This is a genomic window from Pseudogemmobacter sp. TB195 (assembly GCF_058313095.1).
This window is the reverse complement of record NZ_JBZEGG010000020.1, coordinates 56169-106735: the sequence shown is the minus strand read 5'-3', so window position 1 is coordinate 106735 and position 50567 is coordinate 56169. Positions and strand designations below refer to the sequence as shown.

At 63.9% G+C, this 50567-nt stretch carries 48 protein-coding genes and 1 riboswitch (1 of these 49 only partly in view); of the genes, 19 read left to right on the top strand and 29 right to left on the bottom strand.

The annotated features are described in order from the left end of the window. Positions 1 to 265: 265 nt before the first annotated feature. From AC4FS3_RS19655 to AC4FS3_RS19640, 4 genes are all read right to left on the bottom strand, one after another. Positions 266 to 925, bottom strand: coding sequence for a pyridoxamine 5'-phosphate oxidase family protein (locus AC4FS3_RS19655; RefSeq protein WP_491021948.1), 660 nt, complete (start codon positions 923 to 925; stop codon positions 266 to 268). A gap of 171 nt (positions 926 to 1096) precedes the next feature. Next, a complete protein-coding gene (gene rpmB / locus AC4FS3_RS19650; protein WP_092895652.1) occupies positions 1097 to 1384 on the bottom strand; it encodes a 50S ribosomal protein L28 in 288 nt (95 codons plus the stop codon). 186 nt (positions 1385 to 1570) lie between these two features. Next, positions 1571 to 2551, bottom strand: coding sequence for a methylmalonyl Co-A mutase-associated GTPase MeaB (gene meaB / locus AC4FS3_RS19645; protein WP_491021947.1), 981 nt, complete (start codon positions 2549 to 2551; stop codon positions 1571 to 1573). A 39-nt stretch (positions 2552 to 2590) separates the two neighbouring features. Beyond that, the gene (locus AC4FS3_RS19640) at positions 2591 to 3253 is read right to left on the bottom strand and encodes a helix-turn-helix domain-containing protein (protein WP_092895648.1); all 663 of its coding nucleotides are present in this window, start codon (positions 3251 to 3253) and stop codon (positions 2591 to 2593) included. A 134-nt stretch (positions 3254 to 3387) separates the two neighbouring features. Between AC4FS3_RS19640 and AC4FS3_RS19635 the strand changes: the two genes are divergently transcribed. Next, positions 3388 to 4395: a GlxA family transcriptional regulator gene (locus AC4FS3_RS19635; RefSeq protein ID WP_491021946.1), complete on the top strand. Its 1008-nt coding sequence runs from the start codon at positions 3388 to 3390 to the stop codon at positions 4393 to 4395. A gap of 175 nt (positions 4396 to 4570) precedes the next feature. Here the strand turns inward: AC4FS3_RS19635 and AC4FS3_RS19630 are convergent, their stop codons facing one another. From AC4FS3_RS19630 to AC4FS3_RS19615, 4 genes are read right to left on the bottom strand one after another with little or no spacing between them, the layout of a single operon-like run. Further along, positions 4571 to 5158, bottom strand: coding sequence for a sarcosine oxidase subunit gamma (locus AC4FS3_RS19630; RefSeq protein ID WP_491021945.1), 588 nt, complete (start codon positions 5156 to 5158; stop codon positions 4571 to 4573). Then, positions 5151 to 8102, bottom strand: coding sequence for a sarcosine oxidase subunit alpha family protein (locus AC4FS3_RS19625; protein ID WP_491021944.1), 2952 nt, complete (start codon positions 8100 to 8102; stop codon positions 5151 to 5153). Before AC4FS3_RS19625 ends, AC4FS3_RS19630 begins: the two co-directional genes overlap by 8 nt. Further along, positions 8099 to 8386, bottom strand: coding sequence for a sarcosine oxidase subunit delta (locus AC4FS3_RS19620; protein WP_198837970.1), 288 nt, complete (start codon positions 8384 to 8386; stop codon positions 8099 to 8101). The genes AC4FS3_RS19625 and AC4FS3_RS19620 overlap by 4 nt, the downstream gene beginning before the upstream one ends. An 11-nt stretch (positions 8387 to 8397) precedes the next feature. After that, positions 8398 to 9651: a sarcosine oxidase subunit beta family protein gene (locus AC4FS3_RS19615; RefSeq protein WP_198838021.1), complete on the bottom strand. Its 1254-nt coding sequence runs from the start codon at positions 9649 to 9651 to the stop codon at positions 8398 to 8400. 214 nt (positions 9652 to 9865) lie between these two features. On the opposite strand from AC4FS3_RS19615, the gene AC4FS3_RS19610 reads away from it, so the two are divergent. Genes AC4FS3_RS19610 through xylB form a run of 8 tightly spaced genes read left to right on the top strand, consistent with a single transcriptional unit; the run spans position 9866 to position 19464 of the window. Further along, complete coding sequence (locus AC4FS3_RS19610) at positions 9866 to 10954, top strand: LacI family DNA-binding transcriptional regulator (RefSeq protein ID WP_283177095.1); 1089 nt, start codon at positions 9866 to 9868, stop codon at positions 10952 to 10954. Continuing rightward, positions 10951 to 12267 carry a xylose isomerase gene (gene xylA, locus AC4FS3_RS19605; RefSeq protein WP_491021943.1) on the top strand — a complete coding sequence of 439 codons (1317 nt, stop codon included), beginning with the start codon at positions 10951 to 10953 and terminating at the stop codon, positions 12265 to 12267. The genes AC4FS3_RS19610 and xylA overlap by 4 nt, the downstream gene beginning before the upstream one ends. Before the next feature lie 26 nt (positions 12268 to 12293). Then, positions 12294 to 13346, top strand: a complete 1053-nt coding sequence (locus tag AC4FS3_RS19600) for a sugar phosphate isomerase/epimerase family protein (RefSeq protein ID WP_491021942.1) — start codon at positions 12294 to 12296, stop codon at positions 13344 to 13346. Positions 13347 to 13362: 16 nt separating this feature from the next. Next, positions 13363 to 14496: a Gfo/Idh/MocA family protein gene (locus tag AC4FS3_RS19595; RefSeq protein WP_491021941.1), complete on the top strand. Its 1134-nt coding sequence runs from the start codon at positions 13363 to 13365 to the stop codon at positions 14494 to 14496. Further along, on the top strand, positions 14493 to 16004 hold the full coding sequence (locus tag AC4FS3_RS19590; RefSeq protein ID WP_491021940.1) for a sugar ABC transporter ATP-binding protein: 1512 nt from the start codon (positions 14493 to 14495) through the stop codon (positions 16002 to 16004). Before AC4FS3_RS19595 ends, AC4FS3_RS19590 begins: the two co-directional genes overlap by 4 nt. Then, a complete protein-coding gene (locus AC4FS3_RS19585) occupies positions 16001 to 16987 on the top strand; it encodes an ABC transporter permease (RefSeq protein ID WP_092895630.1) in 987 nt (328 codons plus the stop codon). Before AC4FS3_RS19590 ends, AC4FS3_RS19585 begins: the two co-directional genes overlap by 4 nt. Before the next feature lie 35 nt (positions 16988 to 17022). Next, on the top strand, positions 17023 to 17964 hold the full coding sequence (locus AC4FS3_RS19580) for an ABC transporter substrate-binding protein (protein WP_198837976.1): 942 nt from the start codon (positions 17023 to 17025) through the stop codon (positions 17962 to 17964). A gap of 54 nt (positions 17965 to 18018) precedes the next feature. Beyond that, entirely contained in the window at positions 18019 to 19464 is a 1446-nt protein-coding gene (gene xylB, locus AC4FS3_RS19575) for a xylulokinase (RefSeq protein WP_491021939.1), read from the top strand. Positions 19465 to 19473: 9 nt separating this feature from the next. On the opposite strand, the gene AC4FS3_RS19570 is transcribed toward xylB, so the two are convergent. The 10 genes from AC4FS3_RS19570 to AC4FS3_RS19525 all read right to left on the bottom strand — a co-directional run bounded on the left by AC4FS3_RS19570 (position 19474) and on the right by AC4FS3_RS19525 (position 30390). Further along, positions 19474 to 19791 carry a DUF3775 domain-containing protein gene (locus tag AC4FS3_RS19570; protein WP_092895624.1) on the bottom strand — a complete coding sequence of 106 codons (318 nt, stop codon included), beginning with the start codon at positions 19789 to 19791 and terminating at the stop codon, positions 19474 to 19476. A 36-nt stretch (positions 19792 to 19827) separates the two neighbouring features. Continuing rightward, positions 19828 to 20166 carry an AzlD domain-containing protein gene (locus AC4FS3_RS19565; protein WP_491021938.1) on the bottom strand — a complete coding sequence of 113 codons (339 nt, stop codon included), beginning with the start codon at positions 20164 to 20166 and terminating at the stop codon, positions 19828 to 19830. After that, entirely contained in the window at positions 20163 to 20867 is a 705-nt protein-coding gene (locus AC4FS3_RS19560; protein WP_491021937.1) for an AzlC family ABC transporter permease, read from the bottom strand. Before AC4FS3_RS19560 ends, AC4FS3_RS19565 begins: the two co-directional genes overlap by 4 nt. A gap of 140 nt (positions 20868 to 21007) precedes the next feature. Then, a complete protein-coding gene (gcvP, locus tag AC4FS3_RS19555) occupies positions 21008 to 23854 on the bottom strand; it encodes an aminomethyl-transferring glycine dehydrogenase (RefSeq protein WP_491021936.1) in 2847 nt (948 codons plus the stop codon). 144 nt (positions 23855 to 23998) lie between these two features. After that, positions 23999 to 24358: a glycine cleavage system protein GcvH gene (gcvH, locus tag AC4FS3_RS19550; RefSeq protein ID WP_198837982.1), complete on the bottom strand. Its 360-nt coding sequence runs from the start codon at positions 24356 to 24358 to the stop codon at positions 23999 to 24001. A 19-nt stretch (positions 24359 to 24377) separates the two neighbouring features. Continuing rightward, positions 24378 to 25499: a glycine cleavage system aminomethyltransferase GcvT gene (gcvT, locus tag AC4FS3_RS19545; protein ID WP_491021935.1), complete on the bottom strand. Its 1122-nt coding sequence runs from the start codon at positions 25497 to 25499 to the stop codon at positions 24378 to 24380. 156 nt (positions 25500 to 25655) lie between these two features. Beyond that, a riboswitch (glycine riboswitch) is annotated at positions 25656 to 25760 on the bottom strand. A gap of 113 nt (positions 25761 to 25873) precedes the next feature. After that, entirely contained in the window at positions 25874 to 27277 is a 1404-nt protein-coding gene (locus AC4FS3_RS19540) for an MATE family efflux transporter (protein ID WP_491021934.1), read from the bottom strand. Between the two features lie 115 nt (positions 27278 to 27392). Beyond that, the gene (gene gltX, locus AC4FS3_RS19535; RefSeq protein ID WP_491021933.1) at positions 27393 to 28724 is read right to left on the bottom strand and encodes a glutamate--tRNA ligase; all 1332 of its coding nucleotides are present in this window, start codon (positions 28722 to 28724) and stop codon (positions 27393 to 27395) included. A gap of 162 nt (positions 28725 to 28886) precedes the next feature. Further along, positions 28887 to 29828 (bottom strand): MBL fold metallo-hydrolase, encoded by a 942-nt coding sequence (locus tag AC4FS3_RS19530; RefSeq protein ID WP_491021932.1) that lies wholly within the window; start codon positions 29826 to 29828, stop codon positions 28887 to 28889. A gap of 151 nt (positions 29829 to 29979) precedes the next feature. Next, the gene (locus AC4FS3_RS19525) at positions 29980 to 30390 is read right to left on the bottom strand and encodes a metallopeptidase family protein (RefSeq protein WP_092895606.1); all 411 of its coding nucleotides are present in this window, start codon (positions 30388 to 30390) and stop codon (positions 29980 to 29982) included. Between the two features lie 112 nt (positions 30391 to 30502). On the opposite strand from AC4FS3_RS19525, the gene polA reads away from it, so the two are divergent. After that, positions 30503 to 33319, top strand: a complete 2817-nt coding sequence (gene polA, locus AC4FS3_RS19520; RefSeq protein ID WP_491021931.1) for a DNA polymerase I — start codon at positions 30503 to 30505, stop codon at positions 33317 to 33319. Positions 33320 to 33542: 223 nt separating this feature from the next. Here the strand turns inward: polA and AC4FS3_RS19515 are convergent, their stop codons facing one another. From AC4FS3_RS19515 to AC4FS3_RS19490, 6 genes are all read right to left on the bottom strand, one after another. Continuing rightward, positions 33543 to 33728 carry a zinc-finger domain-containing protein gene (locus AC4FS3_RS19515; RefSeq protein WP_092895602.1) on the bottom strand — a complete coding sequence of 62 codons (186 nt, stop codon included), beginning with the start codon at positions 33726 to 33728 and terminating at the stop codon, positions 33543 to 33545. Between the two features lie 132 nt (positions 33729 to 33860). Beyond that, positions 33861 to 34892 (bottom strand): Holliday junction branch migration DNA helicase RuvB, encoded by a 1032-nt coding sequence (ruvB, locus tag AC4FS3_RS19510; RefSeq protein WP_491021930.1) that lies wholly within the window; start codon positions 34890 to 34892, stop codon positions 33861 to 33863. Positions 34893 to 35062: 170 nt separating this feature from the next. Beyond that, positions 35063 to 35974, bottom strand: a complete 912-nt coding sequence (gene htpX, locus AC4FS3_RS19505) for a zinc metalloprotease HtpX (protein ID WP_491021929.1) — start codon at positions 35972 to 35974, stop codon at positions 35063 to 35065. 60 nt (positions 35975 to 36034) lie between these two features. Further along, positions 36035 to 36712, bottom strand: a complete 678-nt coding sequence (gene ruvA, locus AC4FS3_RS19500; protein ID WP_491021928.1) for a Holliday junction branch migration protein RuvA — start codon at positions 36710 to 36712, stop codon at positions 36035 to 36037. A gap of 13 nt (positions 36713 to 36725) precedes the next feature. Further along, a complete protein-coding gene (ruvC, locus tag AC4FS3_RS19495) occupies positions 36726 to 37238 on the bottom strand; it encodes a crossover junction endodeoxyribonuclease RuvC (RefSeq protein WP_198837993.1) in 513 nt (170 codons plus the stop codon). Then, on the bottom strand, positions 37219 to 37563 hold the full coding sequence (locus tag AC4FS3_RS19490) for a hypothetical protein (RefSeq protein ID WP_491021927.1): 345 nt from the start codon (positions 37561 to 37563) through the stop codon (positions 37219 to 37221). Before AC4FS3_RS19490 ends, ruvC begins: the two co-directional genes overlap by 20 nt. Here AC4FS3_RS19490 and AC4FS3_RS19485 point away from each other — a divergent pair. Next, positions 37562 to 37765 (top strand): DUF1127 domain-containing protein, encoded by a 204-nt coding sequence (locus AC4FS3_RS19485; RefSeq protein WP_092895596.1) that lies wholly within the window; start codon positions 37562 to 37564, stop codon positions 37763 to 37765. The two genes, AC4FS3_RS19490 and AC4FS3_RS19485, sit on opposite strands and share 2 nt — an antisense overlap. 288 nt (positions 37766 to 38053) lie before the next feature. On the opposite strand, the gene AC4FS3_RS19480 is transcribed toward AC4FS3_RS19485, so the two are convergent. Together AC4FS3_RS19480 and AC4FS3_RS19475 are read right to left on the bottom strand one after the other, a co-directional pair. Then, the gene (locus tag AC4FS3_RS19480; RefSeq protein ID WP_491021926.1) at positions 38054 to 38413 is read right to left on the bottom strand and encodes a hypothetical protein; all 360 of its coding nucleotides are present in this window, start codon (positions 38411 to 38413) and stop codon (positions 38054 to 38056) included. A gap of 120 nt (positions 38414 to 38533) precedes the next feature. Continuing rightward, entirely contained in the window at positions 38534 to 39406 is an 873-nt protein-coding gene (locus AC4FS3_RS19475; protein ID WP_491021925.1) for a 50S ribosomal protein L11 methyltransferase, read from the bottom strand. Between the two features lie 163 nt (positions 39407 to 39569). On the opposite strand from AC4FS3_RS19475, the gene AC4FS3_RS19470 reads away from it, so the two are divergent. The 6 genes from AC4FS3_RS19470 to AC4FS3_RS19445 all read left to right on the top strand — a co-directional run bounded on the left by AC4FS3_RS19470 (position 39570) and on the right by AC4FS3_RS19445 (position 45678). Next, complete coding sequence (locus AC4FS3_RS19470; protein ID WP_198837997.1) at positions 39570 to 39989, top strand: cytidine deaminase; 420 nt, start codon at positions 39570 to 39572, stop codon at positions 39987 to 39989. A 1-nt stretch (position 39990) separates the two neighbouring features. Next, positions 39991 to 41346 (top strand): thymidine phosphorylase, encoded by a 1356-nt coding sequence (locus tag AC4FS3_RS19465; RefSeq protein WP_491021924.1) that lies wholly within the window; start codon positions 39991 to 39993, stop codon positions 41344 to 41346. Further along, on the top strand, positions 41347 to 42543 hold the full coding sequence (locus tag AC4FS3_RS19460; protein WP_491021923.1) for a phosphopentomutase: 1197 nt from the start codon (positions 41347 to 41349) through the stop codon (positions 42541 to 42543). Positions 42544 to 42600: 57 nt separating this feature from the next. Then, positions 42601 to 43587 carry an adenosine deaminase gene (locus AC4FS3_RS19455; protein ID WP_491021922.1) on the top strand — a complete coding sequence of 329 codons (987 nt, stop codon included), beginning with the start codon at positions 42601 to 42603 and terminating at the stop codon, positions 43585 to 43587. A 15-nt stretch (positions 43588 to 43602) separates the two neighbouring features. Beyond that, complete coding sequence (gene upp / locus AC4FS3_RS19450) at positions 43603 to 44238, top strand: uracil phosphoribosyltransferase (protein WP_198838022.1); 636 nt, start codon at positions 43603 to 43605, stop codon at positions 44236 to 44238. 165 nt (positions 44239 to 44403) lie between these two features. After that, entirely contained in the window at positions 44404 to 45678 is a 1275-nt protein-coding gene (locus AC4FS3_RS19445; protein WP_491021921.1) for an SPOR domain-containing protein, read from the top strand. A gap of 60 nt (positions 45679 to 45738) precedes the next feature. On the opposite strand, the gene AC4FS3_RS19440 is transcribed toward AC4FS3_RS19445, so the two are convergent. After that, the gene (locus tag AC4FS3_RS19440) at positions 45739 to 46785 is read right to left on the bottom strand and encodes a hypothetical protein (protein ID WP_491021920.1); all 1047 of its coding nucleotides are present in this window, start codon (positions 46783 to 46785) and stop codon (positions 45739 to 45741) included. A 187-nt stretch (positions 46786 to 46972) separates the two neighbouring features. On the opposite strand from AC4FS3_RS19440, the gene AC4FS3_RS19435 reads away from it, so the two are divergent. Continuing rightward, positions 46973 to 47902, top strand: a complete 930-nt coding sequence (locus tag AC4FS3_RS19435; RefSeq protein ID WP_491021919.1) for a DMT family transporter — start codon at positions 46973 to 46975, stop codon at positions 47900 to 47902. Between the two features lie 54 nt (positions 47903 to 47956). On the opposite strand, the gene AC4FS3_RS19430 is transcribed toward AC4FS3_RS19435, so the two are convergent. Beyond that, on the bottom strand, positions 47957 to 48538 hold the full coding sequence (locus tag AC4FS3_RS19430; protein WP_491021918.1) for a thymidine kinase: 582 nt from the start codon (positions 48536 to 48538) through the stop codon (positions 47957 to 47959). A gap of 634 nt (positions 48539 to 49172) precedes the next feature. On the opposite strand from AC4FS3_RS19430, the gene AC4FS3_RS19425 reads away from it, so the two are divergent. After that, positions 49173 to 49625 carry a hypothetical protein gene (locus AC4FS3_RS19425; protein WP_491021917.1) on the top strand — a complete coding sequence of 151 codons (453 nt, stop codon included), beginning with the start codon at positions 49173 to 49175 and terminating at the stop codon, positions 49623 to 49625. Between the two features lie 19 nt (positions 49626 to 49644). Here the strand turns inward: AC4FS3_RS19425 and AC4FS3_RS19420 are convergent, their stop codons facing one another. Next, positions 49645 to 50567, bottom strand: partial view of a DEAD/DEAH box helicase gene (locus AC4FS3_RS19420; protein ID WP_491021916.1) — the 3' portion only. It continues 439 nt past the right edge of the window; the window shows 923 of its 1362 coding nt (coding positions 440-1362); its start codon lies off the right edge, out of view; it ends in the stop codon at positions 49645 to 49647.

Genomic DNA, 50567 nt, shown 5'->3' with positions numbered 1-50567 from the left:
CGATTCGCCATAAAGACGCGCGTAACCCGCCGCATCAACATGCGCGCCCGCCGAAAATTCCAATGATGGCGCGCGGCTCACAACCGGACCTGACATGACACATTCCTCCCTTGCTTCGGGCGGTCTGTGCCCCTGGCCGGGATTTCCCCAAGGCCCGGTTCCCGCCCCGATCTGCTGGCCGGGGCCGGATCCAGGACCGCCCCCTCTGAACGCGATAGGGGGACTCGGGAGCGGAAAGGTCAATAAGCGTCGACCGACTTACCGTTCAACCGAAGGTGAAATCGCGCAGATAAGAGGGCGGCTCTGCGGCAAGCCCGGGCGCCAGGTCTGGAGCCGGGCGCGGCGCCCCCGTCACCATCTGCATCGGCAGGACCCCGGCCCAGACCGGCCAGCCGGCATCTTCCGGCGGGTCGGTCGGATCACCGGCGCTGATCTTCGCCGAGGCCTCCGAGATCGGCAGTGACAAGACCGCCGTCGCCTTCAGTTCCTGCACCGTCATCGGGCGCAAAGCGTCCCAGCGGCCGGGGAAAAGCCGTTCCATCATCGCCTTCAGCGCGGCCTCTTTTTCGCCGGGGTCGCGCAGCAGGACCGCCTCGCCAAAGACCATCACCGAGCGATATTGCGTTGAATGTTCCAGCCCTGACCGCGCCAGAACCATCCCATCGACCGCTGTCACCGTGACACAGACCTTCGCGCCCGATGCCGCCTTGATCATCCGGCTGGCCGAAGATCCGTGCCAGTAAATCCGGTCCCCGATCCGCCATTGCAGCGTCGCGGTCACCACCGGCTGGCCGTCAATCAGATGGCCGATATGGGCCAGCGGAATACGGTCCAGCAAGTCGCGGATCACCTCAGGGTCATAGCTGGCCATCCCATGCTGACGGCGGGCACGGGTCAGGGTCGAGGGCGGCTTATGGTCGGACATGCTGGCTCCAGGCTATGGCTGTTCGCGCAATCTTCTCTGACGCCGCCCTGACGTCCACCCCGTTTCAGCCAGCGCATCGCCCGGATCCGACAGAAGAAAACCCCGCCCGGGCATACCGGACGGGGTTTAAATATCACCAGGACCACGCTGCAGCGTGAAGCCCGGCACGCCTCAGGCGGCGGCTTGTGCTTTCTCGATATCGCGCTTGATTTTCAGCGCATCCGAGGAGAGCTCTGCATCCTTGGCACGCGCGAGGAACGCGTCCAGACCACCGCGGTGATCCACGGTCCGCAGAGCGGCTGCCGAGATGCGCAGGGTATAGGTTTTGCCGAGCACGTCGGATGCCAGCGAAACCTCATTCAGGTTCGGCAGGAAACGACGACGGTTCTTGTTATTCGCATGGCTGACCGTGTTGCCGGTCATCGGGCCTTTGCCCGTCAGTTCGCAAACGCGCGACATTGCGGTATCCTTCAGGTCTGTTCAGCTTTCGCTGTATTGGGTCAGCTTGCGCTGTGTTCAAAGGACAAACCCAAGGGAATCCCCCCGCTGTCCGAATTCGATCCTGGGGCAAATACGGGGAATCCGCTCCGGCGTCAAGCGATTCACCGCGGGAAGCCGCCGGGAAACGCAGCTGTCAGGCAGGTTTCATACCGGGCGCCCAAGCGCTGCCATCATCTGCCGCGCGGCGGCCTCGGGCGTGGCTTCTCCGGCCGCGACCTGAGCTCCGAGCCGGGCGAGGATACCCTTTGCCGGTTCGCGCTCCAGCACCGCCAAAAGCCCGTGGCGCACCTCCTCTCCGAACCAATGCGCCGCCTGTTCCGACCGCCTGCGCGCCCAATGGCCCTGGTCCTTGCGCCAGCTGGCAAGCCGGGTCATCTCGTCCCAGGCTTTGTCGAGCCCCGCGCCGCTATAGGCGGAAACCGGCATCGCTTTGGGGAAGCCTTCGGGGTCCTGCGCGCGCTTGCGCAACAGCCGCAGCGCGCCCGCATAATCGGCAACGGTACGGGTCGCGGTCGCCAGCAGGTCGCCATCCGCTTTATTGACCAGAATCATATCGGCCATTTCCATGATGCCGCGCTTGACCCCTTGCAGCTCATCGCCGCCCGCTGGTGCCATGAGAAGCAAAAAAACATCACAGATCTCGGCCACCATGGTCTCGGACTGGCCGACCCCCACCGTCTCGATCAGCACGAGGTCAAACCCCGCCGCCTCACACAGCGCCACGGCCTCACGGGTGCGCCGCGCCACACCGCCCATATGGGCCTGGCTGGGCGAAGGGCGGATATAGGCGTTGGGATGGCGGGAAAGCTGCTCCATCCGGGTCTTGTCGCCCAAAATCGAGCCCCCCGACCGCGCCGAAGACGGATCCACCGCGAGAACCGCGATCTTTTTGCCGGTCTCGGCCAGCTTCATGCCGAAAGCTTCGATAAAGGTGGATTTCCCCACCCCCGGCGTGCCCGAAAGCCCCAGCCGCAACGCCTGACGCCCGGAAGCGCGCAGCGCGGAAATCAGTTCCACCGCCTGTTCACGGTGATCAGGTCGCGCGCTTTCGATCAGCGTAATCCCCCGCGCGAGCGCCCGCCGGTCACAGGCGAGGATCGCCCCGGCCATTGCGCCAATATCCATAGACTTCACCCCTGCACCCCCCTCCCGCATCTGCCAGCCTCAATTCGCCTGCGGATAGGAGATCACCGAAAGATAGCGCGCCGGGAGCGTGTTCAGCTTTTCCGGCCCATGTGGTGCATCGGCGTCAAAGAACAGGCTGTCGCCGGGCTGCATCAGGAAGGTCTGCTCGCCATGGCGGTAGACCACCTCGCCTTCCAGCATATAGAGAAGCTCGATCCCGTCATGCTGGAAGGTCGGGAAGATATCGGATTGCTCGTTGAGCGTGATCAGATAGGGTTCGACGATCACGCCGCTGGCATTCTCGCCGATATGGCCAAGAAGGCTGTATTGATGGCCCGCCCGCGTGCCGGCGCGCTCAGTAATCACCGCTTCGCCCGACTTCACATGCATGACCTGGCGATTTTCCTCATAGCGGCGGAAGAACGAGGTCAGCGGCACGGAAAGCGCATGGGCCAGCACCTGAAGCGTCGTGAGCGAGGGCGAGGTGATGCCGTTTTCGATCTTCGAGACCATGCCGATCGAGAGACCGGTCTGTTTTGAGAGATCGGCGACCGTCATCCCCTTCTGGCGGCGAAAGCTGCGGACGGCGCGTCCGATGGCCACCTCGAGCACTTTCTCGCGTGGTTCAGAGACCCGGTGCGGATCCTGGGAGAGGGAGCGAAGTGGCTTGGCGGGCTCTGCTTTCTTCGGTCTGCTGCTCATCAAATCCCTCTGTTTCCCACAGTTTGCCGTCAGGCCTTGCCGGCCCGGACCTGCCGGTCCACTGACGGAGCTTGTATCATGGCCGTAAAATATGACTATGCTAGCGATAAATGTTTCCTGAGAGAATAAGAAACATGAACCAGGATGAAAGCGGCCTGCATCTGGGCTTTCTGATCTTTCCGGGCTTTCCGATGGCCTGCCTGACCTCGGCCATCGAGCCCCTGCGCGCAGCCAATGAGATCATCGGCAAACGCGCGTTCCGCTGGAGTGTCGTGGGCGAAACCGCGAGCCGCGTGGTCTCGTCTGCCGAGGTCGGTTTCGATCCCGATCTGGCGCTGGCCGATCTTACGGATTGCGACCAGCTTTATATCCTGTCGGGCCCGGCGGGGAGGTTCACCAATGCCCGCAGCTCAAATGCGATGCTGCGCCGGCTCGCGCGCCATGGCACCGGGATCGGCGCCTTCTCGGGCGGTATCTTTCCGCTGGCCCGCTCCGGCCTGCTCGACGGACATAAAACCTCGGTCCACTGGTGTTATGAGGCCGCGTTCAAAACCGAATTTCCCGGCGTGATCGCGTCGGAAAAGGTGATCACCATCGACCGCGGCCGCCTGACCGCCGCAGGCGCCACCGCTGTGTTTGATCTGATGCTGCGGCTGATCGAGGAACAGCTTGGCCCCGAGGCGATGACGGAAGTGGCCTGCTGGTTCCAGCACCCTTTCATGCGCGGCGAGGAAGTCGAACAAAAGACCCCGACGCTCCGCTCGGACCGTACCGAGGATATGCTGCCGCCGCCCGTCGCCCGCGCGATCCGGCTTTTCGCCGAACATATCGAAGACCCGATCCAGATCGCCGAAGTCGCCGAGGCTGTGGACCTGTCCTCACGCCAGCTCGACCGCTCGTTCAAACGGTCAACAGGCCAGAGCCCACTGAAATATTACCGGCTGCTCCGGCTGAAAAAAGCGCGTCAGATGGCGCTTTATTCAAACGACACGATCACGGAAATCGCGCTGGCGGTGGGTTATGCCAGCACCACCCCGCTCGTGCGCCATTACAGTCAGGCCTTCGGCGTCACCCCACAAGAGGATCGCAAACAGGCCAACCAGTTCCGTGTGAAAGAAAACGCGCCACTTCCCGCAATCTGACCCGTTGCGATGGGGGCCACCCGCTTCTGGCAGGCTGCAGAAGCCTCCGGCGGGGATGTTCAGGAGAACGACAACAATATCGGAGAAACCGCGCTGGTTTCTGTCTCTGGATATTCCGGATGGCGAGGGGACAGTGCCCCCTCGCCACAGTTTTAACCTTGTGCTGCGCCGCGCATCAGAGCGCCGATTTCGCCGCAGTCACCAGCGCATGATGCAGCGAGGCAGCCGAGGAGCGCCCGCCATAGACCGTGTAACTTTTCCCTGCGGCACGACAGACCAGGATACAGCCCAGATGTTCGATAACTGTACGGCTGGCACCGCCAGTGGGCAGTTTTCCCAGATCGAGGTTCGAAAGAAGTTCGAAAACCGAAAGAACCCCCTCGCCCTCCAGGTCGAACCCACCCCAGCCATCGGTCTGTTCGGTGATGGAAGCCGTATCTCCGAAGCCCTTTTTCAGGATCGGCGCGATGTCTTCATGCGTGGCGAAAGGCGCCTCGATGAACCATTGCTCCGGCCCGGTCCAGATCGCGGTAAAGACGCCGCCCGTGGCACTGCGCGCCGGTGCGGGCAGATCGAAGCCGAAGAATGCCCTGGCCGCCGCCTGGAACTCTGCCGGTTTCCCCTGCCGCGCCGACAGCGAGGCCAGGGCGGTGTCGGTCCGCTCAGTAATGGTCAGGCCGGGAAAGCTGTCCCTGCGGGGCGCATCACCCCCCAGCTGGGTGATCGGTTTGAGCGGGCTCATTTTCAGAACGGGATCAGCCACGGAGACGTTCTCCTTCCGGGTCGACAAAATGGGCGGAAACGACTTTGACCAGCGTCTCCTCTCCCGCCAGCGGGTTCACGGCGCGCAGCGTATCGCCTTTGCGGGCCGCACCGTCTTTCAGATAGCCAAGGCCAATGGAATGCCCGAGCGAGGGCGAAAACGCGACCGAGGTCATATAGCCCTGGTCATTTTTCGCATCGGCCGGCGCGCCCTGGTTGATGAAATGCATCCCACCAAGCAGGGGTTTCGTCGCATCAACCGGCTGGAAGCCCACAAGATTATAGGCGCCCTCGCGGTTCATCCCCTCACGTTCCGACAAGGTCGAGCCGATCGAGTCCTTCTTCTTGTTGACCATGCCGGCCATGCCGAGGTTCAGCGCCGAGGTGGTGCCGTTCAGCTCATTCCCCGCCGCATGGCCTTTCTCAATCCGCATGACGCCGAGCGCCTCGGTGCCATAGACAAGGGCATTGAACTCGCGCCCGGCCTCCATCATGGCGCGGACAAGGCCGTCGCCGTAACGGGTCGGCACTGCGATTTCATAGGCCAGCTCGCCCGAGAAGGAGATCCGGAACAGCCGCGCCCTGAGGCCGCCACAAACCGTGATCTCGCCGCAGCCCATATAGGGGAAGGCCTCGTTCGAGATGTCGAATTCCGGATCGACGATTTTCTGCAGGAGTTTCCTGGCATTGGGTCCGGCGACCGAGAACTGCGCCCAGGCCTCGGTGGTCGAGATGATCTGCACATCAAGATCAGGCCAGAGGCATTGCCGCGCGAATTCCATATGGCGGTAGACGCCGACCGCATTCGCCGTGGTGGTGGTGGTGACGAAATGGTCTTCCGCCAGACGCGCCGTGGTGCCGTCATCCATCGCCATACCGTCTTCGCGCAGCATAAGGCCGTAGCGGACCTTGCCCACGGGCAGTTTCGCGAAAGGATTGCAATAGATGCGGTTGAGGAACTCCGCCGCATCCGGCCCCTGAACGTCGATCTTGCCCAGCGTCGTCACGTCGCAGATGCCGACCGAGCCACGGGTCGCCAGCACTTCGCGGTCAACCGATTGCCGCCAGGTGGTCTCGCCCGCTTTCGGGAACCACTGGGCGCGCAGCCACATACCGACCTCGACAAAGACCGCGCCCTGTTCCGCAGCCCATTTATGCGAGGGCGTCAGGCGTTTGGGGCGGAAATCCGCACCGGCAGACCGGCCCGCAAAGGCCGCAATCGGCACCGGCGTATAGGGCGGGCGGTAGATGGTGGTACCGGTTTCCGGGATCGACTTGCCGGTCATCTCGGCCATCACGGCAAGGCCCGAGATATTCGAGGTCTTGCCCTGATCCGTCGCCATGCCCATCGTGGTATAGCGCTTCAGATGCTCGACCGAGCGGAAGCCTTCCTGATGCGCCAGCTTGACGTCCTTGACGGTGACATCGTTCTGCTGGTCGAGCCAGGCGCGGCCCTTATGCGGCACATACCACAGCGGCGTGACGCGCACCGGCGCATCCTCGGCCTGGGGCAGATCGGCTGATTTCACCGTCAGACCAAGGCCTTCCAGCGCCTCGGCAGCAGCCTCTGCACCAGAGGCCAGCGCGCCGGCGGTCGAAAGCCGGCCATTCGCCGCGCCTGCAACAACCATACCCACCGGAAGCGTGCCGGGAACAAAGGCGGCAAGGTCTGCATTCCAGACCGGAAGACCGCGCTGATGGCAGGTCAGATGCACATTGGGGTTCCAGCCACCCGAGACGCCAAGCGCCTCTGTGGAAATCTGGCGGGTCTCACCATTCGCAAGTTTCACCCTGATCGAGGACAGGCCAAGGCGGCCATGCGCATCGGTCACCACCGCGCCACGCAGATGTTCGGCCCCCAGGAAGGCGGGGCCATCGGCGCGGCTGTCGATCACGGCGGCAACCTTGACGCCCTTCGCGAGCAGATCCGACGCCGTGCGCAAGCCATCGTCATTATTGGTGAAGACCGCGACCGTCTGGCCCGGCGTCGCCGCCCAGCGATTGGCATAGGCGCGCATCGCACCGGCCAGCATCACGCCGGGGCGGTCGTTGTTTTTGAACGCAATCGGACGCTCGGTCGCACCGGCTGCCAGCACGGCGCGCTGCGAATAGATCCGCCACAGGATCTGGCGCGGCTTGCCTGACGCCGGGGTCGCGATGTGGTCAGAGACCCGCTCCAAAGCGCCATAGATGCCGTGATCAAAGGCGCCGATCACCACCGTCCGCGTCAGGATGCGGACATTGGGCAGGCTCGAAAGTTCAGCAATTGCAGATTTCGCCCAGTCGGCGCCCGAGGCATCGCCAAGCGTAAAGGTCTCAGAGTTCAGCCGCCCGCCCGGGGTGAAATCCTCATCGGCGAGGATCACCCGCGCACCAGACCGCGCCGCCGTCAGCGCCGCCGCCAGACCCGAGGGCCCGGCCCCGATCACCAGCAGATCGCAATGCAGGAAGCCCTTGTCATAGGCATCCGGGTCGTCCTGCATCGAGAGGCTGCCAAGCCCCGCCGCGCGGCGGATCATCGGCTCGTAAAGCTTTTCCCAGAAGGCCTTCGGCCACATGAAGGTCTTGTAATAGAACCCCGCCGCAAAGAAGGACGACAGCCGGTCATTGATCGCGAGGAAGTCGAATTTGAGCGAACCGACATGGTTCTGGCTTTTCGCGCTGAGGCCTTCGAACAGTTCCGCAATGGTCGCGCGGGTGTTCGGCTCCTGCCGCGCGCCCTGACGCAGTTCGACAATCGCGTTCGGCTCTTCCGAACCCGACGAGATCGGGCCGCGCGGGCGGTGATATTTGAACGACCGGCCCATCAGCCGCACGCCATTCGCGAGCAGAGCCGAGGCGAGCGTATCGCCCTCATAGCCTTGATAGGTCGCCCCATCGAAGGTGAAGTTCAGCGGTTTTGAGCGGTTCAGCTGACCACCGGACAGACGGTTCTTCTGGCTCATTTCGACCTTCCCCGGGCGCGGGCCACATCGCGGGCCAGCTCGACTTTGGTGATTTCATGGGTCAGCGTGTTGCGGGTCACCACAAGCCAGGACCGGTCGCCCTGTTCGTGGAACCACAGCTCCTGGTGAAGCCCCGCAGGGTTCGTGCGCTGGTAGAGATAGTCATGAAAGGTATCGACGGCGCCCTCGGCGGCCCAGTCTGGCCGGTCGATCAGGTTCGCATCGCCAAGATAGACGAATTCCTGCGAATCTCGCGGCCCCAGCAGGGGGTGATTGATAATCATCGCTCAGGTCCTCAATGCAGGTTCGGTTGGGCGCCCATGCCCTTTTCGTCGATCATCAGCCCCTTGCGGAACCGGTCGAACCGATAGGCGGTCGCCACAGAATGCGGTTGATCATTGGCGAGCAGATGCGCAAAGCACCAGCCGCTGGCCGGCGTGGCCTTAAAGCCACCATAGCACCAGCCGCCGTTGAAATAGAGCCCGTCGATATCGGTCTTATCGATGATGGGCGAGCCATCCATCGACATATCCATGATACCGCCCCAGATCCGCAGAAGGCGCGCGCGCCCGATCATCGGCATGATCGACATGCCGCCCTCGCAGACGTCTTCCACGACCGGAAGATTGCCACGCTGGGCATAGGTATTATAGCCGTCGATATCGCCGCCAAATACCAGACCGCCCTTGTCGGACTGGCTGACATAGAAATGGCCCGCGCCATAGGTGATCACACCCGGCAGCACCGGCTTCAGCCCTTCCGAGACGAAGGCCTGCAACACATGGCTTTCGATCGGCAGGCGGTGGATGCCGGCCTGCGCCATGACTTTGCCCGATGACCCGGCGACCGCGCAGCCGATCTTGTTTGCGCCGATGAACCCGCGCGTGGTCTCGACCCCCAGCACCTTGCCGTTCTCGATCTTAAACCCGGTGACTTCGCAATTCTGGATAATGTCGACGCCGCGCTGATCGGCGCCGCGCGCATAGCCCCAGGCGACCGCATCATGGCGCACGGTGCCACCACGCGGTTGCAACAGGCCGCCTTTGATCGGGAAACGCGCATTGTCGAAGTTCAGGAAGGGCGCCAGTTTGCGCACGCCTTCCTGGTCCAGCAGCTCGGCATCGACCCCGTTCAGCCGCATCCCGTTGCCGCGACGGCGGAAGGCATCGCGCTGTGCATCGGTATGGCAGAGGTTCAGCACGCCGCGCTGGCTGACCATGGCGTTATAGTTGAAATCCTGCTCGAGATTTTCCCACAGCTTCATGGAAAACTCATAGAACGGCTCATTGCCATCAAGCAGATAGTTCGAGCGGATGATCGTCGTGTTGCGGCCCACATTGCCGCCGCCGATCCAGCCCTTTTCCAGCACGGCGACATTCGCCTTGCCGAAGATCTTCGCCAGGTAATAGGCGGTCGCAAGACCATGGCCACCGCCACCTATGATAATGATATCATAGTGTTTCTTCGGCTCCGGGTCGCGCCATGCGGGCGTCCAGCCTTTATGGCCCGTCAGGGCCTCTTTGATCACTTTGAAGCCTGAATACCGCATCATATCCCCGCGCCGAAACTTCAGCTCAGTGTCAGGATTTTTACGCGCCCCACCCCTCTTGTTTCAGACAGCGACCCTTTCATTTCGGACATGTCACAAAATTCTGTCAGCGGGGTAACGGATCCCGGGACCAGGTCATAATGACAGACGTATATCAGAAAATGATTGACGTATGTCATTTCCTCATCTCTTCTGCGGGCGGGAGGAGAATCAAATGCGCAAGCCGACGCTGCAGGATGTGGCGCGGGCTGCGGGCGTGAGCTACGCGACTGCGGACCGGGTTCTCAATGAGCGCGGCAATGTCGCCGAGAAGTCCACGCGCCGGGTCCTGCACGCCATCGAAACGCTCGGGTATGAGCGCGATCTCCATGCCGCGAATCTGTCGCGCGGGCGCATCTATCATTTCCGTTTCCTGCTGCCGGGCGGCGATCACAGCTTCTTTCGCGCCCTGCGCCAGGCGGTCGACGCTGAGGCCTCTGCCCGCCGCACCGACCGCGTCCGTTTCACCCTGACCGAAGTGCCGACCCTTGATTCCGACGCGCTGGCACGCGCGCTTGAACAACTGCCGCGCGATTGCGATGCCGTGGCGGTGGTGGCAACCGAGACGCCGAGAATAGCCGAGGCCATCGGCGCGCTGTGCGAAGCGCGCATTCCGGTGGTGACGCTGGTGGGCGACGCCGCGCCTGATCTGCGCGCGGCCTATGTCGGCATCGACAACCAGATGGCCGGGCGCACCGCCGGGCGCCTGATCCGGATGGCCCATATTGCGCGACCAGCCTCTTCGCCCGGGCTGATCCTGCCGGTGATCGGTGCGCTCAGTGCGCGCGACCACCGTGACCGGCTGGAAGGCGCGCGCCTTGTGCTTGAAGGCGGGCCGCAGCTTATGGCCCCTGTTGTGGTGGATGACCGCCCCGACCTGATGCGGCTGCGCGTGACGGAGGCGCTGGAACAGGAACCCGGCATCACCGGCATTTATTCCATCGGCGCCGGCAATCGCGGGCTGATCGAAATCCTCGCGCAAAGGCCCGATGCGCGCCCCTTCACCATCATGCATGATCTGACGCCCACAACGCGCGGCGGTCTTGAAGCCGGCCTTGTCGATGCGGTGATCGACCAGAAACCGGCGCAGGAGGTCGCGCTGTCGGTCGATGTGATGAAGGCGCTCTCGGACGGGCGCGAGCTTCCCGACCCGACGCGCGACATCACGCCGACCATCTTTCTGAAAGACAACCTGCCTGCGGCATTGCCCGCGCCCCCGGCTGACCTTCAGCCTGCCCTTATGTCCACAGGAGACCCCCGTTGAGCGGTTATTTCGACTCCATCGCCCCGGTGAAATTCGCCCCCGAAACTGCCCATGACTCCGGGCGGCTCGCCTATCATCACTATAACCCCGATGAAATCGTGCTGGGCAAGCGGTTGGAGGATCACCTTCGTTTCGCCGTCGCCTACTGGCATTCCTTTGCCTGGGAAGGCGGCGACCCCTTTGGCGGCCGCACCTTTGACCGCCCCTGGTTCCCCGCCGATACGATGGCGCTGGCAAAGCAGCGGGCAGATGAGGCGTTCGACCTCTTCCGCATCCTCGGCGTGCCGTATTACTGTTTCCACGACCATGATGTCCGCCCCGAAGGCGCAACTTTGCGCGAAAGCCGCGCCCGGCTTGAAGAAATTGCCGACTATTTCCAGGCGAAGATGGAGGCAGGCGGGCCGAAACTCCTCTGGGGCACCGCCAACCTCTTTACCAATCGCCGGTATATGTCGGGTGCGGCCTCGAACCCCGACCCGGATGTCTTCGCCTATTCCGCGTCCATCGTGCGCGGTGTGATGGAGGTAACGCATCGTCTCGGCGGTGAAAACTACGTGCTCTGGGGCGGGCGCGAGGGCTATGAGACGCTTCTGAACACCGATCTCGGCCAGGAGCTTGACCATATGGGTCGTTTCCTGAACCTCGTTGTCGAGCATAAGCACAAGATCGGCTTCAAAGGCACCATCCTGCTGGAGCCGAAACCGCAGGAGCCGACCAAGCATCAATACGACTATGACGTTGCCACCTGCTACGGTTTTCTCAAGCGCTATGGGCTTGAAAATGAGGTGAAACTGAACATCGAACAGGGTCACGCGATCCTTGCCGGTCATTCGTTCGAACATGAGCTGGCGATGGCGCGGACGCTGGGGCTGCTCGGCTCTATCGACATGAACCGCAATGATTACCAGTCGGGCTGGGATACCGATCAGTTCCCGAACAATGTGCCTGAAATCGCCCTGGCCTATTACGAGGTGCTGAAAGACGGCGGCTTCACCACGGGCGGCACCAATTTCGACGCGAAAGTCCGCCGCCAGTCGCTGGATGCAGAAGACCTGGTCGCGGCCCATGTCGGCGCGATGGATGTCTGCGCGCGTGGCCTGAAAGCGGCGGCGAAAATGCTGGAAGAGGGCCGGCTCGAAGCTGCCCGTACAGCAAGGTACAAAGGCTGGCAGAGCGAGGATGCCCAGGCGATGCTGGGCAAGTCTGCCACCCTCGCTTCGATTGCCGATGCGGCAGAGGCCGCCGGGCTTGACCCGCAGCCGGTTTCGGGGCGGCAGGAAATTCTGGAAAATCTGGTTAACCGCTACGTCTGAGCGCCAGCCCTGGGGGAGGAAAGACCATGAAGACGATCAAAGGGCCGGGACTGTTTCTCGCGCAATTCGCAAGCGATGCGGCGCCGTTCAATTCCTGGGACAGCATCACGAAATGGGCCGCCGATATCGGCTATAAAGGCGTCCAGGTGCCCAGCTGGGACGGGCGGCTGATCGATCTCGACCGCGCCGCCTCCAGCAAGGATTACTGCGACGAATTCAAGGGCGTGGCCGAGGCGAATGGCGTGGTGGTGACCGAGCTTTCGACCCATCTCCAGGGCCAGCTGGTCGCGGTGCATCCGGCCTATGACGAGGGATTTGACGGCTTTGCCGCGCCGCATGTGCGCGGCAATCCAAAGGCACGCCAGGAATGGGCCGTGACCCAGGTGAAAAACGCGCTGACCGCCAGCAAACATATGGGGCTGACGGCCCAGGCGTCATTTTCCGGCGCACTGGCCTGGCCCTATGTCTACCCCTGGCCGCAACGCCCGGCGGGCCTGGTGGAAACCGCGTTCGACGAGCTGGCGCGACGCTGGAAGCCGATCCTCGACCATGCAGACGACTGCGGTGTCGATATCTGCTACGAGATCCATCCCGGCGAAGACCTGCATGACGGCATCACCTATGAGATGTTTCTGGAGCGTACCGGCAACCATCCCCGGGCCTGCATGCTCTACGATCCCTCGCATTACGTGCTGCAATGCCTGGATTATCTGGACAATATCGACATTTATCGCGACCGTATCCGGATGTTCCATGTCAAGGATGCCGAGTTCAACCCGACCGGCCGCCAGGGGGTCTATGGCGGCTTCCAGTCATGGGTGAACCGGGCCGGCCGGTTCCGCAGCCTTGGCGATGGCCAGGTCGATTTCGGCGCGGTGTTTTCCAAGATGGCGGCGAATGATTTCGACGGCTGGGCGGTGGTCGAATGGGAATGTGCGATCAAGCATCCCGAAGACGGCGCGCGCGAAGGGGCCGAGTTTGTGAAACACCACATTATCCGCGTGACCGACAAAGCGTTTGACGATTTCGCGGATGGTGGCACTGATGAAGCCGCGAACCGCCGTATGCTCGGGCTTTGAGGGGGGATCTGGCACCATGACAAAGATCAGACTGGGGATGGTCGGCGGCGGCAAGGATGCCTTTATCGGCGGCGTCCACCGGATCGCGGCCCGCATCGATGGCGAATATGACCTGGTCGCCGGCGCGCTGTCTTCGACGCCGGAACGGGCGCTGGAAAGCGGGCTGGCGCTCGGGCTGGCGGCGGATCGGTCTTATGGCAGTTATGAAGAGATGGCCGAACGCGAGGCCGCGCGCGAGGATGGCATCCGCGCCGTGTCCATCGTGACGCCGAACCATATGCATGCCGGCCCCGCGATGGCCTTTCTGAACCGCGGCATCCATGTGATCTGCGACAAGCCATTGACCGCCACGATGGACCAGGCGCGCGACCTTGAGGCTGCGGTCAAAGCGTCGAAAGCGCTCTTCATCCTGACCCATAATTACACCGGCTATCCGATGATCCGCCAGGCGCGGGACATGGTGGCCTCGGGCGAGCTGGGCAAGATCCGCGTCGTTCAGGTCGAATATGCCCAGGACTGGCTGACCGAAGCCGCAGATGACAGCAACAAACAGGCAGACTGGCGCACCGACCCCGCGCGCTCGGGCGCAGGCGGCGCGATCGGCGATATCGGCACCCATGCCCATAACCTCGCCTGTTTCGTGACCGGGCTGGCGGTCGAAAGCCTCGCCGCCGATCTGCAAAGCTTTGTCCCCGGGCGCCGGGTCGATGACAACGCGAATATCCTTCTCAGGATGCAGGGCGGCGCGCGCGGCGTGCTCTGGTGCAGCCAGGTGGCGCCGGGCTGCGAAAACGGGCTGCGGCTGCGCGTCTTTGGCGAAAAAGGCGGGCTGGAATGGAGCCAGGAGGATCCTAATTACCTCTGGCACACCCCCTTTGGTGAAGCGAAACGCCTCGTGACCCGGCGCGGCGCCGGGGCAAATGCGGCGGCGAATGCCGTCAGCCGCACCCCGGGCGGCCATCCCGAGGGCTATCTCGAAGGGTTCGCCAATCTCTATACCGAGGCCGCCCGCGCCATTCGCGCGGCAGACAGCGGCCAGATCCCGGATACCGGCCTTCTGCCGGGGATTGCGGCGGGGATGGACGGGATGCGCTTTATCGACGCCGCGATCCGCTCGTCCCGGGCCGATGCGGCATGGGTGGCGCTGTGACCACTCCCGTTCTCGCCCTGAACGGCGTCAGCCGCAGTTTCGGCCCGATTGAGGTGCTGCATGGCATCTCGATCGCGCTGGCCCAGGGCCGCGTCCATGCGCTGATCGGCGAGAATGGCGCGGGGAAATCCACCACGATGAAGATCCTCGCGGGCTATCAGCCGCCATCCTCAGGCGAGGTTCTGCTGGACGGTCGCCCGGTCGCCTTCGCCACCATGGGTGAGGCCGAGGCGGCGGGGATCTCGATGATCCATCAGGAGTTCAACCTCGCCGAACAGCTGAGCGTTGAGGAAAATATCTTCCTTGGCCGCGAACTGAAGCGCGGCCTTTTCCTCAACAAAGCCGCGATGCGGGCTGAAGCCCGGACGCTTCTGGACCGGCTGCAATGCCGGGTCGCGACGGATCGCCCGATCTCGAGCCTGTCGAATTCCGACAAGCAGATGGTCGAGATCGCGAAAGCCCTGTCGCGCGAGACCCGCGTCCTGATCATGGACGAGCCGACTGCGGTGCTGACCAAGGCGGAAACCGCGATCCTGATGGACCAGGTCCGGGCGCTCAGGGCCGCCGGCACGGCCATTCTCTTCACCTCGCACAAGCTCGACGAGGTGAAAGAGATCGCCGACGACCTGACCATCATGCGCGATGGCGCGGTGGTCTATTCAGGCCCCGCCGATGCGATGGACGAGCATGGCATGGCCGAAGCAATGGTCGGGCGCGAGATGTCGCAGCTTTACCCCGCCAAAGACGGCACCCCCGGCGAGATCGTGCTGGAAGTCTCTGGCCTGACAGTGCCGGGCTTTGCCGAAGATATCAGCTTCAGCCTGCGCGCGGGCGAGATCCTCGGCATTGCCGGGCTGATCGGTTCGGGGCGGACAGAGACATTCGAGGGCCTTGCGGGGCTGCGCCCTGCCACCGGTTCGGTCAAAGTCAAAGGCCGCCCGGTCACCATCCGCCACAACTGGGAGGCGCTGGAGCTTGGCCTGTGCTACCTGACCGAAGACCGCAAGACGCGCGGACTGCTGTTGCAAAAGGGGATGCGGGAGAACCTTACCCTCCAGGCCCTGCACCGGTTCTCGCATGGGTTGCTGGATCAGCGCGCCGAAGAGGCGGCGCTTGACCAGGCGATCCGCGATTTCGACATCCGTGGCGCACGCGGGATCAATGTCGGCCATCTGTCCGGCGGCAATCAGCAAAAGCTGCTCTTCGCGAAAACCATGCTCTCGGACCCGCAGATCATCGTGATCGACGAGCCGACCCGCGGCATCGACATCGGCACCAAACAGCAGATGTACGACTTCATCCGCCGCCTTGCCCGCGAGGGCCGCGCCATCGTGGTGATCTCTTCGGAAATGCAGGAGGTCATCGGCCTTGCCGACCGCGTTCTGGTGATGCGGCAGGGCCGAATCCAGGGCGAGGTGACCGGCGATACCATCACTGAGGACGCCATCGTGCGCCTCGCCATGGGGGTCGGCCAGGCCGCCCCTCTCGCAAAGGAGTTACAGGAATGAGTGTTGCGGCAGCTCCGGCGCGCCGGGTGCAGATGAGCGTGATCGGCCCGATCCTCGCGCTGGTGATCCTCGTGATCATGGGCGCGATGATGAACCCGAATTTCCTCGGCCTCGACAATATCACCAATGTTCTGGCGCGGTCGGCCTTTATCGGCATCATCGCGGTGGGGATGACCTTCGTGATCACGGCGGGCGGGCTTGACCTCTCGGTCGGCTCGATGGCGGCGTTTATCGCCGGGCTGATGATCCTTGTGATGAACAAGATGCTGCCCTCGATGGGCGTGGGCGTGCCGATTGTCCTTGTGGGGATGCTGGTCGCGCTTGGCGCCGGGATCATCGCGGGGCTGATCAACGGTCTTCTGATCACCCGGCTGGGGATCGAGGCCTTCATCGTCACGCTCGGCTCGATGGGGATCTATCGCAGCCTCGTCACCTGGCTCGCGGATGGCGGCACGCTGAGCCTCGATTTCGGCCTGCGCACCTTCTATCAGCCGGTCTATTACGGCGGCATTTTCGGCGTTACCTGGCCGATCATCGTCTTTGCCGTGGTGGTGATCCTCGGTGAATTGCTGATGCGCTCTACCGCCTTTGGCCGCCATTGCGCCGCCATCGGGTCAAATGATCAGGTGGCGAAATATTCATCCGTGCGCGTCGGCCGCGTGCGGCTTCTGACCTATGTGATGCTTGGCGCCCTCGTCGGGCTGGCCGTCATCATGTATGTGCCGCGCCTTGGCTCGGCCTCGTCCGCCACCGGTCTCCTGTGGGAGCTGGAGGCGATTGCCGCCGTCATCATCGGTGGCACGGCGCTCAAGGGCGGTTTCGGCCGCGTCTGGGGCACGGTTGTGGGGGTGCTGATCCTCGTGCTGATCGGCAATCTGCTGAACCTGACGGATTACGTCTCGCCCTATCTGAACGGAGCAATCCAGGGCGCGATCATCGTTCTCGCTGTCGTTTTGCAGCGCGGAAGCAAAGCGGGCCAGTGATCCCTGGCCCCGAATTACTCAAGGGAGGAGAAACTATGAAACATTTCGTATCGGCATTGGCGCTCGCGGTGGCGCTTGGCGGGCCGGCCCTGGCCCAGGACACCAAAGTGATCGGCGTGTCGATCCCGGCGGCGACCCATGGCTGGGCGGGCGGCATGAACTATTTCGCCAAAACCACGGTAGAGCGGCTGGAAGCCACCTATCCCGAGCTGGATTTCGTGCTGGCAACCGCCTCGGACCCGGCCAAGCAGGTCAATGATATCGAAGACATGCTGGCCACCCGCAAGATCAGCGCGCTCGTCGTGCTGCCTTTTGAATCCGAGCCGCTGACCGGCCCGGTGCAGAATGTCAAAGCCTCGGGCGCCTGGGTGACCGTGGTCGACCGTGGTCTGGCGGTTGACGGCATCGAAGACCTCTATGTCGCGGGCGACAACCCCGGCTTTGGCCGCGTCGCGGGCGAATTCATGAAGTCCCACATGCCCGATGGCGGCAAGGTTGTCGTGCTGCGCGGCATCCCGACCACCATCGACAATGAGCGCCTCGAAGGCTTCCAGGGCGCCATTGAGGGCTCGGGGATCGAAGTTCTCGCCGCCGAACATGGCGACTGGAACCGCGACAAGAGCTTTACCGTGATGCAGGATTTCCTGTCGAAATATCCGGAAATCGACGCGGTCTGGGCTTCGGATGACGATATGGCGCTTGGCGCCCTGGCCGCGATCGAAGCCGCCGGCCGCAAAGACATCAAATTCGTGCTCGGCGGCGCCGGCATGAAAGAGATGATCAAGCGCACCATGGACGGCGATGCGATGATCCCGGCCAATGTGACCTATCCGCCGTCGATGATCGCCACCGCGATCGAAATCACCGCGGTCGGCCTCGTCTCGCCGGCGCCGGTCTCGGGCGATTTCATCATCGGCTCGGTTCTGGTCACGCCGGACAATGCGGCCACCTTCTACTACCCCGACAGCCCGTTCTGAGGCATTACGACCCCGGCCGGTTCGCGCCGGCCGGGGCAATTCCATGAGGTGAATATGTATCTCGGTCTCGATCTCGGCACCTCTGGCATCCGCGCGTTGCTGATGGATGAAGAACAGCGGATCATAGGTTCGGCCAGCGCCGCGACCCCGGTGTCACGCCCCCATCCCGGCTGGTCAGAACAGGATCCCGAAGACTGGACCACAGCCTGCAAAGAGGCCGTGGCGGCCCTGCGCGCCGCCCATCCCGTTGAATTCGCCGCTATCCGCGGCATCGGCCTGTCGGGCCATATGCATGGCGCCACGCTGTTTGACCGCAGCGACCGCGCGCTCCGCCCCTCGATCCTGTGGAATGACACCCGCGCGAGCCTTGAGGCCGCCGCAATGGATGCCGATCCGCGCTTTCGCCAGGTGACCGGCAATATCGTCTTCCCGGGCTTTACCGCCCCGAAACTGGCCTGGGTGGCAAAGCACGAACCCGCCCTCTTCGACCAGACCGCCATGGTCCTTTTGCCGAAAGACGCGCTGCGGCTCTGGCTGACGGGCGAGCATATTTCCGAGATGTCGGATGCCGCCGGCACCAGCTGGCTGGATTGCGCGGCGCGCGACTGGTCGGATGACCTGCTGACGGCGTCCGGCCTTTCCCGCGCACAGATGCCGCGTCTGGTCGAGGGCTCGGCGCCGGGTGGACAACTCCGCGCGGAACTTCTGGCAGACTGGGGCCTCACCGGCCCGGTGATCGTCGCCGGCGGTGCGGGCGACAATGCCGCCTCGGCCATCGGCATGGGCACCATTCGCGAAGGCCAGGCCTTTGTCTCGCTCGGCACTTCAGGTGTGATCTTCGCCGCCAATGACGCCTTCCGCCCGCTGCCCGAAAGTGCAGTTCACGCCTTTTGCCATGCGCTGCCGGACCGCTGGCATCAGATGGGCGTGATCCTGTCCGCCACCGATGCGCTGAACTGGTATGCCGGCATCACCGGCACCGCCGCCGCCGATCTCGCGCGCGAACTCGGCGAAGATCTGGTCGCGCCGGGTTCGGCCAGTTTCCTGCCCTATCTCTCGGGCGAGCGCACACCGCATAATGATGCGAAGATCCGGGGCGCCTTTACCGGCCTCGGCCACGAATCCGACCGCAAGGCGCTGACCCGTGCGGTGATGGAAGGCGTCGCCTTCGCGCTGAAAGACAATCTGAACGCACTGCGCCAGGCTGGCGCCAAGATCGGGCGCGTCACCGCGGTCGGTGGCGGTTCAAACTCGGGCTACTGGCTGAAGGTCATCGCGACCACGCTCGGCATCCCGGTCGATCTGCCGGTCGGCGGCGATTTCGGTGCAGCCTTCGGCGCGGCACGGCTCGGCCTGATGGCTGCCACCGGCGCAAGCCCGGAAAGCATCTGTACCGCCCCCGCCACCAAAGCCAGCATCTTGCCGGACGCGGGCCTCATCGCGGCCTTTGATGAGGCTTACTCGCGCTATCGCGGCCTCTACCCCGCGCTGGCGGGGTAAGGTCCGGCTTTACAGCAGATCCTCTTCCTCACCCGTAACATCGACGCCAAGCGCCTCCAGCCCGGCTTCGAGATTTTCCGGGAGATGCGGCATCCCCATCAGATAATCCGCGGTGGGGGTGGTGGCTTCGGTATAGGCGGTGCGCAACGCCTCGGCATAATCCTCGATCTCGAACGCCCCGCGCCCGACCCAGGCAATGGCGGTCAGATGCGCCTTTTCCTCGTCATTCAGCCCGTCGATAAAGGCGTATAGCTGCGCCTGGCCTGCCGGCCCCTCGCGCGACAGGAAAATCACCTGCACCACTTTGCTGGGAGAGATTTCGATCATGGGACACCTCCTGCCGCCATGATCCCGCTTTCCCCTTCAGGGTGCAAGCGCCGGATGCATCAGCGCAAAAGCGATCCCGTAAGCCAGTGCCCCCGCGAGCGTCGCCACCACGACCGAGCGCTTCGGCAGGAAGGCCAGCACCGTGACCACCACGCCAACCGCCAGTGGCACGAGATCCGTCTGCTGCGGCCAGAGACGCGGCAGGACCGAGGCCACGAACAGCGTCGCAATCGCCGCCGGCCCGGTCGAAGCCAGAAACCCCGCCATCAGCCCGCCCGGCTTTGCCTCGCCCCGCATCAACAGGACCGGCAGCGCCCGGAAGGCCCAGTTCGCCAGCCCCGCAAGCACCGCCATCAACACCAGATCCGGGTTCATCCGCGCCTCCTGACCAGCCCGCCGGCCATTCCGGCCAGCGCGCCGCAGATCATCCCTGCAAGGATCCCGACCGTCGCCGACCAGAACATGGTGCCAAGGCATGTCGCGATCACCGCAACCACAATTGCCGGCATCGCAAGCCGCGACAGGATCGACAGCAAAAGCGCCAGGAACAATGCCGAAAGCATGAAATCAAGGCCCGCACTCACCGCCGGCCAGCCATCCAGCGCGCCACCGCCGGCGAATGCGCCGACCGCCGTTCCCAGCACCCAGGACGCATAGGCCGCGAACCCCAGCCCGAACATATAGGCCTCGGAGAACCGCTGGCCCCGCGCCAGCGCCCCCAGCGCCTGGCCAAAGACCTCATCGGTCAGCCCCCAGGCCCAGACCCAGGCAAAGCGGCGCGAACCCTCCGCTCCCGCCTCTTTCATCAGCGCCGGCCCGTAAAGCACATGGCGCACATTCATCGCGATCAGGGTAAAGGCCGCCACCAGCACCGGCGCGCCACTGGCAAACAATGTCAGCGCCAGGAATTGCGAGGCCCCGGCATAGACCACCAGCGAGAGCATCACCGCCTCGGCCTGGCTCAGCCCGCCTCGGGTGGCCGCGACGCCAAAAGAAAACGCAATCGGGAAATACCCCATCACGATGGGCAAAGCGGCCAGCAGGCCACCGCGAAACGAGGCTGGTTTGTCACTCATGATGCAGCAGCGCTACCCCGCCATAACACCAATGTCAAAACCCCCGCCCGGCCTTTCATCTGTCTGAAAATATCCTCGGGGGGAGGAAGCGGCAAAAGCCGCTTCCCGGGGGGCAGACAGCCCCCCTTGCCCGGGTCACATCACTCCGCCGCGTCGAGATAGCTCTCCAGCGGCGGGCAGGTGCAGACGAGGTTCCGGTCGCCGTAAACGTTGTCGATCCGGCCAACCGGCGGCCAGTATTTATCGACCCGGAACGCCGCCGGCGGAAAACAACCCTGTTCGCGGGTATATTTCCGGTCCCACTCCGCCACCAGGTCCTGCACCGTATGGGGCGCGAACCGCAGCGGGCTTTCCTCGGCAGAAATCTCGCCCGCCTCGACCGCCCGGATCTCCTCGCGGATCGCCAGCAGCGCGGTGATGAACCGGTCGATCTCGGCCTTGGTCTCGGATTCCGTCGGCTCCACCATCAGCGTGCCGGAAACCGGCCAGGACATGGTCGGCGCATGGAAGCCGTTGTCGATCAGCCGCTTGGCGATGTCATCCACCGTCACGCCATGATCGGCAAAGGGGCGTGTGTCGAGGATACATTCATGCGCCACCCGGCCACGATTGCCCATATAGAGCACATCGTAAGCCCCCTTCAGCCGCGCCGCGATATAGTTGGCGTTCAGGATCGCCACCCGCGTCGCCTGGGTCAGCCCCGAGCCACCCATCATCAGGCAATAAGCCCAGGAGATCAGCAAAATGCTCGCCGAGCCATAAGGCGCCGCCGAGACCGGGCCGGCATCGGTTTCCGGACGCCCCTCGGGATCGCCCGGCAGATGCGGCGCGAGATGCGCGCGCACGCCGATCGGCCCCATGCCCGGCCCCCCGCCGCCATGCGGAATGGCAAAGGTCTTGTGCAGGTTCAGGTGGCTGACATCGCCACCGATCTCGCCCGGCTTCACCAGCCCCACCATCGCATTCATATTGGCGCCGTCGATATAGACCTGGCCGCCATGATCATGGGTGATCTTGCAGACCTCGCGCACCGTCTCTTCAAACACGCCATGGGTCGAGGGATAGGTGATCATGCAGGCCGCGAGCCGGTCGCCGGCCTTTGCCGCCTTGTCGCGGAAATCATCCAGATCGACATCACCATTGGGCGAAGACCTGACCACCACAACCTCCATCCCGGCCATCTGCGCCGAAGCCGGGTTGGTGCCATGCGCCGAAATTGGGATCAGGCAGATCCGGCGGTCATGATCGCCCCGCGCCTTGTGATAGGCGAGAATGGTCAACAGCCCGGCATATTCCCCCTGAGCACCGGAATTGGGCTGCATGGAAAACGCATCATAGCCGGTGATCTCGCACAGCTTCGCGGTCAGATCCGCAATCGCCTCGCCATAACCCGCCGCCTGATCGCGCGGCACGAACGGGTGCAGGCTGCCAAATTCCGGCCAGGTGACCGGCATCATCTCGGCGGCGGCATTGAGCTTCATCGTGCAGGACCCGAGCGGGATCATCGCCCGGTCGAGCGCCAGATCGCGATCCGAGAGCCGGCGCATGTAACGCATCATCTCGCTCTCGGCCCGGTTCATCTGAAACACCGGATGGGTGAGATAGGCGCTTTGCCGCAGCATCGTCTCGGGGAAGCCGAGGCCTCCGCGATGCGGCGGTACGCCCTCGATCCCGAAGGCCCGCAACACCCGGCTCAGCACCTCTTCCGAGGTGGTCTCATCGAGGCTGATCCCGATCCGGTCATTGCCGATCCTGCGGAAATTCAGTCCCTCGGCCCGCGCTGCGGCAAGAATGCCGGCCTGCCCCACCCCGACCTCGACCGTGATCGTGTCGAAAAAGGCCTTCGGCGAGACCCTCGCCCCCGCCGCCATCAGCGCGCGTGCCAGCCGCTGGGTCAGGAAATGCACCCGTTCGGCAATCGCCCTGAGCCCGTTCGGCCCGTGAAACACCGCATACATCGAGGCCATCACCGCCAGAAGCGCCTGCGCCGTGCAGACATTCGACGTCGCCTTCTCGCGCCGGATATGCTGCTCGCGCGTCTGCAAAGACAGCCGATACGCCCGCGTGCCGTGGCTGTCGATCGAGACACCCACAATCCGCCCCGGCATATTGCGCTTCAGATCATCGCGACACGCCATGAAAGCCGCATGCGGGCCGCCATATCCCATCGGCACGCCGAAGCGCTGCGATGAGCCGATGGCAATATCCGCCCCCATCGCGCCCGGCTCTTTCAGCATGCACAAGGCCAGCAGATCGGTCGCGACAATGGCCAGTGCCCTATGCGCGTGCAGATGAGCAATCTTCGCCGTGAAATCCGTCACATGCCCATAAGACCCCGGATACTGGAAGATCGCGCCAAACACGCTTGAAGGCTCCAGCAGCCCAACATCGCCCTCAATGATCTCGATCCCCAAAGGCTCGGCCCGGGTGCGGATCACCGCAATCGTCTGCGGGTGGCAGAAACGGTCAACAAAGAAAGCTTTGGCTTTCGACTTCGCCGAACGCTCCGCCATCGCCATGGCTTCCGCCGCCGCCGTCGCCTCATCCAGAAGCGACGCATTGGCAACATCAAGGCCCGTCAGATCACAGACCATGGTCTGGTAATTCAGCAGCGCTTCAAGCCGCCCCTGCGCGATCTCGGGCTGGTAAGGTGTATAGGCGGTGTACCAGGCCGGGTTCTCAAGGATATTGCGCTGAATGGCAGGCGGCGTCACCGTGCCGTAATAGCCCTGCCCGATCAGCGAGGTCATGACGCGGTTCTTCCCCGCCACCTCTTTCATCTTCGCCAGCAGCTCATGCTCGGCCAAAGGTGCCCAGGACAGCGGCTTTTCCTGGCGGATCGACTGCGGCACCGTCTCGGCAATCAGCGCATCCAGCGAGGCCGCGCCCACCGCCTTCAGCATCTCCTCCATCTCGGCCGGCGAAGGGCCGATATGGCGACGATTGGCGAAATCATAGGGGTTATAATCGGTCGGAGTGAAACTCATCTCGCACCTCCGGACAGTCGGGCGACGCACCGCGCCCCACTTCATCTGTCCTTAAATATCCCAGGGGGTCCGGGGGACTGGTCCCCCGGCGTTCAGGCAGGTCCGGGGGGCTGCCCCCCGGGGCTCAGCTAACCCTCACCGGCCTCAGCCGATGAAATCCTTATACTCATCCTCATCCATGAACTGATCGACCACCGAGAGATCATCGACCTTCAGCTTAAAGAACCAGGCGCCGCCCAGCGGATCCTCATTCACCAGCCCCGGATTGTCCGAAAGAGCCTCATTCACCTCGACGATCTCGCCCTCGACCGGCGCGAGGATATCCGAGGCCGCCTTAACGCTCTCGATCACCGAAATCTCATCTCCGGCCGCCACCTGTATTCCCGCTTCGGGAAGCTCCACGAACACCACATCGCCAAGCGCTTCAGCCGCATGTTCAGTGATCCCGACCACGATCAGGTCACCCTCGACGCGCAGCCATTCATGTTCCTTGGTGAATTTCATCTTTTCGATCCCCTGGGACTTAACGTTTGTAATGGGTTGGGTGGAAAGGCGTGGCCGCAACCACAACCGGAAGCTTCTTGCCGCGCAGCTCGGCCTCGATGCCGGTGCGGGGGGCCGCAAAGGCGCTCGCAACATAGCCCATGGCAACCGGCGCCTGGACCGAGGGGGCAAAACCGCCCGAGGTGATCGCGCCAATCGGCGTGCCATCCGTCGCAAAGAGTTCCACGCCTTCGCGCATCGGTGCACGACCCTCTGGCCGCAGCCCCACGCGTTTGCGCGAGGGGCCTTCCGCCAGCTCGGCAAGGATCCGCGTCTCGCCCGGGAAACCGCCCGCCCGCGCACCGCCGGCGCGACGTGCCTTCTGGATCGCCCAGCCAAGACCCGCCTCGACCGGGCTCGTGGTCTCGTCAATATCATGGCCGTAAAGGCAAAGCCCCGCCTCAAGCCGCAGACTGTCGCGCGCGCCAAGGCCAATCGGCGCCACGCCGTCCAATGCCAGCAGCGCCCGCGCGAAATCAGGAACCGCGGCCTCCGGCACCGAAATCTCGAACCCGTCCTCGCCGGTATAGCCTGACCGCGAGATCCAGAGCTCACCGAACACTGTCGGGACCGACGCGACATCCATGAACTGCATCGCCGTCACATCCGGCACCAGAACCGCCAGCACCGATTCTGCCGCTGGCCCCTGCAGCGCCAGCAGCGCCCGCCCGGTCTGGATGTCGATCTCGGCCTCATCGGCGAGATGCCGGGTCAGATGTGCGAAATCATGCGCCTTGCGCGCCGCATTCACCACCAGAAGGTAATCCGTCCCGCGATTGGCAAACATCAGATCATCAAGAATGCCGCCGGTCTCGCTGGTGAAAATGCCATAGCGCTGGCGGCTAGGTGCTACGCCCAGCACATCGACCGGCATCAGCCGCTCCAGCGCCAGCCCGAGACTCTCCATCGATCCTTTCGGGCGCAGCACGACCTGGCCCATATGGCTCACATCGAAGAGCCCGGCCGCCGCCCTGACATGCAGATGTTCCGCCATCACCCCGGCCGGATATTGCACCGGCATCTCATAGCCCGCGAAGGGCACCATTTTCCCGCCAAGCTCCAGATGGAGCCCGTGCAACGGAAGGCGCAAAAGGTCGGTCAAACCGCCTCTCCCCTGTCTGTCGGCCGAAAATATCCGGCACCGCTCACGGCAGTTCCCCTGCCGCCCGGTGCCCCCTCTGTCCTTGCCCGCGACTGGGGCGCCTGAGATCGTTATCCCTTCGGCGGGCGCCTCACGCGCCACTCTCCAGAGTCTTCAAGTGCAGTAACGGTCCCTTGCGCCTGAGAGTTTACCGGGGCGGTTGCTCCTTCGGCACCGGACCCGCCCTGTCAGGGGCTGCCCGGATTCTCCCGATCCTGCCCGTTCTGACTAACCCGAGGCTCCCCCATCAGGCAAGTGAAAATCCGTATACGACGGTATTCCCCCGCAAGACGACATGCGTGATACGGCAAGGGCCGGCGAAACTGTGGCCCAGATCAGGCCCGCCGCTCGCCCGGCGCTGCGGCTTCCGCCTCGGGCTGGCTGACCGCGACCGGTGCCGGTGCACCGCGCCCTGTCGGCAGGTTCGGATGCGCAATCGCGAGGCGTGCAAAGACCACCGCCAGAAGACCAAAGGCGACGCCGCCCACCGCCTGCCCGATCAGCACCCCCTGGGCGCCCCAGATCTGTCCGAACCAGATCGCGAAGGGAATCGTGCCCAGGGTATGGCGCCCCCAATTCACCACGGTCGACCAGAACGGCCGGCCAAGATTGTTGCAGACGGCATTCCCCGCAAAGATCAGCCCGTTGAAAAACCACATCAGCGCCAGTGGCCCGCAGAACAGGTAGACGATCTCGCGCGTGAGGCCCTGCGCGTTGAAGAGATCGGCAATCGGTGCGCGCAGCAGGAACAAAAGACCTGAGACCAAAAGGATCACCAGCCCGGTAAAGATCACCGCATCGCGAAACGCCTGTCTGACACGGTCCATCCGCCCCGCGCCGATATTCTGCCCGATGATCGGCCCGATGGCGCCCGCCAGCGCGAAAATCACCCCGAAGGCGACCGGCGTCAGCCGCCCGGCAATCGCCATCCCTGCGACCGCCGCCTCGCCAAATCCCGAGGCCGTGCGGGTCACGAATGCCTGCCCCACCGGCGTCGCCACCTGGGTCAGGATCGCGGGAATACCAATCGCCCAGACCGGCGCCATATCGTGCCATACCTGCCGCAGCGAAGGCCGGTCAAAGCCGCCGTAACGCGTCACAATCGGCCGCACCGCCATGAAAAGGATCACCGCCCGGCTGACCAGCCCGGCCAGCGCCGCACCGGTCAGATCCAGGCCGAAGCCGAAGATGAGCACCGGGTCCAGTGCCGCCGTCACCACCGCGCCCCAGACCGTCGCCATCATCGCGGCCCGCGCATCGCCATGGGCGCGCAACACCGCAGACCCGATCATCCCCAGCATCAGCATCGGCTGCCCTAGGGTCACGATCTGCAGATAATGCACGGCCAGATCATGGGTCTCGCCCTCAGCGCCCAAAAGCCGCACCATCGGCGACAGCAAAAGCCAGACCAGCCCCGCAAACGGCACCCCGAACAGCAACCCGAGCAGCATCCCGGTCGTCGCCTTCTCACGCGCAAGCCGCAGATCCCGCTGCCCGATGGCCCGGCTCACCAGAGCCGAAACCGCGATCGACAGCCCGATCCCGAAAGAGGTGGTAAAGAACAACACCGCCCCGGCATAGCCGACCGCCGCCGCAAGCTCGGACCTGCCGAGCCAGGAAATATAGGCCATATTGATCAGATCGACGACAAAGACCGCCATCAGGCCGATGGAGGATGTCAGCGACATCACCACGATGTGGCGGAAGAGATTTCCCTGAACGAATTTCGCCTCAGCCATCCCTTACCCCCCCTGAGAAAACGGGCCGCGCCTGCTTCCTCCTGATAAAAATACCCCCGGGAGAGGTGCAGGCAGAGCCTGCGACCGGGGGCGGGCAGCCCCCCGCTCCCCGGCGTCAGAGTGCAGGAAGTTTCTGCAAAAGCGGCAGGACATCCGACATATCCGGCCCATGTGCCTGGCCTGTCAGCGCCTTGCGCAGCGGCATGAACAGATCCTTGCCCTTGCGCCCTGTGGCAGTTTTGACCGCGCCGGTCCATTGCCCCCAGGTCTCTTTCGTCCAGGGCCGCGGCGGCAACAGCGCAAGCGCCTCGCGCACGAAATCGCGGTCGGCCTCGTCAATAACCGGCTCTGCCCCTTCCGAGAACAGCTTCCACCAGCCCTCGAGATCCGCCGGCACGGTGATATTGTCTTTGGCCACACTCCAGAACTGCCCGGCCTGGTCTTCCGGCACGCCAAGCGCCAGAATGCGCTCGCGCACCTGATCGAAAGGCCAGGCCTGGACGTAATGCCGGGTCAGCGGGAAAAGATCGGCCGGGTCGAATTTCGTCGGCGCTGCGCCGAAGCTTTCGATGTCGAAACCCTCGGCCAGCTCGTCGATCGAGGCAACCGGCTCCACCGGTTTCGAGGATCCCAGCCGCGCCATCAGCGACAAAAGCGCCATGGGCTCGACGCCCTGCGCGCGCAGATCGCGCAGCGAAAGCGCGCCGAGGCGCTTGGACAGCTCTTCGCCTTTCGGGCCCGAGAGCAGCGAGTGGTGCGCGAATTCGGGCGGCGTGCCACCCATCGCTTCCATGATCTGGATCTGGGTCGCGGTATTGGTCACATGGTCGGCGCCGCGCACGATATGGGTCACGCCCATTTCGACATCATCGACCGAGGAGGCGAAGGTATAAAGCACCTGGCCATCGGCGCGGATCAGCACCGGATCCGAGACCGAGGCCGCGTCGATCGAGATATCGCCGATGATCCCGTCATGCCATTCGATGCGGTTCTGGTTCAGCAGGAAACGCCAGTATCCCACCTTGCCTTCAGCACGGAACGCGGCCTTTTGCTCTTCCGTCAGCCCGAGCGACGCGCGGTCATAGACCGGCGGGCGGCCCATATTCAGCTGTTTCTTGCGCTTGAGGTCCAGCTCGGTCGGGCTTTCAAATGCCTCGTAGAAACGACCGCTTTCGCGCAGCTTTCCGGCGGCCTCGTGATAGCGGTCATAGCGGGCGGATTGCCGCTCGATCCGGTCCCAATGCAGCCCGAGCCAGTCGAGATCCTGTTTCAGCCCGTCGATATACTCCTGTTTCGAGCGCTCCTGGTCGGTATCATCGAGCCGCAGGATGAAGGTCCCGCCGGCCTTGCGGGCGATCAGGTAATTCATCAGCGCGGTGCGCAGATTGCCGACATGGATATAGCCGGTGGGCGACGGGGCAAAGCGGGTGATAACAGGGTTCGACATTTGGGCGGATCCTCGGGCAGGTCAGACGGGGCCTGCGAAGCCCCCGCTTTGTCACAGCCGCCCGGTTTTGTCCAGTTTTCAGCAGGAAAAGAAGGGAGGGGGCCAGCCCCCTCGCCCGTTCCGGGCTCACCCCCGGGATATTTTCAGACAGATGAAAGCGGATCAGGATTCGAAAGCGAGCTGGTAGCTGTGGGGGACGAAGCGGAAGCCTGTGCCTTTCGGCTCGGCATAGCCAAGGCCCGGGAACGGCATGTGATAGCCGATGAAGGGCAGACGGTCGGCGGCGATCATGCCGAAGATGCGCTTGCGGGTGGCGGCGGCCTCGGTCTTGTCGAGATCGAACCGGACCTCCCAGTCTGGGTTTTCCAGGGACCAGACATAGTGATTTGCAGTATCGGCGGTGAGAACCAGCAGCTTACCCTCGCTCTCGATCATCCAGGCCATATGGCCGGGGGTATGACCATAGGCGGCGAGCGCGGTGATGCCGGGCGCGGCCTCGCCTCCGTCGGTCACGAACCTCGTCAGATCGCGCAGAGGTCGGACCTTTTTCTCGAAGCCTTCATTCTCCTGGCCGGCCCAGTAGTCATATTCGATCTGCGAGGTGATGTAGCGCGCGCGCGGGAAAACCGGCGTGGCGCCATCCGACATAGTCAGCCCGCCGATATGGTCGGCATGCATATGGGTCAGCACCACCGCATCCACCTGTTGCGGCGAGACGCCCGCCTGGCCGAGCGCCGCCAGCACGCCTTCGGCCGCGAGCCCGGTGTCAAAGAGGATCAGTTCCTTGCCGGTATTAACGAGGACCGGCGTGAAGAAGTTCACGGCGCGGTCGACAGGGATAAACGCCGCCTGCGACGAGGCGGCGAAATCCGCGTCGCTGACATTCAGCCCGAAAGTGCCTTTCGGATTGGAATTCTCACCCGTACCGGCAAGGAGCGTCGTCACCTCGAACGCGCCATGGCGGAAGCGGCGGAAGAGCCCGCCTCCGGCGCCCTGCAATTCGGCCTGGGCGCTGGCTTTTTGCGGCATTCCGGCAGTTGCGGCGGCGGCAAAAGGCAGGGCGGCAGTGGCGAAAAGGGCGTGGCGGCGGGTCAGTCCTGACATTCGGATTTCCTCTGGGCGGATCGGCGGATGGCGGCCCCGGCCGATGCGCAGGCATCAGAGAAACGCATCGGGCGGGCGGCCCGCAGAAGATAGCCGCCCCATGTGACAGAGGCACATCACAGTCCCGTCAGGCGGGCGGCTCTCGGCGGGATCATTCCCACCAGCGGTCGACCTCGGAGATTTCCGCATCGGACCAGCCGAAATGATGCGCCAGTTCATGGATTACCACATGGCTGACCAGTTCCTGGAGCGAGACATTGCCGCGCTCGGCCCATTCGTCAAGGATCGGGCGGCGGAACAGCCAGACCATATCCGGATGCAGCGCCTGATCCGAAACCGATTTCTCGGTCAGGGGAATGCCCTCATAAAGGCCGGTCAGCTCGAACGGATCATTGAGATCCATCGCCTCGAGCATCTCTTCAGGCGCGAAATCCTCGACCCGGAGCACGACATGGGTCGCGGGCAGTCGCCAGGGTTCCGGCAGGGTCGCGACCGCCTCGCGGGCGAGGCTTTCGATCAGGTCAAGCGAAGGGGCGATGGCATCGGGCGAGGGATTTGTCATATGCCCAGACTAGCCCCGCTGCCCACGCGGGAAAAGGCCAAAGCCTCCGCCCGGCTGGACCGCGCCGCCGGTCTCTGCCATATCTGCCGCCTGACAGAACGGGGAGCATGACATGACGTTCGGTAAAGGCCATCACCTGCATCTGATCGACGGCTCGGCCTATATTTTCCGGGCCTATCATGCGCTGCCGCCTCTGACGAAATCCGATGGCACGCCGGTCGGCGCGGTGCAGGGGTTCTCGAATATCCTCTGGGGCGAAATCACGAAAGAGCGCTCTTCCGGCGCCGCCACCCATATCGCCGTGGTGTTTGACCATTCGTCAAAGACCTTCCGCAACGATATCTACCCCGACTATAAGGCGAACCGTCCGCCGCCGCCCGAGGATCTGCGCCCCCAGTTCCCGCTGACGCGCGAGGCGACGCGCGCCTTCAATGTCGCCTGTATCGAACAGGAGGGGTTTGAGGCCGATGACATCATTGCGACCCTCGCGCGGCTTGCCGTCGAGGCCGGGGGATCGGCCACGATCATTTCGTCCGACAAGGATCTGATGCAGCTGGTGCGCCCAGGTGTCGATATTCTGGAGCCGATGAAGAACCGCCAGATCGGCCCGGATGAGGTGTTCGAGAAATTCGGCGTCGGACCGGACCGGGTGATCGATGTCCAGGCGCTGGCCGGGGATGCGGTCGATAATGTGCCAGGCGCGCCGGGGATCGGGCTGAAAACGGCGGCTTTGCTGATCAATGAATATGGCTCGCTGGAAGAGCTGCTCGACCGCGCGAGCGAGATCAAACAGCCCAAACGGCGCGAGACATTGATCGACAACCGCGCCCAGATCCTGACCTCGAAACAGCTTGTCTCGCTTGATGCCGATGTGCCGCTGGAGGTGACGCTGGATCAGCTGGAAGTGCTGAAGCCCGATGCCGAAAAGCTGCTGGGCTTTCTGACCCATATGGAGTTTCGCGGTCTGTCGCGCCGGGTGGCCGAAAAGCTGAAGGTCGAGGTGCCGGTGATTGAGGCGGCGAAACCCGCCGCCGCCGTCGCGACCGAGGTGGAGGTGCCCGCGATCAGTGAGGCGGGTTACGTCACCATCACCGATCATGCCACGCTGGATGCCTGGATCGCGCGCATCCGCGAGATCGGCCATGTCGCGGTCGATACCGAGACCACCTCGCTGGATGAGATGCAGGCGGATCTGGTGGGGATCTCGCTTTCCGTCGATACCGGCATTGCCGCCTATATCCCGCTGGCGCATGTGAAGGGCGGTGATGATCTCTTCGGTGCGGCCGAGCGGGTGGCGGGCCAGCTGGATCCGGCTGAGGTGCTGGCAAAGCTGAAACCGGTGCTGGAGGATCCGTCGATCCTGAAAATCGGCCAGAATATCAAATATGACTGGAAGATTTTCGCGCGTCAGCATCCGTCAATCCGGATCGCGCCCTTCGACGATACGATGCTGATGAGCTATGCGATGTTCGCCGGCCTCAACAATCACGGCATGGATGAGCTTTCCGAGAAATATCTTGGTCACCACACCAAACCGATCAAGGATCTGATCGGTACCGGCAAATCTCAGGTGACCTTCGACAAGGTCGAGATCGCGGCAGCATCGGCCTATGCGGCGGAAGATGCCGATGTGACCTTGCGGTTCTGGCAGCAGTTCAGGCCGCGCCTGCACCGCGAAAAGGTTACCACCGTCTATGAGACGCTGGAACGCCCGCTGGTCACGGTGCTGGCGGAAATGGAGATGGCCGGGGTCAAAGTCGACCGCGATACGCTGTCGCGCATGTCGAATGCTTTCGCGCAAAAGCTCGCGCAATATGAAGACGAGATCGTTGAAATCGCGGGCGAAAAATTCAACCCCGGCTCCCCGAAACAGCTGGGGGAAGTGCTCTTTGACCGTCTTGGCGTTCCGGGCGGCGAAAAGGGCAAGACTGGCGCCTATGGCACCGGCGCCGATATCCTCGAAGACATCACCACGCTGGAAGACAGCCATCCGCAGGGCGCGAAGCTGGCGGCAAAGATCCTGGACTGGCGCCAGATCGCCAAACTGAAATCAACCTATACCGATGCGCTGCAACAGGCGATCAACCCGGAAACCGGGCGGGTGCATACTTCTTACTCGATTGCGGGCGCCAATACCGGGCGCCTCGCCTCGACCGATCCGAACCTGCAAAACATCCCCGTTCGCACCGAAGAAGGCCGCCGCATCCGCGAAGCCTTTGTGGCCCCAGAAGGCCGGGTGCTGGTCTCGCTCGACTATTCCCAGATCGAGCTCAGGATCCTCGCCCATATCGCCGATATCCCGGCGCTGAAACAGGCGTTCAAAGACGGGCTCGACATCCACGCGATGACCGCCTCCGAGATGTTCGGCGTGCCGGTCGAAGGCATGGATCCGATGATCCGCCGCCAGGCGAAAGCGATCAATTTCGGGGTGATCTACGGGATTTCGGGCTTTGGTCTGGCGCGCAACCTCCGCATTCCCCGCGCCGAGGCCCAGGGCTTCATCGACCGCTATTTCGAACGCTTCCCCGGCATCCGCGCCTATATGGACGAGACCATCGACTTCGCGAAAAAGCATGAATTCGTGCAGACCCTGTTCGGGCGCCGCATCAACACACCGCAGATCAACGCCAAAGGCCCGGGCGCTGGTTTCGCCAAACGCGCCGCGATCAACGCGCCGATCCAGGGCACCGCTGCCGATGTGATCCGCCGCGCCATGATCCGGATGCCGGCCGCGATTGCGGGCATCGACGCGCGGATGCTCCTCCAGGTGCATGACGAGCTTTTGTTCGAGGTGGCGGAAGCTGAGGCAGACCGTCTGATTGCGGTTGCGAAAGAGGTGATGGAAACCGCCTCTGACCCGGCGGTGAAGCTGGATGTGCGCCTTGTCGTCGAAGCGGGCACCGGCCGCAACTGGGCTGAGGCGCATTGAGCCCCCCGATCCCCGCGTTGCGCGGCGCAAAGCGCACTGCGCGGGGATCATGTCTGCGAAACGCGCCCGTTGCAGCGCGATCTCCCCGGGAAAACGCTGCACGAAATGGCTGGCGGCCAAAGGTATAAAAATCAATCAGCGCAAGCAGACCTCTCCGTTGCGGAGACGGACGGAAAACTGCATCGCTGGTCTGCGAAATGAAGGCCGGGGTTAGCGGGCTTTTTCAGTGATCGTCATGCGCATGGGCACGGTCGATCTCGAACCGGCGGTCGCAATAGCCGCATTCGACAAAGCCGCTGTCCTGCGGGATCGCAAGCCAGACGCGCGGATGACCCAGAGCGCCCTCGCCGCCGTCGCAGGCCACTTTCCAGGTGGTGACGATCTTGGTGTCCGGGGCTGGCAGGGTCATAGCGGGCATCCTTGGGGGCTTAACGTCTGTGCGCCTATATTACCCATATGGCCCCACCGGGTGCAAGAAGCCCCGGCGCAGCAGCCAGCGCCCGGCGTCTTAAGTCTGAATATTTATCCCAGAGTGCGGAGATCAGTCCTGGAAGAAATCACTCTGCCCCTGAGGCGGGCGCGGGGCCACGAGCCCGAGATGGCGCCAGGCTTTGGCGGCAAGCATCCGCCCGCGCGGGGTGCGCTGAATCAGACCCTGTTGCAGCAGATAGGGCTCGATCACCTCTTCCAGCGCGTCGCGCGGCTCTGACAGCGCGGCGGCAATGGTCTCCACGCCGACCGGGCCGCCGCCGTAATTCTCGGCAAGCAGCGAGAGGTAGCGGCGGTCGGCCCCATCGAGCCCGATCGTGTCAACGCCAAGCCGGGTCAAAGCGCGATCGGCAAGCTCGCGGCTGATGCGGCCGCCGGCCTCGACCAGCGCGAAATCGACCACCCGGCGCAAAAGACGGCCGGCGATACGGGGCGTGCCACGCGCACGCCGCGCGATCTCGCGGCAGCCCGGCTCGTCGGCCTCGATGCCAAGCAGGCCCGCGCCGCGCGAGACGATGCGAAACAGTTCATCCTCGGTATAGAATTGCAGCCGGGTCGGGATGCCGAACCGGTCGCGCAGGGGGGTGGTCAGGAGGCCAAGGCGCGTGGTGGCGCCGACCAGAGTGAAAGGCTGCAGGTCAATCCGGACCGTGCGCGCCGCCGGCCCCTCGCCGATCACCAGATCCAGCGCGAAATCCTCCATCGCAGGATAAAGCACTTCTTCGACGATCGGGGACAGCCGGTGGATCTCGTCGATGAACAGCACATCGCGCGGCTCGAGATTGGTGAGGATGGCGGCAAGATCGCCTGGACGCGCCAGTACGGGCCCCGAGGTCATGCGAAATCCCACGCCCAGTTCGCGTGCCATGATCTGCGCCAGGGTGGTTTTGCCAAGGCCAGGCGGGCCATGGAACAAGGTGTGATCCATCGCCTCGCCGCGCATTTTCGCGCTTTCGATGAAGACGCGCAGATTGGCGCGGGCCTCGGCCTGGCCGGTAAAATCCTCCAATGCCTGAGGGCGCAGCGCGCGGTCACTGTCTTCGGGCAGGCGGTCAGGGCGAAGCGAGGGGTCGGGCTGGGTCATGGGCGGAACAATCCCCGAACGGCGCGCGCTTTGCAAGCCGCCGGAAGAGGCAAATCCGGGCAGCTTGTCGTGCCCTGCGGCGCGATGCCTCCGGCAGAAGCATTTAAGTCAGAGGGCGTTCATTTTCCCCTGATCCAGTTACTCAACTGAAGCCGGAAGGAGGCGCGCTCTCAGCCCCATGGGTCCTGGCGGATCTTGCGCCCGGATTTCGGAACGGAACTGCGGCCGATATTGCCCTCCTGACGGGTCGGGCGCAGCTCCATCAGGGCCGCGATCCGGTTTTCCGTCGCGGGATGCGTGGAAAAGAGGTTATCGGCGCCGCGCCCGTTCAGCGGGTTGATGATGAACATATGGGCCAGCGCCGGATCCTTCTCGGCCTGGACATTCATCCGCCCCCGCGCCAGCCCGTCGATCTTGCGCAGCGCAGAGGCGAGCCAGTCCGGACGACCGCAGATTTCGGCACCAAGCCGGTCCGCCTCATACTCCCGGCTGCGCGAGATGGCCATTTGCACGATCCCCGCCGCCATCGGCGCGAGGATCATCAGCGCAATCGTTCCGATCATGCCACCAGGGCGCTCGCGGTCGGAATTACCGAAGAACATGCCGAAATTCGCAAGCATCGCGATGGCACCGGCGAAGGTCGCGGTCACTGTCATCGTCAGGGTGTCGCGGTTTTTGATATGTGCCAGCTCATGCGCCATCACCGCCGCGATCTCTTCGCGTGAAAGGCTGTTCAACAGGCCCGTCGTTGCCGCCACTGCGGCATTCTCCGGGTTGCGCCCGGTGGCAAAGGCATTGGGTTGCGCGGTCTCCATAATATAGACCTTCGGGCGCGGCATCCCGGCGGCATCCGCCAGCTGGTACACCATGCCCACCAGATCCGGGGCGGAGCGCTCATCCACCGCCCGGGCTCCGGTCATCCGCAAGACCGATTTGTCGGAATTCCAATATGTATAAAGGTTCATCGCCGCCGCGATCAAAAGCGCGACAACGGCGCCGGTGGCGCCTCCGAGCAACGCGCCCAGCCCCATAAACAGCGCTGTCAAAGCAGCCATCAGGACGAAAGTGCGGATATTTCCCATCGGTCTGCGGTCTCCTTCTCTCAAAGATATGGAGAACGGCCGGTCCGCATCAAGCCCCGCTTAACGCGGCGCGAGAAGTTTCAGGGCCAGCCGGATCAGCGCCGCCGTATCTGCTTCGGGGTTTTCGCCCGAGACCCGCGCCACGGCCTCGGCCGCATCCGACGTCCCGTAACCGAGATTGGCCAGCGCCGAGAGCGCATCGGCGGTATAAGCGGCGCGGATCGCCCCTTCGGACGGGGGTTTCGGCTTTGCGGCTTTGCGCGGCGCAGGCACGGCTTCGGGTTCTTCCAGAACCGGTGCATCGCCATGAGCGAGACCGGCGCCACGCGCCATGAGAGATGGCGCTTTCGATTTCAGTTCGAGGATCACGCGCTGCGCCAGTTTCGGACCAACCCCGGGCGCCGCCTGCACCGCCCGCGCATCCCCCAGCGTGATCGCCCGCGCGGCCCCCTCGGCCCCGAGCGCACCGAGGATCGCCATCGAGGCCTTGGCGCCCACCCCCTGCACCGTCATCAGAAGCTTATGCCATTCCTTTTCCATCATGGTCGGAAAGCCGAAGAGCTGCAAAAGATCCTCGCGCACGAGAAGATCGGTATACAGCGCCACCATCTCGCCCTCGGGCGGCAGGCCCGCCAGCGTGCGGTCAGAGACATGAACAATATAGCCCACGCCCCGGCAATCGATCAGCACCGTGTCGATCCCCTTCCAGTCCAGCCGCCCCGAAATCTTTCCGATCATCCCCCAAATCCTTTCAACCGGCAGCCCGCTTCACGGCCGCCTGCAACCGGCCAGCGCTTTGCGTGTGATGGGCGTGGCAGATCGCGATCGCAAGCGCATCCGCCGCATCCGGCCCCGCCACCTTCGCGCCCGGCAAATGCAGCCGCACCATATGATCCACCTGTTGTTTAGCGGCATGGCCGACCCCGACCACCGTTTTTTTCACCGCATTTGGCGCATATTCCCCGACCTCCAGCCCGAATTGCGCCGGAACCAGCAATGCGATCCCCCGCGCCTGGCCGAGCTTCAGCGTCGCGACCGCGTCTTTATTGACGAAGGTATGTTCGACAGCCGCCGTTTCCGGCTGCCAGTCCTGAAACACCCGGGTCAGCTGGAAATGCAGCGAGGCGAGGCGACGCGCGAGGTCACCCGTCGTTGCATCCGAGTGGCAGATGCCATTCGCGACATGGGTCAGGCGCGATCCCGCGACATCAATCACCCCCCAGCCAAGGTTCCTGAGCCCCGGATCAATGCCGATTACGCGCATCACTGCCCTCTTTTTGCTTTTGAACCGTACTAGCACGAAAAGAGAACATCCGCCAATCGCGTTCTTTCTGCCTGGAGTTCCCGGGCACAGATCCGGTTTCGGGGCTGAAAGCGACACCCGGCGTCATACTGCCGACAGAATGCTGCAAGTGCAGCATCAGACCTGCGAGAATCATGGCAGATTTGCGTCCTGAGCCATGCAATAACTGCATTGCGGGCTTGCTGGCGCATGGCTTGCTTTGCACATGCAGCACGTTTATCTGGCTGCACGAGGCGATGATCGCCCGCAAAACAGTCAGTTTAAAAAGATAAGGAAACAGTCCCATGGCCGCCATCGAAACGAGCCGCCCTGCGCCGTTCGGCGCCATCACGACGTATCGCGCCGTAAACGGCTTTGGTGGCATTTTTGCTGCCTTCAAAGCCTGGAACGACGCACGCGTCACCCGGAAGGCCCTGTCGAAGCTCTCGGATCGCGAGCTTGACGATATCGGCCTGTGCCGCGGTGACATCGAGATGCTGGGTCGCTGAGGTCACTCCTCAGTCTCCCTGACCGAACGGGTCACAGGACAAGTAAGGGACCGTCTCGCGACAGAAGTCGCAGGCGGTCCTTCTGCTTTTCAGGGCCCTTGTTTTCTTTCTCCACGCCAGTCTGATACCAGTGCCTTTCGCCCATGCCTGATGCGCCTGGCTGCTCCACGAGTGAGAAAACCGCCACGCGGCATCGGCCGGGGCGGTCTCGCGCAGAACAGTATACGGAAGATCAGACGACAGCGACCAGCTGGTACGGAACCTGGGCGCGCAGCCGCGAGGCCTGGATTACTGGCGCTGTGCCGGGAACACTTCGCCCAGGAAAGAGGCCACCAGCTTAGTTACCGGATCGGCGGACATGATTTTCGCCGCGATCGGGTCGAAATCGCTGCCGGTCGCGAGATCTGCCACGCGCTGCTCATAAACCTCGTCGCCAACATAAAAATAGATGGCGCCTTTCATGATCCAGCCAATCATGAGCAGGACCAATACCGCCCGGATCGTCCTGCCAAATGTACGCTCGCGCTGCCAGGTCGACGACCGGCCCATAGTGCCTTTGGCCTCGAAACCGTAGCCCTTGCGATGGGCCTTTTCGATCCGGCGCAGACGCCCGGAGAATGTTTTGTAATTCGGGTCAGCCAAAGTCATGACCAGCTACTCCCATGGCCCCCGCCATAAGGAATTCATGCGTTTTAAATATGGCGGAATTGGGGCAATTGCCCCGAACACCTTCAAATCATTGCAATTTTTATTTGCATTTTCAGGTGTTTACACACGCTCCATGATCAATGCCGACCATTCACCCAGATCGTTTCTGTGTTGCAAACGAAACCGCGAAGCCACGTAACTTTCAACGATGCTTTCCGCCTGAACGACCAGCAGGCCGGAAAGAATCACCTTCGATCCCGGCTTTGTCATTTTCGACATGACCGGTGCCAGTTCGACCAGCGGCCCTTTCAGGATATTGGCAAAGACCAGATCCCAGGGCGCCTCGTCGCGCAGCCTGCGGTGATCGAACCCGGCGGCCTCGACGCAGTCGATCCGGCCCTCCAGATCATTGATCGCCACATTGGCCCTGGCAACATCCACCGCCACCGGGTCGATATCCGAGGCAATCACCAGCGCATCGGGCAGCATTTTCGCGGCTGCCATCGCCAGCACCGCCGTGCCCGCGCCGATATCGGCGACTTTGGCGGGGCGATAGCCCTCTTCGTAAAGCTTGTCGAACGCCAGAAGGCAGCCCAGCGTGGTGCCGTGATGGCCAGTGCCAAAGGCCATGGTCGCCTCGATCTGCAGCGCGACGCGGCCCTCGGGCACTTTATCTGCATCGTGGCTGCCAAACACAAAGAAACGCCCGGCATCGACCGGATGCAGCTCGCGCTGCACTTTGGCGACCCAGTCGACCTCGGGAAGCTCGGAAATCAGGAAGCTTTTCGCGCCATAGGCGGCGGCGAGGATATCCAGCACTATGTCATCGGGCACTTCGGTATAATAGGCACCCACCTCCCAGAGGCCGGACCCGTCCTCGACCTCGAAAACGCCGACGCCATAGGGCTCGGGCTCCTGGTCCTCGATCGCTTCGCCAAGCGCGCGGGCGGCCTCTTCGCCGGTAAGCGTCGTCAGAGCGGACCAGGTTGGCATGGTGTTTTCTCCGGATCTGGGGTTGATCTGGTCCTAGACCCCGCCCCCGTCAGGGTCAACCTGCCATGGTCAGGCTGTGCCGCCCACGGCGCCCGTCAGATCAGCGCGCTTGCGGCGCCAGCGCCTTCGCGCCAGGGTTGGCTGGCATATCCCGGAGTAACCGATGCCGAATGAGAGCCTGCGCGCGCCCGCAACCCGCATCCGCGATCATGCCTATGCGCCCTATTCGGGCTTTAAGGTCGGGGTGGCACTGCGCACGACCAGCGGCGCCGTGTTTACCGGTGTCAATGTCGAGAACATCGCCTATCCCGAAGGCACCTGCGCCGAGGCCGGCGCCATCGCCGCCATGTGCGCCGCCGGCGAGCGCCGGATCGCCGGCCTCCTGGTCATCGCCGACAGCCCCGAACCGGTGCCCTGTTGCGGTGGCTGCCGTCAGAAAATCGCCGAATTCGCTGCCCCTGACGTGGTCGTGACACTCGCCACCACCGAGGGCAAGACCCTGAACATGACCGTGGCCGAGCTGTTGCCCGGCGCTTTCGGCGCAGCACATATGGCCCGCGCCGAAAGCGGCGGGGCCGCCTGAGATGGAGCCCGCCCGCGTCATCGCGACCCTCCGCGACGGCAATACCCCCGATGAGGAAGACCTGCGCGGCTTCGCGCTCGGACTTGCCAGCGGCGCGGTCTCTGACGCCCAGGCGGGAGCTTTCGCGATGGCGGTGCTTTTGCGCGGTCTGTCGGATGAAGGGCGCGTCGCGCTGACGGAAGGCATGCGTGACAGCGGGCGCAGGTTGCGCTGGTCGCTGCCCGGCCCTGTGGTGGACAAGCATTCGACCGGCGGCATCGGCGATTGCATTTCGCTTTTGCTGGCGCCGGCGCTGGCCGCCTGTGACGCCTGGGTTCCGATGGTCTCGGGGCGCGGACTGGGCTTTACCGGCGGCACGCTTGATAAACTCGAGGCGATCCCGGGGCTGCGCACCGCTTTGCCCGAGGCCGAGATGCAGCTTCAGGTCTCGCGGATCGGCTGCGCGATCGTCGCGGCGGGCGAGGCACTGGCCCCGGCGGACCGCCGGCTTTACGCGATCCGCGACGTCACCGGCACGGTCGAAAGCATCGACCTGATTACCGCCTCGATCCTGTCGAAAAAGCTCGCGGCCGGGGTGGGGGCGCTGGTGCTTGACGTGAAATGCGGCTCGGGGGCCTTTATGAAGACCCTGGAAGATGCCGAAAGGCTGGCGCGGGCCCTGGTGAGCGTGGCGCAGGGCGCGGGCTGTCAGGCGCGGGCGCTGATCACCGATATGGATCAGCCGCTTGCGACCGCCGCCGGCAATGCGCTGGAGGTGATCGAGGTGATGGAAACGCTGACTGGCACTTCGGTCAATTCCGACCTGCGGCTGTTGACCGGCGATCTGGGCGGCGAGGCGCTGGCGCTGGCGGGACTGGCCACTGATGCACAGGCGGGGGCCGCGAAGATCCTTGCAGCCCTGGATTCCGGCCGGGCGGCAGAGATCTTTGGCCGTATGGTCGCAGCCCAGGGCGGGCCTTCGGATTTTGTCGAACGCTGGCCTGACCGCCTGCCCTCGGCCCCGGTGGTGATGGAAGTGCCACCGCCCGCCGGTCTGACAGATGGCGGTATCATCACCGCGATTGACGGCGAGGCGCTTGGCCATGTGGTGGTGGCGCTTGGTGGCGGCAGAACGCGCGAGGGGGCGCGGATCAACCCCTCGGTCGGGCTTTCCGATCTGGCGGCGCCGGGCGAAGATGTGGCGGATGGCGCGCCGCTGGCCATGGTCCATGCCAGCAGCATCGAAAGCGCTGAGGCCGCAGTGGCCGCAGTGCAGCGCGCCTACCGGATCTCGGATCCGGCGGGCTTTGCGCAGGATCGCATGGCCGGCGGCTGCACGCCTGGCGACGGGCCGCTTGTGCTGAAAAGGATCGGCTGAATGGCGCGCGCCTTTCTGATCGTGCTGGATTCCGTCGGCTGCGGTGGTGCCCCTGATGCGGCAGCTTTTGGCGATGAAGGCGCGAATACGCTCCTCCATATCGCCCGCGCCTGTGCGGCAGGGACAGCGGATCAGGGCCGTAAAGGCCCGCTCTCTTTGCCCAATCTTGACCGGCTGGGCCTTGGCGCGGCAATTCGGCTGGCCTCGGGCGCAGCGGCGCCAGGGCTCGGGGCCACGCCCGAGGGCCTTTGGGGCGCGGCTGAGGAAGTCTCGAACGGCAAGGACACGCCTTCGGGCCATTGGGAGCTCGCGGGCGTGCCCGTTCCATGGGACTGGACGCTTTTCCCCGATGAGACCCCCGCCTTTCCGCCGGATCTGGTGGCCGAGGTCTGCCGGCTCGCCGGAACCGGGGGGATCCTGGGAAACTGCCATGCCTCGGGCCTGCCAGTGATCCGGCGCTTTTGCGAGGATCACAAACGCAGCGGCTGGCCGATCTGCTATACTTCGGCCGACAGCGTGGTCCAGATCGCGGCGCATGAGGACTGGTTCGGGCTGGACCGGCTGCTGGCCCTCTGTGCAGCGCTTGCGCCCTCTCTGCATGCGCGCCGGGTTGGCCGGGTGATCGCGCGGCCCTTTACCGGAGATTGCGACGCGTTTCACCGCACCGCCAACCGGCGTGATTATGCGCATCTGCCCCCGGCCCCGACGCTGCCGGAACATGTGATGGCTGCGGGCGGCATGGTGCACGGGATCGGCAAGATCGGCGATATTTTCTCGATGCGGGGGATCGGGAAACTCTGGAAGGGCCAGTCCGATGCCGATCTCTTTGACCATCTGGTCCGGCTGGGCGGTGAGGCCGAAGACGGCGCCCTGGTATTCGCGAATCTCGTTGAATTCGATACGCTTTACGGCCATCCCCGCGATGTTGCGGGCTATGCGCGGGCCCTGGAAAGCTTTGACGCCGCCCTGCCCCGCTTTCTCGACCGGCTTGGGCCCGGAGATCTGGCGATCTTTACCGCCGATCATGGCAATGACCCGACCTGGCCCGGTACGGAACATACACGAGAACGGGTGCCGGTGCTGGGCTATGGCGCGGGTCGGCGCGGGATCGGGCTCCGGGCCTTTACGGATGTGGGGGCAAGTGTGGCGGCGCATCTGGGCGTGGCATTGCCCGGGCCCGGGCGGTCGTTTTTGTGAGGCGTTGGGCCGGGGGCCAGCCCCCGGAGCCCCCGGGATATTTAAGGACAGATGAATATGAGCGAATTTGCAGAGCTGCCGAAGGTGGAGTTGCATCTGCATCTGGAAGGGGCGGCGCCGGCCTCTTTCATCCGGGGGCTGGCCGCGGAAAAGCGCGAGGATATTTCCGGGATTTTTGGCGCGGATGGTGGCTATGCCTGGCGCGATTTTCCGCATTTCCTGAAGGTCTGTGAGGCGGCTGCTTCGGTATTGCGCCGGCCCGGAGATTACCACCGGCTGATGCTTGCCGTGGCGAAGCAGAGCGCTGCTTCGGGAGTGATCTATAGTGAGGTTTTCATCTCGCCCGATCTTTGTGGCGGTGGCGATGCGGCGGCATTCGCTGATTACATCGCGGCAATCCGCGAGGCAGCCGCCGCCGCCGAAGCGGGGTTTGGCGTCACATTCCGTGGCATCGCCACCGCGATCCGGCATTTTGGGCCGGAGCGTGCGAAACGCGCGGCGCTGGCGGCGGCAGAGGTGGCGGGGGGGTTCATCACCGGCTTTGGCATGGGGGGTGATGAGAGCGTGCTCGACCCCGGTGATTTCGCCTGGGGCTTTGACTGCGCCCGTGAGGCCGGGCTGTGCCTGAGCGTCCATGCCGGCGAATGGCGCGGCCCGGAGGCGATCCGCGAAACGCTGCGCGCGCTGAGACCTGCGCGGATCGGGCATGGCGTGCGCGCCATCGAAGATCTCGCGCTGGTGGAGGAACTGGCGGAACAGGGCATCGTATTGGAGGTCTGCCCGCTTTCGAATACCGCGTTCGGGCTTTACCCCGATATGCGCCACCATCCCGTCAGCGAGCTGGACCGGCGCGGCGTGAAGGTGACGATCTCGACCGCTGCCCCGCCGTTCTTTCACAGCAGCATGGTGCGCGAATATGAAGAATTGCACCGCGCCTTCGACTGGGATGAGGGGCAGTTCCGCAAACTGGGCCTTCAGGCGCTTGACGCCGCTTTCTGTGATGCGGATACGAAGAAGAGATTAGCCAAAAAGCTGGAGGCCTGACCCATGTCGGATATTCTGACCCCGAACCACCTGACGGTCGTCACCCATCCGCTGGTTCAGCACAAGCTTACGATCATGCGCGACAAGGACACTTCGACCGCGAGTTTCCGCAAATTGCTGCGCGAGATCAGCCTGTTGCTGGCCTATGAGGTGACGCGTGGCCTGCCGATGACGACGCGCCGCATCGAGACGCCGATCGAGCCAATGGATGCCCCGGCGATCGAAGGCAAGAAGCTTGCCCTGATCTCGATTCTGCGCGCCGGGAACGGGCTGCTCGACGGTATCCTCGAGCTGATTCCCGCCGCCCGCGTCGGTTTTATCGGCATGTATCGCGACCCTGAAACGCTGCAGCCGGTGCAATATTACTGCAAATTGCCCGAACATATGGAAGAGCGCATCTCTATCGTCGTCGATCCGATGCTGGCGACTGGCAATTCCTCGGCAGCGGCGGTGGATCTGCTGAAACAGTCGGGGGCGAAGAATATCCGTTTCCTGTGCCTGCTGGCCTCGCCCGAGGGAATCGCCAAGATGAAAGAGGCGCATCCCGATGTGCCCATCGTCACGGCGGCGGTTGACCGGCAGCTTGACGATCACGGCTATATCGTGCCCGGGCTTGGCGATGCCGGGGACCGGATGTTCGGTACGAAATGACCCAGCCGGGGTAAATAAGGTCGCGGAGAGGGGGCCGGGGCGCGCAGAAAGGGGCAGAGCTGCGTCGCAATCGGTCGCCTGTCAGGCGGGCTATGGCTTTACTCACCCGCAGAAACCCTTAAAAATCGGCTCAGCTGTCTCTTCCGCTGCCCTGGGAGTACCCCGATGTCTGCCAAGATCCTGCCCGTCGCCGTTCTGGCGGCGGTTTGTTTCGCTGCACCTGCATTTGCCGATCTGCGCGGCCCGGCGGAATTGCCGCCGGCCGGGTATAAAGGTCAACAATATGTCGACAGCCGCGGCTGCGTCTTTCTGCGGGCAGGCAATAGTGGGCGCGAGACCTGGGTGCCGCGCGTCGCGCGCGACCGCAAGCAGCTTTGCGGCTATGCGCCCTCGGGGCGGCCGACAGAGACCGCCGAAGCGGCACCGGCAGCAGGTACACCCGCAGCAGTTCCGGCTGCAAAATCTACCGGGACGTCTTTTTCACCTTCCGCCCCCAAACCAGGTGCTCCGCTGCCGCTGCCCGCTCCGATGCAGAGCGCCTTTGAGGCCGCCGGGAAAAAACCGGCCGCTGCGGCTTCTGCGCCTGCCGCTAAAACGGCTGCGACCAGCTTTGCCGCCGCCAAAGCCCCCGCCGCCACACCGCGCATCGTCACCTGGACCGGGCCTGAAGGCCACCGGCTCGCCTGCCCCGGCTCGGCGCCGGTCGCGCAGAAATTCCGCGTCGAGGGCGGCGGCACCAGGACGCTTTGCACCAAAGGCGATGGCTCGCTTGAGGGCGCAAGCTTTCCCCGCCTTGTTACCGGCGGCACCGACAGCTGGGCAGGCACCGCCACGGCGGTGGCGACAGGGCAGACCATCACCGTGGCCCCCCGCAAGGCCGCAACGGCAAGCGCCATTCCGACGCCACCGCCGGGCTATAAACCCGCCTGGGAGGATGACCGGCTGAACCCGCAGCGCGGCCAGCAAACCGCGAAAGGCATCGCGGATCAGGAGACGGTCTGGACCAGAACAACCCCCGCAGAACTGCATGACGGCGCCGGTCGCGAGGTCATGGTGAAGGTGCGCCGCAGCGATGGCAGCACGCGGATGGAGCCCGCGATTGTGACCACCGCAGCCGATGGCGCGCAAAGCGTGGTCTTGCTGGCTGCCCCATCCATCTCAAACTCATCAAAATCCACGGTGACGGTGGCAAAACCGGCGGCAGCGCCTGCGGCCAATGGTCGGGTCTTTGTTCAGGTTGGAACATTCGGCGTCGCCGCCAATGCCGAGGGCACGGCGGGGCGGCTTAAAGGCCTGGGCCTGCCCGTGTCGCACTCAACGATCCGGGGCGGGGCGCTCCAGGTGGTTTATGCTGGCCCCTTTGCCAGTACAGGCGAGGCCCGCGCCGCGCTGTCACAGGTGCGGGGCGCGGGTTTTGGCGATGCGGTGATCGTGCAGTAAGGCTGGATCGGACCTGCCGGCCCGCCTGGTCGGTGCCGGCGGGCCAATACTGATGCGGCCTCAGCCGCTGCAGACCGATTGCAGCGCAATCCAGTCATCATCGGGCATCAGCGGGCTTGAGATGCGCCCCTGGAACGGGTCGGCGGCGATCAGTTCAGCTGCCTTTTCCGCCGGGATCACGCCATTGGCCGCCAGCCAGCTGGCATAGGGCGTCAGCGGCACCTGGGCGGTCTCGAAGGTGGACTGGAGGCGCGACAGCGCCGGCAGCTCATGCTCATCGCGGATGAACGCCTCGCCGAAGCCTTCCAGTGCGGTGACCGGCAGCTCGCCCGAAACCAGCAGGTCAAAGGTAGCTTTCAGCCCGGCATGATCCAGAATGCCGCGCATCGGATCGGCGATCCCGGCCTTGATCCCCTCGGCCAGCGCCGCCCCGGCAAGGGCATCGGGTGCGTCTTCGTCAATCAGCGAGCCCGGGAGCAGGATAACGCCGCCGGGCAGATGCGCCGGGCGCGCCAGGCCCTCGGGCAGGACATAGAGGATCGGCGTATTCTCTGCCCCGAAGACACGGTCCGACAGTTCGGCCAGCGCGGGCAGCCCCAGCTCTCCCGCACAAGGCGCCCCGGTCAGGCGGATCACATCATCGAGGGCCCGCATGCCGATCTCGACCTGTTTCGATGGCGGCACCACGGCAACCGTATGCGAGACGAGGATGCGCGGCAGAACCAGCGTCACAAGGCCGAGAAACCCAAGCGCCGCACCGCCGATCAGCGCGAAACGCAGCCGCCCGGGATGCGGCGAATCTGCGCGAACCGCCGAATTCACCATTTTCAGCGCGGCGAGCATGGTCTCATCGTCGATCTCGACCGATTCCGGGCTGTCTTCCCCGGGCGAGAACAGCGGCGGCTGCTGGCCCGGATTGATCCGCCTGACGGCGGGCAGCGACCAGTGGCTGAGTGGGGTTCCCGAACGCGGATCACTGAGCACCAGCGTCGCCTCCCCCATCAGCACCACCACCTCGCGGCGCTGGCCATCTTCGGTATCGCGCCACAGACCGAGCGATTCCAGTCGCTGGAATTTGCTCAGCGCGGTGCCTGATCCCTGTGCCAAAGAACTGCCCGTTCGTCTTTTCATCTCCCGACCTTAGCCGCCCCGCGCCTGCGCCACAACGCCCCGCATCGGGATGGGCAGGTATCGGGTGCCCGGGATGCACAGAGCAGGCCGCAAATGTCGCATTCAGACGCGCAGAGGTTGCGCCGCCGGGCTTCACAGGAAAGGGAATGGGAAGAGGAAGCCGATGACTGTCTCTGCGATGGCGCCCGACCGCACGCTGATGGCGGTGGGGCTGACCCTGATCTATGCCGCGATGGTCGGCTTCAGCGATAATTATGTGCAGGCGGTGGCCGGGAACACCGGGCTCTGGCAGTTCCATGCGACGCGCAGCTGTCTCGCGCTTCTGATGATGGGGCTGGTGGCGCCCTTTCTGGGCCTGCGGCTCAGACCGCGCAATGTAAAGGCAGTGGCGGCGCGGGCTTTGCTCCAGGGCATTGCGATCATGATTTATTTCGGCGCTCTGGCCTTCATGCCGGTCGCGGTGGCGGCAGCGGGGCTTTTCACCGCGCCGATCTTCGTATTGCTGATTTCGCGCCTGGTTTATGGCGAGCGGATCGGCCCGGTGCGGCTGGTGGCGGTGGCTCTGGGGTTTCTTGGCGTCGTGCTGGTACTTGGTCCCCGCGCGCTGGCCGGGGCGGGGCTCATCGGCCTTGTGCCGGCCTTGGCAGGCGCGGTTTATGCCATGGCCAATATCGCCACACGGCGCTGGTGCGCCGACGAAAGTGCCAGCACCCTGCTGGCCGGGTTCTTCGTGAGCCTTGGCCTCCTTGGGCTGGCAGGGCTGGTGGTGCTGGCGATCTGGCCGCAAGCCGTGCCCGGAGGCAGCGATGGCTTTCTGTTGCGCGGCGCGGTCTGGCCGGATGGCGAATACCTGTCCTGGATGCTGCTCCATGCCAGTTTTTCCGCGATCGGGGTCGGGCTTTGCACCAGAGCCTATCTTCTGGCAGATGCGGGCCGGGTCAGTGTGGTGGAATATATGGTCCTGCCGACGTCCGCGATCTGGGGCTGGGCGATCTGGGGGGAACGCCTCGGAGCCCTCGCCTGGATCGGCATCGTGCTGATCATTCTCGCCGGCACGATCATCGCCCTGCGCGCGCGGGATCAGGAGCGGTGATCGAATTCCTTCAGAGGAATTCGGTGAAAAATTCCTTCTCAGGAATTTTTTCGCTCAGCGGTCGTTGACCGCCTCGCGCCAGTGGCGGCGGCAGAGGCTCTGATAGGTCTCATTGCCGCCGATCACCACCTGGTCCCCATCGGTCAGAACCTGGCCATCGGCCCCCTTGCGCACCACCATCGTCGCCTTGCGGCCGCAATGGCAGATTGTGCGCACCTCGCGCATTTCATCATCCCAGGCCAGCAGCGCCGCCGAGCCAGGGAAAAGATCACCCCGGAAATCGACCCGGAGCCCGTAGCACATCACCGGCACGCCCAGATCATCCACCGCCTGAGCGAGCCGCCAGACCTGGCCCCGCGACAGGAACTGCGCCTCGTCGATAAAGACGCAATCGACCGGGCCCCGCGTCTGCCGCGCCGCGATCATCGCGAAAAGATCATCTTCGGGTCCGAAAATATCCGCATCCATCCCGATGCCGATGCGGCTTGCGATACGGCCAGCGCCGGCCCGGCCATCCATCTGCGCGGTGATCAGATAGGGCGACATGCCGCCTTCCTGATAGTTATAGGCCGCCTGCAACAGCAGGGTCGATTTGCCCGCATTCATCGTCGAGTAGTGAAAATAGAGCTTGGCCATGCACCTGCCCTGCCCCTTTGGTCCATGCTCTGTCAAGCCCGCAGGCGGATCCGGGTCAGTAGCGGGCCAGGCCTGAAAGATCACGCTCATGCTGCGCCCGCTTATTCGGCCTTGTGGACCTGTAGCCCCCGAATGTGCCGCAATCCCGCCTTTCCTCTCCGGCGCTTCTGCCGCACAGGCTCCCTGTCCCACGGAGCAGCACCGCCTCCCGGACACGTGGCCTCTTGCGCCCCGCCCAGGGCACCGCCGGCTCGGATTTTGTCATCAGCCGCCCCCTGATATGGGGCCGGGCCTGCGCGAAGCTGGAGGGCCATTCAGCCACCAATTACCTGCAGGCGAGGGCCTGCTTCACGCGTTACATCCTGTCCGGCCTGCGGGCTGCCACCCGCATCTGCCTGAAATCGGAAACCTCAGACAGCCCCCACCCGCACCGGCAGAATGCCGAAGCTCTGCGGCGGTCCGGACACGCGCTTAGACCCCGGCTCCCCGGTCCCTCCTTTATCGGTGACAAAGGCTTGCCGTGAGATTAACAGGAAAAGATTGAATTATTTAGCTCTGCTACACCCGGACCGCCCGGCCAGGCTGCCTCGCCAGACTGCCGCGCGCCGCATCCCGGATCTGAATGAGGTTGGCCATGTCTGTGGCGAGATATCTGAAAAAGCACAGCGAAACTCTGGTCAAGGATGTCGGCATCGAGGCCGCCTGCGCGCTGACCGGAAAATCCAAAGCCACTCTGGGGCGCTACTATTCCGACAGCGAAGAGCATGCGGATCGTTTCATGCCGGTCGATGTGGTCGCCCAGCTCGAGGCCGCCGCGCGTTTCCCGCATGTCACCTCGGCCCTGGCCGACCTGCGCGGCATTACGCTCGCCTATGATAATGACCGGAAAGAACCAGAAACCTCGGGCATCAACCAGGATGTTGTCGCCCTCGCGCAGCGCTTTGCGATGCTGATGAGCGAATACAACCTGGCGATTGCCGACGGGAAAATCAGCATCAACGAATCGAAACGTCTCCTGCGGGAGACCATCGCGATCCAGCATGTGCTGTTGCAGATGAAGCTGAACCTTGAGGAAGAGGCGGTCTGAGCCGCCTCATCTGATCGCCTCAGCCGCGCGGTTTCGGGCGCCGCGACGGAGCCGCTGCGCCCCCCTGGGGCCGTGCTGCAGCAGGCTTCGCCCCACCCGGACGGCCGCCCTGTGGCTTGCCCGCGCCCGGGCGCGATGCTTTCGGCGGCAGCGGCTTTGACCCGGCCTTCTGCCCGCCACGATTCTGGCCACGCGCCTGATTTTGCCCGCGATTCTGCCCGGGCTTGGGAGCAGCCGCGATTGCGTCCGCCGCCCAGGGCGCGCCGCCCATCACTGGCAGCGTCTTTTTCAGCAGCTTTTCGATATCGGCCAGCTCGCCCATCTCGGCGGGCGAGCAAAAGCTGATCGAAGAGCCGCTGGCCCCGGCCCGTGCCGTCCGCCCGATCCGGTGCACATAATTGTCAGCGACATTCGGCAGATCGTAGTTATAGACGTGCCGCACGGTTGGAATATCGATGCCGCGCGCGGCGACATCGGTTGCGACCAGCACATCTACCGCGCCGGATTTGAATTCGGTCAGGATGCGGTCACGCTGATTCTGGCTGCGGTTGCCGTGAATCGCCCCCACCTTAAAGCCCCAGCCGCCCAGCACTTTGGCCAGCTTATCGGCACCATGCTTGGTGCGCGAAAAGACCAGCGCCTGCTCGCCCGGGTGTTTTTTCAGATATTCCTCAAGCAGCTTTGCCTTGTCGCCATTGGGGATGAAATGCACCCCCTGGGTGACTTTCTCAGCCGGTTTGCCCGGCGGTGCGACCTGCACCTTGACCGGGTCACGCAGATAGGTATCGGCGATCTCATTGATATCTTTCGGCATCGTCGCCGAGAACATCATCGTCTGGCGCCGCACCGGAATATGTTTCGCGATCTGGCGCAGCGAATGGATAAAGCCCATATCAAGCATATGGTCAGCCTCGTCGAGGACGAGATAGCCGCATTTCTCAA

Coding starts and splice junctions, on each gene's coding strand:
- AC4FS3_RS19445 (WP_491021921.1), top strand. CDS start 44,404: ATGTCTGCCAAGATCCTGCCCGTCGCCGTTCTGGCGGCGGTTTGTTTC.
- AC4FS3_RS19615 (WP_198838021.1), bottom strand. CDS start 9,651: ATGCGGTATTCAGGCTTCAAAGTGATCAAAGAGGCCCTGACGGGCCAT.
- AC4FS3_RS19525 (WP_092895606.1), bottom strand. CDS start 30,390: ATGACAAATCCCTCGCCCGATGCCATCGCCCCTTCGCTTGACCTGATC.
- AC4FS3_RS19435 (WP_491021919.1), top strand. CDS start 46,973: ATGACTGTCTCTGCGATGGCGCCCGACCGCACGCTGATGGCGGTGGGG.
- AC4FS3_RS19430 (WP_491021918.1), bottom strand. CDS start 48,538: ATGGCCAAGCTCTATTTTCACTACTCGACGATGAATGCGGGCAAATCG.
- AC4FS3_RS19425 (WP_491021917.1), top strand. CDS start 49,173: ATGTCTGTGGCGAGATATCTGAAAAAGCACAGCGAAACTCTGGTCAAG.
- gltX (WP_491021933.1), bottom strand. CDS start 28,724: ATGTCGAACCCTGTTATCACCCGCTTTGCCCCGTCGCCCACCGGCTAT.
- AC4FS3_RS19465 (WP_491021924.1), top strand. CDS start 39,991: ATGGAGCCCGCCCGCGTCATCGCGACCCTCCGCGACGGCAATACCCCC.
- AC4FS3_RS19625 (WP_491021944.1), bottom strand. CDS start 8,102: ATGAGCCAGAAGAACCGTCTGTCCGGTGGTCAGCTGAACCGCTCAAAA.
- ruvA (WP_491021928.1), bottom strand. CDS start 36,712: ATGATCGGAAAGATTTCGGGGCGGCTGGACTGGAAGGGGATCGACACG.
- ruvC (WP_198837993.1), bottom strand. CDS start 37,238: ATGCGCGTAATCGGCATTGATCCGGGGCTCAGGAACCTTGGCTGGGGG.
- AC4FS3_RS19580 (WP_198837976.1), top strand. CDS start 17,023: ATGAAACATTTCGTATCGGCATTGGCGCTCGCGGTGGCGCTTGGCGGG.
- gcvP (WP_491021936.1), bottom strand. CDS start 23,854: ATGAGTTTCACTCCGACCGATTATAACCCCTATGATTTCGCCAATCGT.
- meaB (WP_491021947.1), bottom strand. CDS start 2,551: ATGGATATTGGCGCAATGGCCGGGGCGATCCTCGCCTGTGACCGGCGG.
- AC4FS3_RS19570 (WP_092895624.1), bottom strand. CDS start 19,791: ATGATCGAAATCTCTCCCAGCAAAGTGGTGCAGGTGATTTTCCTGTCG.
- polA (WP_491021931.1), top strand. CDS start 30,503: ATGACGTTCGGTAAAGGCCATCACCTGCATCTGATCGACGGCTCGGCC.
- xylB (WP_491021939.1), top strand. CDS start 18,019: ATGTATCTCGGTCTCGATCTCGGCACCTCTGGCATCCGCGCGTTGCTG.
- AC4FS3_RS19470 (WP_198837997.1), top strand. CDS start 39,570: ATGCCGAATGAGAGCCTGCGCGCGCCCGCAACCCGCATCCGCGATCAT.
- AC4FS3_RS19455 (WP_491021922.1), top strand. CDS start 42,601: ATGAGCGAATTTGCAGAGCTGCCGAAGGTGGAGTTGCATCTGCATCTG.
- AC4FS3_RS19635 (WP_491021946.1), top strand. CDS start 3,388: ATGAACCAGGATGAAAGCGGCCTGCATCTGGGCTTTCTGATCTTTCCG.
- rpmB (WP_092895652.1), bottom strand. CDS start 1,384: ATGTCGCGCGTTTGCGAACTGACGGGCAAAGGCCCGATGACCGGCAAC.
- AC4FS3_RS19480 (WP_491021926.1), bottom strand. CDS start 38,413: ATGACTTTGGCTGACCCGAATTACAAAACATTCTCCGGGCGTCTGCGC.
- AC4FS3_RS19585 (WP_092895630.1), top strand. CDS start 16,001: ATGAGTGTTGCGGCAGCTCCGGCGCGCCGGGTGCAGATGAGCGTGATC.
- AC4FS3_RS19515 (WP_092895602.1), bottom strand. CDS start 33,728: ATGACCCTGCCAGCCCCGGACACCAAGATCGTCACCACCTGGAAAGTG.
- AC4FS3_RS19595 (WP_491021941.1), top strand. CDS start 13,363: ATGACAAAGATCAGACTGGGGATGGTCGGCGGCGGCAAGGATGCCTTT.
- ruvB (WP_491021930.1), bottom strand. CDS start 34,892: ATGACCCAGCCCGACCCCTCGCTTCGCCCTGACCGCCTGCCCGAAGAC.
- AC4FS3_RS19565 (WP_491021938.1), bottom strand. CDS start 20,166: ATGAACCCGGATCTGGTGTTGATGGCGGTGCTTGCGGGGCTGGCGAAC.
- AC4FS3_RS19655 (WP_491021948.1), bottom strand. CDS start 925: ATGTCCGACCATAAGCCGCCCTCGACCCTGACCCGTGCCCGCCGTCAG.
- htpX (WP_491021929.1), bottom strand. CDS start 35,974: ATGGGAAATATCCGCACTTTCGTCCTGATGGCTGCTTTGACAGCGCTG.
- AC4FS3_RS19475 (WP_491021925.1), bottom strand. CDS start 39,406: ATGCCAACCTGGTCCGCTCTGACGACGCTTACCGGCGAAGAGGCCGCC.
- AC4FS3_RS19640 (WP_092895648.1), bottom strand. CDS start 3,253: ATGAGCAGCAGACCGAAGAAAGCAGAGCCCGCCAAGCCACTTCGCTCC.
- AC4FS3_RS19530 (WP_491021932.1), bottom strand. CDS start 29,828: ATGTCAGGACTGACCCGCCGCCACGCCCTTTTCGCCACTGCCGCCCTG.
- AC4FS3_RS19610 (WP_283177095.1), top strand. CDS start 9,866: ATGCGCAAGCCGACGCTGCAGGATGTGGCGCGGGCTGCGGGCGTGAGC.
- AC4FS3_RS19490 (WP_491021927.1), bottom strand. CDS start 37,563: ATGGGACTGTTTCCTTATCTTTTTAAACTGACTGTTTTGCGGGCGATC.
- AC4FS3_RS19560 (WP_491021937.1), bottom strand. CDS start 20,867: ATGAGTGACAAACCAGCCTCGTTTCGCGGTGGCCTGCTGGCCGCTTTG.
- AC4FS3_RS19540 (WP_491021934.1), bottom strand. CDS start 27,277: ATGGCTGAGGCGAAATTCGTTCAGGGAAATCTCTTCCGCCACATCGTG.
- AC4FS3_RS19600 (WP_491021942.1), top strand. CDS start 12,294: ATGAAGACGATCAAAGGGCCGGGACTGTTTCTCGCGCAATTCGCAAGC.
- AC4FS3_RS19620 (WP_198837970.1), bottom strand. CDS start 8,386: ATGATTATCAATCACCCCCTGCTGGGGCCGCGAGATTCGCAGGAATTC.
- gcvH (WP_198837982.1), bottom strand. CDS start 24,358: ATGAAATTCACCAAGGAACATGAATGGCTGCGCGTCGAGGGTGACCTG.
- AC4FS3_RS19460 (WP_491021923.1), top strand. CDS start 41,347: ATGGCGCGCGCCTTTCTGATCGTGCTGGATTCCGTCGGCTGCGGTGGT.
- AC4FS3_RS19485 (WP_092895596.1), top strand. CDS start 37,562: ATGGCCGCCATCGAAACGAGCCGCCCTGCGCCGTTCGGCGCCATCACG.